Source organism: Streptomyces sp. Je 1-79 (assembly GCF_025195125.1).
Taxonomy (GTDB): domain Bacteria; phylum Actinomycetota; class Actinomycetes; order Streptomycetales; family Streptomycetaceae; genus Streptomyces.
The window spans coordinates 511,599-562,147 of the sequence record NZ_JAMGSL010000004.1 but is presented as its reverse complement, the minus strand read 5'-3'; the positions used below and the strand labels follow the sequence as shown (position 1 = coordinate 562,147).

At 71.4% G+C, this 50,549-nt stretch carries 59 protein-coding genes and 1 pseudogene (1 of these 60 only partly in view); 34 read left to right on the top strand and 26 right to left on the bottom strand.

Annotation, left to right across the window (positions count from 1 at the left end; genetic code table 11):
• Positions 1-306 (bottom strand): hypothetical protein (locus M5362_RS10555; RefSeq protein ID WP_260227135.1); only part of this gene is annotated, 306 nt, incomplete at its 3' end.
• A gap of 506 nt (positions 307-812) precedes the next feature.
• On the opposite strand from M5362_RS10555, the gene M5362_RS10550 reads away from it, so the two are divergent.
• On the top strand, positions 813-1,241 hold the full coding sequence (locus M5362_RS10550; protein ID WP_260227134.1) for an ATP-binding protein: 429 nt from the start codon (positions 813-815) through the stop codon (positions 1,239-1,241).
• A gap of 125 nt (positions 1,242-1,366) precedes the next feature.
• Here the strand turns inward: M5362_RS10550 and M5362_RS10545 are convergent, their stop codons facing one another.
• Positions 1,367-1,528 (bottom strand): DUF5670 family protein, encoded by a 162-nt coding sequence (locus tag M5362_RS10545; RefSeq protein ID WP_260227133.1) that lies wholly within the window; start codon positions 1,526-1,528, stop codon positions 1,367-1,369.
• A 232-nt stretch (positions 1,529-1,760) separates the two neighbouring features.
• Between M5362_RS10545 and M5362_RS10540 the strand changes: the two genes are divergently transcribed.
• The 3 genes from M5362_RS10540 (at position 1,761) to M5362_RS10530 (ending at position 3,675) form a co-directional block, all read left to right on the top strand.
• Positions 1,761-2,555: a hypothetical protein gene (locus M5362_RS10540; protein ID WP_260227132.1), complete on the top strand. Its 795-nt coding sequence runs from the start codon at positions 1,761-1,763 to the stop codon at positions 2,553-2,555.
• A 94-nt stretch (positions 2,556-2,649) separates the two neighbouring features.
• Entirely contained in the window at positions 2,650-3,210 is a 561-nt protein-coding gene (locus tag M5362_RS10535; protein WP_260227131.1) for an SRPBCC family protein, read from the top strand.
• A 258-nt stretch (positions 3,211-3,468) separates the two neighbouring features.
• Positions 3,469-3,675, top strand: a complete 207-nt coding sequence (locus M5362_RS10530) for a cold shock domain-containing protein (RefSeq protein WP_260227130.1) — start codon at positions 3,469-3,471, stop codon at positions 3,673-3,675.
• 57 nt (positions 3,676-3,732) lie between these two features.
• Here M5362_RS10530 and M5362_RS10525 read toward each other — a convergent pair whose 3' ends face one another.
• From M5362_RS10525 to M5362_RS10505, 5 genes are all read right to left on the bottom strand, one after another.
• Positions 3,733-4,440, bottom strand: a complete 708-nt coding sequence (locus M5362_RS10525) for a DUF2470 domain-containing protein (protein WP_260227129.1) — start codon at positions 4,438-4,440, stop codon at positions 3,733-3,735.
• Between the two features lie 257 nt (positions 4,441-4,697).
• Complete coding sequence (locus M5362_RS10520) at positions 4,698-5,972, bottom strand: type III PLP-dependent enzyme (RefSeq protein ID WP_260227128.1); 1,275 nt, start codon at positions 5,970-5,972, stop codon at positions 4,698-4,700.
• On the bottom strand, positions 5,969-7,840 hold the full coding sequence (locus tag M5362_RS10515; protein WP_260227127.1) for an IucA/IucC family siderophore biosynthesis protein: 1,872 nt from the start codon (positions 7,838-7,840) through the stop codon (positions 5,969-5,971). The genes M5362_RS10520 and M5362_RS10515 overlap by 4 nt, the downstream gene beginning before the upstream one ends.
• 68 nt (positions 7,841-7,908) lie before the next feature.
• Positions 7,909-9,642 (bottom strand): IucA/IucC family protein, encoded by a 1,734-nt coding sequence (locus M5362_RS10510; protein ID WP_260227172.1) that lies wholly within the window; start codon positions 9,640-9,642, stop codon positions 7,909-7,911.
• A 113-nt stretch (positions 9,643-9,755) separates the two neighbouring features.
• Positions 9,756-10,955 carry an ATP-grasp domain-containing protein gene (locus tag M5362_RS10505; RefSeq protein WP_260227126.1) on the bottom strand — a complete coding sequence of 400 codons (1,200 nt, stop codon included), beginning with the start codon at positions 10,953-10,955 and terminating at the stop codon, positions 9,756-9,758.
• 246 nt (positions 10,956-11,201) lie between these two features.
• On the opposite strand from M5362_RS10505, the gene M5362_RS10500 reads away from it, so the two are divergent.
• From M5362_RS10500 to M5362_RS10490, 3 genes are all read left to right on the top strand, one after another.
• A complete protein-coding gene (locus M5362_RS10500; RefSeq protein ID WP_374214437.1) occupies positions 11,202-12,164 on the top strand; it encodes a (2Fe-2S)-binding protein in 963 nt (320 codons plus the stop codon).
• Positions 12,165-12,333: 169 nt separating this feature from the next.
• Positions 12,334-12,525 (top strand): hypothetical protein, encoded by a 192-nt coding sequence (locus M5362_RS10495; RefSeq protein ID WP_260227124.1) that lies wholly within the window; start codon positions 12,334-12,336, stop codon positions 12,523-12,525.
• Positions 12,526-12,703: 178 nt separating this feature from the next.
• Positions 12,704-13,330: a maleylpyruvate isomerase family mycothiol-dependent enzyme gene (locus M5362_RS10490; protein ID WP_260227123.1), complete on the top strand. Its 627-nt coding sequence runs from the start codon at positions 12,704-12,706 to the stop codon at positions 13,328-13,330.
• A 43-nt stretch (positions 13,331-13,373) separates the two neighbouring features.
• Here the strand turns inward: M5362_RS10490 and M5362_RS10485 are convergent, their stop codons facing one another.
• Complete coding sequence (locus tag M5362_RS10485; RefSeq protein WP_260227122.1) at positions 13,374-14,009, bottom strand: rhodanese-like domain-containing protein; 636 nt, start codon at positions 14,007-14,009, stop codon at positions 13,374-13,376.
• A 333-nt stretch (positions 14,010-14,342) separates the two neighbouring features.
• Between M5362_RS10485 and M5362_RS10480 the strand changes: the two genes are divergently transcribed.
• The 4 genes from M5362_RS10480 (at position 14,343) to M5362_RS10465 (ending at position 18,507) form a co-directional block, all read left to right on the top strand.
• Entirely contained in the window at positions 14,343-14,618 is a 276-nt protein-coding gene (locus tag M5362_RS10480) for a hypothetical protein (RefSeq protein ID WP_260227121.1), read from the top strand.
• Between the two features lie 55 nt (positions 14,619-14,673).
• Positions 14,674-17,016: a phosphoketolase family protein gene (locus M5362_RS10475; protein ID WP_260227120.1), complete on the top strand. Its 2,343-nt coding sequence runs from the start codon at positions 14,674-14,676 to the stop codon at positions 17,014-17,016.
• A gap of 77 nt (positions 17,017-17,093) precedes the next feature.
• Complete coding sequence (locus tag M5362_RS10470) at positions 17,094-17,528, top strand: VOC family protein (protein WP_260227119.1); 435 nt, start codon at positions 17,094-17,096, stop codon at positions 17,526-17,528.
• A gap of 136 nt (positions 17,529-17,664) precedes the next feature.
• Entirely contained in the window at positions 17,665-18,507 is an 843-nt protein-coding gene (locus M5362_RS10465) for a class I SAM-dependent methyltransferase (RefSeq protein WP_260227118.1), read from the top strand.
• A gap of 69 nt (positions 18,508-18,576) precedes the next feature.
• Here M5362_RS10465 and M5362_RS10460 read toward each other — a convergent pair whose 3' ends face one another.
• Complete coding sequence (locus M5362_RS10460) at positions 18,577-18,828, bottom strand: DUF6479 family protein (protein WP_260227117.1); 252 nt, start codon at positions 18,826-18,828, stop codon at positions 18,577-18,579.
• Between the two features lie 221 nt (positions 18,829-19,049).
• Between M5362_RS10460 and M5362_RS10455 the strand changes: the two genes are divergently transcribed.
• Entirely contained in the window at positions 19,050-19,628 is a 579-nt protein-coding gene (locus tag M5362_RS10455) for a hypothetical protein (protein WP_260227116.1), read from the top strand.
• 62 nt (positions 19,629-19,690) lie between these two features.
• On the opposite strand, the gene M5362_RS10450 is transcribed toward M5362_RS10455, so the two are convergent.
• On the bottom strand, positions 19,691-20,911 hold the full coding sequence (locus M5362_RS10450; RefSeq protein WP_260227115.1) for a saccharopine dehydrogenase family protein: 1,221 nt from the start codon (positions 20,909-20,911) through the stop codon (positions 19,691-19,693).
• A gap of 127 nt (positions 20,912-21,038) precedes the next feature.
• Between M5362_RS10450 and M5362_RS10445 the strand changes: the two genes are divergently transcribed.
• Positions 21,039-21,755 carry a TetR/AcrR family transcriptional regulator gene (locus M5362_RS10445; protein WP_260227114.1) on the top strand — a complete coding sequence of 239 codons (717 nt, stop codon included), beginning with the start codon at positions 21,039-21,041 and terminating at the stop codon, positions 21,753-21,755.
• 2 nt (positions 21,756-21,757) lie between these two features.
• Here M5362_RS10445 and M5362_RS10440 read toward each other — a convergent pair whose 3' ends face one another.
• The 3 genes from M5362_RS10440 to M5362_RS10430 form a co-directional block, all read right to left on the bottom strand.
• Positions 21,758-22,489 carry a neutral zinc metallopeptidase gene (locus M5362_RS10440; RefSeq protein WP_260227113.1) on the bottom strand — a complete coding sequence of 244 codons (732 nt, stop codon included), beginning with the start codon at positions 22,487-22,489 and terminating at the stop codon, positions 21,758-21,760.
• Between the two features lie 293 nt (positions 22,490-22,782).
• Positions 22,783-22,986, bottom strand: coding sequence for a helix-turn-helix transcriptional regulator (locus tag M5362_RS10435; RefSeq protein WP_260227112.1), 204 nt, complete (start codon positions 22,984-22,986; stop codon positions 22,783-22,785).
• The gene (locus M5362_RS10430; RefSeq protein WP_260227111.1) at positions 22,983-23,402 is read right to left on the bottom strand and encodes a hypothetical protein; all 420 of its coding nucleotides are present in this window, start codon (positions 23,400-23,402) and stop codon (positions 22,983-22,985) included. The genes M5362_RS10435 and M5362_RS10430 overlap by 4 nt, the downstream gene beginning before the upstream one ends.
• A gap of 595 nt (positions 23,403-23,997) precedes the next feature.
• Here M5362_RS10430 and M5362_RS10425 point away from each other — a divergent pair.
• The 3 genes from M5362_RS10425 to M5362_RS10415 all read left to right on the top strand — a co-directional run bounded on the left by M5362_RS10425 (position 23,998) and on the right by M5362_RS10415 (position 26,976).
• Positions 23,998-24,456 carry a hypothetical protein gene (locus M5362_RS10425; protein ID WP_260227110.1) on the top strand — a complete coding sequence of 153 codons (459 nt, stop codon included), beginning with the start codon at positions 23,998-24,000 and terminating at the stop codon, positions 24,454-24,456.
• Positions 24,457-24,657: 201 nt separating this feature from the next.
• On the top strand, positions 24,658-25,647 hold the full coding sequence (locus M5362_RS10420; RefSeq protein WP_260227109.1) for a nitroreductase: 990 nt from the start codon (positions 24,658-24,660) through the stop codon (positions 25,645-25,647).
• A gap of 93 nt (positions 25,648-25,740) precedes the next feature.
• Positions 25,741-26,976: a PP2C family protein-serine/threonine phosphatase gene (locus M5362_RS10415; protein ID WP_260227108.1), complete on the top strand. Its 1,236-nt coding sequence runs from the start codon at positions 25,741-25,743 to the stop codon at positions 26,974-26,976.
• 21 nt (positions 26,977-26,997) lie between these two features.
• Here the strand turns inward: M5362_RS10415 and M5362_RS10410 are convergent, their stop codons facing one another.
• A complete protein-coding gene (locus M5362_RS10410; protein WP_260227107.1) occupies positions 26,998-27,426 on the bottom strand; it encodes a carbon-nitrogen hydrolase family protein in 429 nt (142 codons plus the stop codon).
• 423 nt (positions 27,427-27,849) lie between these two features.
• On the opposite strand from M5362_RS10410, the gene M5362_RS10405 reads away from it, so the two are divergent.
• The gene (locus M5362_RS10405) at positions 27,850-28,593 is read left to right on the top strand and encodes a VOC family protein (protein ID WP_260227106.1); all 744 of its coding nucleotides are present in this window, start codon (positions 27,850-27,852) and stop codon (positions 28,591-28,593) included.
• Between the two features lie 98 nt (positions 28,594-28,691).
• Here the strand turns inward: M5362_RS10405 and M5362_RS10400 are convergent, their stop codons facing one another.
• Both M5362_RS10400 and M5362_RS10395 read right to left on the bottom strand, forming a co-directional pair.
• Positions 28,692-29,249 (bottom strand): thioesterase domain-containing protein, encoded by a 558-nt coding sequence (locus M5362_RS10400; protein ID WP_260227105.1) that lies wholly within the window; start codon positions 29,247-29,249, stop codon positions 28,692-28,694.
• Positions 29,246-29,731: a phosphopantetheine-binding protein gene (locus tag M5362_RS10395; protein WP_260227104.1), complete on the bottom strand. Its 486-nt coding sequence runs from the start codon at positions 29,729-29,731 to the stop codon at positions 29,246-29,248. The genes M5362_RS10400 and M5362_RS10395 overlap by 4 nt, the downstream gene beginning before the upstream one ends.
• An 85-nt stretch (positions 29,732-29,816) precedes the next feature.
• Here M5362_RS10395 and M5362_RS10390 point away from each other — a divergent pair.
• From M5362_RS10390 to M5362_RS10370, 6 genes and pseudogenes are all read left to right on the top strand, one after another.
• Positions 29,817-30,032 (top strand): annotated as a pseudogene (locus tag M5362_RS10390) (hypothetical protein); the annotation flags it as partial.
• A gap of 44 nt (positions 30,033-30,076) precedes the next feature.
• Positions 30,077-30,244: an RNase A-like domain-containing protein gene (locus M5362_RS33285; RefSeq protein ID WP_374214436.1), complete on the top strand. Its 168-nt coding sequence runs from the start codon at positions 30,077-30,079 to the stop codon at positions 30,242-30,244.
• Complete coding sequence (locus M5362_RS10385; RefSeq protein WP_374214440.1) at positions 30,175-30,534, top strand: RNase A-like domain-containing protein; 360 nt, start codon at positions 30,175-30,177, stop codon at positions 30,532-30,534. The genes M5362_RS33285 and M5362_RS10385 overlap by 70 nt, the downstream gene beginning before the upstream one ends.
• Before the next feature lie 68 nt (positions 30,535-30,602).
• Entirely contained in the window at positions 30,603-31,121 is a 519-nt protein-coding gene (locus M5362_RS10380; RefSeq protein ID WP_260227103.1) for a hypothetical protein, read from the top strand.
• A 58-nt stretch (positions 31,122-31,179) separates the two neighbouring features.
• Positions 31,180-31,479, top strand: a complete 300-nt coding sequence (locus tag M5362_RS10375) for an RNase A-like domain-containing protein (RefSeq protein ID WP_260227102.1) — start codon at positions 31,180-31,182, stop codon at positions 31,477-31,479.
• 13 nt (positions 31,480-31,492) lie between these two features.
• Positions 31,493-31,651 carry a hypothetical protein gene (locus tag M5362_RS10370; RefSeq protein WP_260227173.1) on the top strand — a complete coding sequence of 53 codons (159 nt, stop codon included), beginning with the start codon at positions 31,493-31,495 and terminating at the stop codon, positions 31,649-31,651.
• Positions 31,652-32,094: 443 nt separating this feature from the next.
• Here M5362_RS10370 and M5362_RS10365 read toward each other — a convergent pair whose 3' ends face one another.
• Positions 32,095-33,060 (bottom strand): pirin family protein, encoded by a 966-nt coding sequence (locus M5362_RS10365; RefSeq protein WP_260227101.1) that lies wholly within the window; start codon positions 33,058-33,060, stop codon positions 32,095-32,097.
• A 143-nt stretch (positions 33,061-33,203) separates the two neighbouring features.
• Here M5362_RS10365 and M5362_RS10360 point away from each other — a divergent pair, with 143 nt between their 5' ends.
• The 3 genes from M5362_RS10360 (at position 33,204) to M5362_RS10350 (ending at position 34,794) form a co-directional block, all read left to right on the top strand.
• On the top strand, positions 33,204-33,548 hold the full coding sequence (locus M5362_RS10360) for a tetratricopeptide repeat protein (RefSeq protein ID WP_260227100.1): 345 nt from the start codon (positions 33,204-33,206) through the stop codon (positions 33,546-33,548).
• Positions 33,549-33,652: 104 nt separating this feature from the next.
• The gene (locus M5362_RS10355; RefSeq protein ID WP_260227099.1) at positions 33,653-34,054 is read left to right on the top strand and encodes a DUF6153 family protein; all 402 of its coding nucleotides are present in this window, start codon (positions 33,653-33,655) and stop codon (positions 34,052-34,054) included.
• A 92-nt stretch (positions 34,055-34,146) separates the two neighbouring features.
• A complete protein-coding gene (locus M5362_RS10350; RefSeq protein ID WP_260227098.1) occupies positions 34,147-34,794 on the top strand; it encodes a DUF305 domain-containing protein in 648 nt (215 codons plus the stop codon).
• An 82-nt stretch (positions 34,795-34,876) separates the two neighbouring features.
• Here the strand turns inward: M5362_RS10350 and M5362_RS10345 are convergent, their stop codons facing one another.
• Positions 34,877-36,538, bottom strand: coding sequence for an amidohydrolase (locus M5362_RS10345; RefSeq protein WP_260227097.1), 1,662 nt, complete (start codon positions 36,536-36,538; stop codon positions 34,877-34,879).
• A gap of 32 nt (positions 36,539-36,570) precedes the next feature.
• Positions 36,571-37,965 (bottom strand): cytosine permease, encoded by a 1,395-nt coding sequence (locus M5362_RS10340; protein WP_260227096.1) that lies wholly within the window; start codon positions 37,963-37,965, stop codon positions 36,571-36,573.
• Between the two features lie 140 nt (positions 37,966-38,105).
• Between M5362_RS10340 and M5362_RS10335 the strand changes: the two genes are divergently transcribed.
• Entirely contained in the window at positions 38,106-38,756 is a 651-nt protein-coding gene (locus M5362_RS10335) for a TetR/AcrR family transcriptional regulator (protein ID WP_260227095.1), read from the top strand.
• A gap of 85 nt (positions 38,757-38,841) precedes the next feature.
• Here the strand turns inward: M5362_RS10335 and M5362_RS10330 are convergent, their stop codons facing one another.
• Together M5362_RS10330 and M5362_RS10325 are read right to left on the bottom strand one after the other, a co-directional pair.
• Positions 38,842-39,729, bottom strand: coding sequence for a 3'-5' exonuclease (locus M5362_RS10330; RefSeq protein WP_260227094.1), 888 nt, complete (start codon positions 39,727-39,729; stop codon positions 38,842-38,844).
• Positions 39,726-41,177 carry an NAD(P)/FAD-dependent oxidoreductase gene (locus M5362_RS10325; protein WP_260227093.1) on the bottom strand — a complete coding sequence of 484 codons (1,452 nt, stop codon included), beginning with the start codon at positions 41,175-41,177 and terminating at the stop codon, positions 39,726-39,728. Before M5362_RS10325 ends, M5362_RS10330 begins: the two co-directional genes overlap by 4 nt.
• Positions 41,178-41,353: 176 nt before the next feature.
• Here M5362_RS10325 and trxA point away from each other — a divergent pair, with 176 nt between their 5' ends.
• On the top strand, positions 41,354-41,725 hold the full coding sequence (gene trxA, locus M5362_RS10320) for a thioredoxin (RefSeq protein ID WP_260227092.1): 372 nt from the start codon (positions 41,354-41,356) through the stop codon (positions 41,723-41,725).
• 109 nt (positions 41,726-41,834) lie between these two features.
• On the opposite strand, the gene M5362_RS10315 is transcribed toward trxA, so the two are convergent.
• The 3 genes from M5362_RS10315 to M5362_RS10305 all read right to left on the bottom strand — a co-directional run bounded on the left by M5362_RS10315 (position 41,835) and on the right by M5362_RS10305 (position 44,562).
• A complete protein-coding gene (locus tag M5362_RS10315) occupies positions 41,835-43,022 on the bottom strand; it encodes a thiolase family protein (protein ID WP_260227091.1) in 1,188 nt (395 codons plus the stop codon).
• A 192-nt stretch (positions 43,023-43,214) separates the two neighbouring features.
• Complete coding sequence (locus M5362_RS10310) at positions 43,215-43,484, bottom strand: hypothetical protein (protein ID WP_260227090.1); 270 nt, start codon at positions 43,482-43,484, stop codon at positions 43,215-43,217.
• 55 nt (positions 43,485-43,539) lie between these two features.
• Complete coding sequence (locus M5362_RS10305; RefSeq protein WP_260227089.1) at positions 43,540-44,562, bottom strand: LacI family DNA-binding transcriptional regulator; 1,023 nt, start codon at positions 44,560-44,562, stop codon at positions 43,540-43,542.
• A 106-nt stretch (positions 44,563-44,668) separates the two neighbouring features.
• Between M5362_RS10305 and M5362_RS10300 the strand changes: the two genes are divergently transcribed.
• The 4 genes from M5362_RS10300 (at position 44,669) to M5362_RS10285 (ending at position 47,346) form a co-directional block, all read left to right on the top strand.
• On the top strand, positions 44,669-44,890 hold the full coding sequence (locus M5362_RS10300; protein WP_260227088.1) for a hypothetical protein: 222 nt from the start codon (positions 44,669-44,671) through the stop codon (positions 44,888-44,890).
• A 15-nt stretch (positions 44,891-44,905) separates the two neighbouring features.
• Complete coding sequence (locus M5362_RS10295; RefSeq protein WP_260227087.1) at positions 44,906-45,613, top strand: alpha/beta fold hydrolase; 708 nt, start codon at positions 44,906-44,908, stop codon at positions 45,611-45,613.
• A gap of 14 nt (positions 45,614-45,627) precedes the next feature.
• On the top strand, positions 45,628-45,846 hold the full coding sequence (locus M5362_RS10290; protein ID WP_260227086.1) for a hypothetical protein: 219 nt from the start codon (positions 45,628-45,630) through the stop codon (positions 45,844-45,846).
• A gap of 81 nt (positions 45,847-45,927) precedes the next feature.
• Positions 45,928-47,346 carry a flotillin family protein gene (locus M5362_RS10285; protein ID WP_260227085.1) on the top strand — a complete coding sequence of 473 codons (1,419 nt, stop codon included), beginning with the start codon at positions 45,928-45,930 and terminating at the stop codon, positions 47,344-47,346.
• A gap of 109 nt (positions 47,347-47,455) precedes the next feature.
• Here M5362_RS10285 and M5362_RS10280 read toward each other — a convergent pair whose 3' ends face one another.
• Together M5362_RS10280 and M5362_RS10275 are read right to left on the bottom strand one after the other, a co-directional pair.
• The gene (locus M5362_RS10280) at positions 47,456-47,617 is read right to left on the bottom strand and encodes a hypothetical protein (RefSeq protein ID WP_260227083.1); all 162 of its coding nucleotides are present in this window, start codon (positions 47,615-47,617) and stop codon (positions 47,456-47,458) included.
• A gap of 135 nt (positions 47,618-47,752) precedes the next feature.
• The gene (locus tag M5362_RS10275) at positions 47,753-48,580 is read right to left on the bottom strand and encodes a TIGR02452 family protein (RefSeq protein ID WP_260227082.1); all 828 of its coding nucleotides are present in this window, start codon (positions 48,578-48,580) and stop codon (positions 47,753-47,755) included.
• Positions 48,581-48,713: 133 nt separating this feature from the next.
• Here M5362_RS10275 and egtA point away from each other — a divergent pair, with 133 nt between their 5' ends.
• Together egtA and egtB are read left to right on the top strand one after the other, a co-directional pair.
• The gene (gene egtA / locus M5362_RS10270) at positions 48,714-49,973 is read left to right on the top strand and encodes an ergothioneine biosynthesis glutamate--cysteine ligase EgtA (RefSeq protein WP_260227081.1); all 1,260 of its coding nucleotides are present in this window, start codon (positions 48,714-48,716) and stop codon (positions 49,971-49,973) included.
• Positions 49,970-50,549: the start of an ergothioneine biosynthesis protein EgtB gene (gene egtB, locus M5362_RS10265; RefSeq protein ID WP_260227080.1), read on the top strand. 737 nt of this gene lie beyond the right edge of the window; the window shows 580 of its 1,317 coding nt (coding positions 1-580); the start codon lies at positions 49,970-49,972; its stop codon lies beyond the right edge, outside the window. Before egtA ends, egtB begins: the two co-directional genes overlap by 4 nt.

The window sequence follows — 50,549 nt, the reverse complement described above, 5'->3', positions numbered from 1 at the left end:
GAGGTCCGCCCAGGTGCCGGAGACTCCGGGGACCTTCGCCTGCCCGCCCAGCGTGCCTTCCGTACCGACCTCGCGGGCGACGCGGGTCACCTCGGAGGTGAACAGCGAGAGCTGGTCGATCATGCCGTTGAACACACTGGAGATCTCGCCCATCAGCCCGCTCGCCTCGTCGGGCAGCCGGGTTCCGAAATCTCCGTCGCGTACGGCGGTGAGGCCGGCCAGGAGCTGCCGGAGTTCCGGCTCCCCCACCGCGGCCTGCCCCTGCCGCTGCATCACCGAGGAGCCCTCGATCGTCGTCTCAGACATGATCCATCCTCGTTAGCTAGCCAGTCCCCGCCGCGCCGGGCGCCGTCAGGGCCGCGGTCCGGGTCGCCGCCCCACCCGTACGCTTCCGGTCGTGACCGTTGTCGTACGGCAATCAACCCGAGACTACTCCCCCGTGATCGACGGGCGGGAGACGGAGCCGGATCCGGCGGCTGGAACCGATCCGGTCCGGGCACGTGACGCCCTCCCCGTCCCGGTGTGCCGGACGGCCCGGCGGGCCGTCCGGGACCGCGAGGACACGGCACCCGCTCCCCACTGGCGGCTCCCTCTCCATGGCCTGAATCCGCCGTCCCTCCAACGGGTCGCGAAACCGGCGTCAACCCGGTGCGATCCCTCGCCGGCGCCTGGTGGCCCCCCGTGCGCCGCCGTCGTAGCGACAATCCGAGGCGGCCGTACCGGAACTGATTGCTCATGAGGGTGTCACTGCGGGGACGACGGGAAGGCGAACCGGGTACGAAGAAGCGAATTCCGCGAGGAAGGGAACCAAGATGCAGCCCCAGGGCGAGACGCGGTCCCGTGCCTCGGCTCCTCGGCACCCGCTTGCGCGCTCTGTCGACGACGAGCGGGCGGTACGCACATCCACCCAGGCCCGAGAGCTCACCAGGCGAAGGCTGGCCGGCATACGGCCGTCGGACGAGTCACAGGTCGACGACCTGCTGCTCGTCGTCTCCGAGTTGGTGACCAATGCCGAACGTCATGGCGGTGGCCTCATCGATTTCCACCTGGACATGACGCGCGACGCCGCGACGGTGTCCGTCTCGGACGCCAGCGAGGACGCTCCGCTGTACCGGCGCCACGAACCACTGGTCCCCGGCGGGTTCGGGTGGCCGATCGTCCTGCACCTGTGCCGTGAGGTGTCCGTGGCGGTCCGACCCGGCGGCAAGACGATCCACGCGGTCGTGCCCCTGGAGCAGTGACGGCACGTGAGCCGAAGCACATGCGCGCGGCGGCGGCGCCTCGGGCACGGACATGTGGGTGCCACCCCCGGTGAAGGGGGTGGCACCCACACTCCGCGTGGCGCGCGGTGGCCACCGGGCACGGTCTACCAGCGGTACCACCGGCCCGTGCCGCCCTTCGGCCGGGCCACGAAGCCCAGTAGCCACAGGACGAGCACGACGACGGCGATCCACCAGAGCACCTTCACCGCGAAACCGGCGCCGAAGAGAACCAGCGCGAGCAGAAGAACCAACAGAAGGGGAACCATTGTCATCAACCTCCGGACCGCCGCGTACCCCCGGTTCGCAGGCCCATTCCCGCTGAATCGGAGGGTTTTCCGCACGCTTTCCGGGGAATCGGGGAGGGCTGCGCGGCCGGTTCGCCCGGCCGGCACCGGCACCGACGACCGGGCGCCACCGGCACGGGCACCGACGCCCGGGCACCGACGCCGACGCCCGGGCGCCACCGGCCTTGTCAGACCCGGGTCGTAGCCTGCGGTCATGGATCATGTCGCGCTCTTCCTCGTCGCGCTGAGCGTCACGGTGGTGTTGTACGGGACGCTGGTCGTCCGCCACCGGTGGCGGACGTGCGGGCTGCGCCGTATCGAGGCGCACATCGCCACGGTGGGTGTCGACCCGTACTACGCGGCCTCCGTCCGGGGTGAGGAGACGGCGGCAGCGGCGGCGGAGTTGCTGCTCGACGGGCTGATACGGATCGACCACCACGCCGTGATCCGACTGGCGCCCCGGGACGGTGACGACGAGCCCGGAACCCTCCCGGCCCACCCAGTACCCGCCGCCTTGCTGGAGGCCGTACGCAGAAGGCACCCCCGGCACGTCGTGCTCGGCGGCATCGCGCAGCGTGACCGCGCGTACCACGAGCAGGTCAGGGCGTTCCGTGTGGCGCAGGAGAAGCTGCTGCCGGGACGGGTCGGCGCAGCCGGGTCTCCCGGCGGCTGCGTGGCGTGCCTGGGGTGCCTGGGGATGTGCGCCGTGCTGGCCTTCTCGACCTTCGCCGCGATGGCGGTGCTGGACTCGCTCCCGCACGGGGCCACGCAGTGGGCCGGGGCGGGAGGCACCTGCCTCGCGCTCACCCTGATCTTCCTGAGTCCGGAATTCTGGAAACGGCTTCCCCACCCGGACCCCGACCCGCTGCGCGCCCATTGCCTGAGCCTGCGGCACCCGGCTCTCACCGGTCCCGACGCCCTCGACGAGCGGCGCCGCCGCAGGCTGGAACGGAGTCTCGCCCTGGGCCGCCGGACCAGGAGGCCGCGCCAGGGGCGAAGTGCACGGTGATTGAACTCCACTCCGCCGGGCACGCGCGACGTGGCCGCAATTGTCCGGCCATCGCACGCAGAGGAAACGGAACCAACGGACCAGGAGATTTCTCGTGAGCATGGTGACGGAATCCATCGACGTCGACGTCCCGGTGCGCAGCGCCTACAACCAGTGGACCCAGTTCGAGGACTTCCCGAGCTTCATGGAAGGAGTCGAGGACGTCCGGCAGGTCGACGACCAGCACTGTCACTGGAGGACCAAGGTCGCCGGGGTCCAGCGGGAGTTCGACACCGAGATCGTCGACCAGCTTCCCGACGAGCGCGTCTCGTGGCGCACGGTGGGCGGTGACGTCCACCAGAAGGGCGTCGTCACGTTCCAGCGCCTCGACGAAGCGCACACCCGCGTCAGCCTGGCCATGGACTTCCAGCCGGAAGGCATGGCGGAGAAGGCGGGAGACGCTCTCGGCGTCCTCGACCGGCGCGTCAAGGGCGACCTGAAGCGCTTCAAGGGCTTCATCGAGGAGCGCGGGCAGGAGACCGGAGGCTGGCGGGGCCGTATCACCCCGGGCGGGACCGACCGCGGCGCTCCGCAGCCGCAGGGCTCCTCCCCGGACCGTCCCGTCCCCGGCCCGGGCCTCTTCCCGACCGACCCGGACGGCAAGCGGTTCGGCTGACAGGCCGACGGAGCCGCCGACCAGGCGCTACGTGAGCGGCGCCCGGTGCCTGCCTTCTGCCTGCATCGCGGCAGGCGAGCATGCACCGGGCGCCGTCTCGGTCCCCGCGTCCCGCCACGTTCCGTATGCGCGAGGTCGCTCAGGGGACGCTTCCCAAAAAGCCCGTTCGGAGGTGAGATGGACCTGTAGGGCGCGCGAGCCCGTGGGCACCGCCCGGCGCACTCGGGACCGGGCTCGGGCATGGCCGAGGGAGTCCACGTGAACGGCCGACGCAAGGGGCTCGTGCAGTACTTCAACCAGGAGGGCGGATACGGGTTCATCACCCCCTACGGGGACCAGGACACCGTCTACGTCCGAGCCGAGGACATCGAGACGGAGGACAAGGTGCTCTCCGAGGGGCAACAGGTCACCTTCGCCCTGGAGCTGGGCGAGGGCAGGTTCGAGGCCCGGCACGTACGCCCGTAGCGCGGGCACCGGGGCAGTTCCCTTGCGTGGGACGTCAGCGGTCCAACACCCCCGCGTTCAGGCCGAGAGGCGGCTGAAGTGCGAGGAGCGGCGCGCCGCGACCATGAGCGCGTGGATCTGGGGGCCGGCCTGATCGACGTCGGTGACCGGGGTGGGGAACGGCAGCCGGACGTCGTGGTGGGTGTCGGGGTGCTCCAGGCGCAGCGTGAGGCCGTAGCGGTCCAGCGCCACGGGGAGCGCGCGCACCATGCCGCTCTTGAGCTCCTGCTGCCGGACGAGGCGGAGCAGGAGTGGCAGGAGTTCACGGTGGCCGTCGACGAGGTGAGTGAGCATGCTCGCCTCGCAGGAGGCCATCGGGTCGACGTCGGTCTCCTGCAGCCCCTCCAGGGTGACGGTCGCGCACCCTTCGGAGTCCTCGATCAGGGCCTGCGCGAACTCCACGCAGGTGCTCTCGGCGGACTCGGAGTCGTAGGGCTTGTCCAGCAGCCCGGTGATCGTCACGCGGGCGCGCAGCCGGTCACGCACGTAGGTCGGGGCGATGTCGGTGAGCTCCAGGGTGATGGGGATGCCCGCATCCTCGTGACCACGCCCGGCTTCCGAGGAGGAGTGCAGGTGGATATGGCCCAGCGGCCCGGACCCGTCACGGCTGTACACCTCCGTACGCCGGCCGCCGGTCACCACGGTCATGGAGTGGGCCGTGGCCAGGATCGACCGCAGACGCTCGGCGGGGGTCGGCGCTGAGGGGCGGGCTGTGTGCGGGCGCATGCGAGTCCTCCAGAGAAGCTGTCGAGCCATGAGATCCGACGACTTAGGTAAGCCTAAGCTAACTCATGCTCCTTTGGGCACGGAAGCCACCTCACGCCACGAACGAAGTCGGCGACGGCCAGGGCCGGCGGTCCGCCGGGCCCCAGAGGGGCTTGAGCACCCCCACCATGCCGCCGCCACCATCGCGAGCAGGGCCCCGTAGAAGATCAGCGCAAGGGCGTTGGCCGCGCCGCGTCGTTGATTCCTTGCCGGAGCTGTTACTCGGTCAGGGTGTCGCCGTACTTGTCGCGGAGGTCGATCCCGATCTGCATCGTGCTCCCCTCGATCGCCGGATCGAGGAAATGGAAGCCGGGGCGGGGGTGCATCAGGAAGTCGTGGTGCGAGATGTTCCATGCGTACGCCCCCGCCAGGCCGAAGGCCACCCTGTCGCCCGCTCTCAGGGACGGAGCGGGGACGTTCCTGGCGAGCAGGTCCTTGGGGGTGCAGAGCTGCCCTGTGAGCGTGACCTTGTCCTGTTCGGCGGCAGGTCGGGGCCAGGGGTGGGGCCAGGACGCCACCGGGAGAACGGTGCAGGGCTGGTCGTGGCCCTTCGTCGCCGGTGTGCGCAGGTGGTGGGTGCCGCCCCTGACCACGGCGAACTCCTGGCCGTGGCTGCGCTTCACGTCCAGCACCTCCGTCACGTACCAACCGCAGTACGCGGTGAGCGCACGGCCGGGTTCGATGCGCAGGGTGAGCCCCTGGTGCGCCGCCGCGAGGCGGGCGAGGCCCGTGCCGTACGCGACCCAGTCGAACCGGCGCTCGGGCAAGGCGTAGTCGACGTTCATGCCGCCTCCGACGTTCACCTCGGCAAGGGGGGTCCGGTGGCGGGATGCCAGAGCGGAGGCCCAGGTCACGACGGATTCGGCGACGGCCACCTGTTCCGTCGCCTCCAGCCCGCTCGCCAAGTGCGCGTGCACGCCCAGCAGTCGCAGGTGGGGGTACGTGCCGCCGCTGAGGAGACCGACGACCTCGTCGGCCTCGGACGGGTCGAGGCCGAAGGGGGTGGGACGTCCTCCCATCGCCAAGGAGCTGCCCGCGAGGGACTGGTCGGACAGAGGGAGGTTGAAGCGGAGCAGGACCCCGATCCTGGAGTTCGGCGCGTGTCCGGCGGCGAGACCGGCGAGCATCCGCAGCTCGTGGGCGCTCTCGACGTGGAACCGCGCCACGCCGTGCTCCAGCGCGGCCGCGATCTCCGCGGGCGTCTTGCCCGGCCCCCCGAAGGCGAGCGGCGAGCCCGGCACCGCCTTGGCGACATGTGCGAGCTCGCCGCCCGAGGAGACCTCGTACCCGTCGACGTACGGGGCGAGGGCGGCGAGGATCTCCGGTTCCGGGTTGGCCTTGGCGGCGTAGTACAGCTCGACGCTCTCGGGCAGGGCGAGGCGTACGAAGGCGGCGTGCTCGCGCAGCGCCGCGAGGTCGTAGACGTACGCCGGCAGTTCCGCGGAGGGCAGCTCCAGCGCGCGGGCGTGGACAGCGGCGGTGGGGGCGGTCATCTGATCCTCCTGTGGCTGCGGTCGCCGGCCCCGTCGGGCAGCAGGTCGTCGGCGAGTGGTGAGGGGAGGTGGACGTAGCCGGCCGCGCGATCGGCCTTCCGCTCCCATCGGGTGAGCAGGTTGGCCTTGGCGGGCAGCGGGACTCCGGCCAGGAGGGCCGTGAGCCGCGGCGGGCTGCCGTGCCGCTCGGCGCAGGCGCGGAGGGTCGTACGGACCCTTCTCCAGAGCTCGGCCTCGATCTGCGGATGCAGGTCGGCGATCGCCGCGAGGAGCTCGGCGACGTGGTTGACCAGCAGGCAGTACACGACGCGGTCCCAGCCGCGCCGGGCGTCGTACGTCATCGATCCGGCGACTTCGGAGGGCAGCGCGGCGAGGCGGTCGGCGTGGTGCTCGGCAAGCAGCTTGGTGCCCTCCAGGTCACGGAAGACGACCTGGGCGGGCATGCCGTCGTCGTCGACGCAGACGAGCACGTTCTGCAGGTGCGGTTCCATGACGACGCCGTGGTCGAAGTAGGCGGCGAGGACGGGCGGGACGAGGAGGTCCAGGTACGCCGCCCACCAGTCGAGGGCCGACCGAGGGCCTGCGCCGTCCAGGATTCGGGAGATGTGGCCGGGGCCGGTCGGGTACTCGTCGGCGACGGCGGCCGCGAGCAGCGGGGTGGTGCACGGCATGAGCCGCCTGGACAGCCCCTCGCGGACGATCACCCCGAACCCTTCGAGCAGTGCGTTGTCCGGGGAACCGTCCGGGCCGGGGAGGGCGAGACTGCGGTAGGCGGGCTCGCGGAGCATCGTGCCGCCGGGGAAGCGCGTGGCGAGGTCGGCCAGTACCGGCCCCAGCGCTCGTGTGAGGGCGACGGCCCCGATCAACTCGTAACGTGCGTTCTTGCGCAGGCAGTTGGTGATGCGGATGTTCAGGCTGAACTTCAGGAACGTCTCGCCGTCGTACAGGGTGCGGACGGAGGAGGTGGCGACGAAGGGCCTGCCGCCCGTTCCCAGGTCGACCACGTCACCACGGTCGAACGCGGCTCGCAGCGCCGGGAGTTCACGGAGCATCTCGTACTGCCACGGGTGTGCGGGGAGCAGCCGGTGGCCGTCCGGCACGTCGGGACCCATGCGGTCGAGCGCGTCGGTGGCGCCGTCCTCGGCGACGAGGTGTTCCCGCACGGCCAGGTACCGCAGTGGGAACGCCGCCCCGGCCTCGGGTGCGTACGCGGTCCATGAGGCGGCGTCGCCGCTGCGGGCCTTGGGGGTGGGGTGGAATCGGTGACCGAAGAGCAGGGACTGCTCGGAAGCGACGTACCTGGCGAGACCACCTTCCTCGACCGCCCGAGCGGACTCCGCCTCCGCGGCACCGGCACCGGCTCCGGCCCGCGGCCCTTCAGACCGCGCCGGTGGCAGCGCCGGTGGCCGCCCGACGTAGGGCGACGGGCTCGACCCTCCCGCGCGCCTCGCGAGCATGGCCGAGACCGTCCGGTGGCTGGAGGCGACCTGGTCCAGGAACTCCTCGTTGCACACGCCGGTACGGATCCGCAGCTCTTCCTGCATGTACGCGGCAAGGAGCCGCCAGTCGACCCGCGACCAGTCGTCCCCGGAACGCCACTCCCACACCGGGCCCGCGAAACGGTGCGCGCCCAGCATCGACGTACGCCGCAGAGCGACCTTAAGGAGCACCCCTGCTCGCGGGAGACGGATCAACAGGTGACCGTCGGCGACCGTGGTCTGTCGCTCGGGGCCGGACAGTTCACGGACCAGGCAGTTGAGGAGCGTATGGATCACGGCCGTGTCGGCGGTGGGCAGTTCCACCGGGGCGGGTTCGGGGGCCGCGGCACCGGGCGGCGGCGCGGTGTCGAGCGAATCGGCAAGCGACATCAGGGGCTCCAGCACGTACAGGGACGATCGAGGTCGAGAAGGGGTGGTGGAACTGTTGGCGCTCACCGTTAAGACACTTCCGTGAGGAGGTAGTTGGGGCCGGTGGTGTAGTGCTTGTTGATGTCGGCCGCACCCGAGCGTTCCTTGGTGAGCAGGGTGCCGGCGGAGACCATCGCCTTGACCGGCAGTTCAGGGGCGTCCAGGACGTTTGCTCGCAGGAGCGCGCCGGGCTGCCCGGGGTGAGTTCCGAGCCGGTCGACGGCCTCCGCCAGACGTTCGCGTACGAGCCTCAGCAGCACCTCCAGCGGGGCACGGCCCTGCCGCGCCAGCCCGAAGGCGAAGGCCCCCGCGCACAGGTGGACCGTGACGGTGGTGAACAGGTCGATGACGGGGCCGTCGCCGTCGCAGAGGATCCGGGCATCGTCGAAGGCGGAGGGGTCCGGCGCGTCGGCGCCCAGCATGTCCCGCATGCGGGCCGTGTTGATGCGGGGACCGTCGTTGTCCTTGAGCAGCAACCGCAGGCGGGTGCGCCCGTCCGGGCCCTGGTCCAGCACGAGCGAGACGTTCTGCTGGTGCGATTCGAGCGCGATGCCGTAGCCGAAGAGCGTGGTCTGCCAGTCGAGGAGCAGCGTCAGGACCGCGTCGAGCAGGGCGACCGGGTCGCCTCGGTAGTACCGGTCGGCAAGATGGTCGATCACCGGTCGCCCGCCGGGAGCCTCGCTCAGAAGGGCCGCCATCGGAACCACCGCGGAGCTCGCCAGGCCGGCCGGGTAGCGACGGAGGAGGACGGCGAGAAGTTCGTGTCCGGCATGGGCGTGGGTCGACTCGTCGGCCACGAGGACCGTGTCGCGGAAGCGTGGCTCGTGGGCGATGACCGTCTCCAGCAGACGCTGACCGGCGGCCCCGTCGACGAGCGTGCCGGGCTTGATGGTACGGCGGTTGCGCAGGCCCAAGGTGGCGGTGACCAGCGGTAGTTTGAGGTGAAGGGTGGGGTCGTCGACGAGGGCCACCGTACGCATCGACAGCGTCGGCACGACGTCGAGGTACCCCGGCTCGGCGAGAACGGCCGTGCGCCCCAGGCCTGCGGCTCGCAGTGCCTCACGCAGAGGAGAGCCGATCGTGAGCGGGTGGACGGGGAGCGCGACGTGCGTGAGGAGGAGGTCCGGCAGCCCGAGCATCGCGGGGGTCGGCCAGAAGTCGGGGAAACGCGAACCGCCCGCCGGCATGGTGAGCGCCTGCCGGGGCACGACGATCCAGCGCAGCGGGAAGCGAGCGTGGAACTCGGGTGCGTACGCAATAAGTTGGCTGTCACCGAGCCCGGACCGCCCCCGTGCGGTGGGATAGACGGGATGGTCGAAGCGGGCAGCGAGCGTGTCGTAGGCCAGCCCCTTGGCGAGGCCGATCCACTCCGCGGGATCTGCTCCATGGCGGGCCACGAGACGTGCGTCCACCTCGGCGCGCGTCCGTGCGTGCAACCGCATCGTCGCGAGCGTCTGACCGCACTCTTCGGCGAAGGCGTCGAAACCACCACGGTCGACGGGGTCGGCGAACGCGGCGAGGGCGCCGACGATCTCCTCGCACGTGGTGAGCTCCGCACCGTCCGACTCCCGTACGAGCAGAGGCAGTCGAGCGGTGTCCACACTCTGGAACCCGTCTGCGCCGATCGGTAGCAGCAGGGCCTCCTCGCCGTCGAAATCGGCGAGCCGCAGCCACGGGCCGTCCCGCCGCTCCACCCGCACGCCCCGACTGCGAAGACCGACGACGTCCTCCCGCAGGAGCGCGCCGAGTACGCGCAGAACCAGATCACCTTCGCATGCGTCGGGGCCGCCGGGCGGCCCCGAGGAGGCGACGGCGGTGACGCTCCGCGAGGCGGTGGACGTCGCGACGCCGGCGCCCTGTGCGGCGGTGGGGGCCGTCACGGGGTGATCTCCCAGCGCTGTGCGGCGAGGAAGGCCGCGATCACGCGATCGACCGCCTCCTGGCCGGGCCCCATGGCACGAACCACCCCCAGGTAGTCGCGATTGGTCCGGTGCAGGTCGTGGCGCTCGCCGACCTCCCGCAGCGGCCGGTACGTCAGCCGCACACCGTCCTGGAGCAGGTCGGCCGCCGCGGGGGCTGCCGTGAGCGTGCCGGCGCGTTCGGCACACGGGTAGGCGACCCGGGCGGCCTGATCGGTGCGGGCGCCGAGATCCCGTGGCAGCGGCTCCCCCAGATGCGTCCGCAGGATGTGCTCGAAGAGCGGGATTCCCAGGAGCTGCGCGAGCAGGAGGTCGCACTGGTCCCCGGCGGCACGGTAGTTGACCTCGATGATGCGGGCCCGGCCCTCGTACACCACGAACTCGGTGTGGCAGGCGCCGAATCCGACGCCCAGCGCGTCGAGCTGAGCGAGCACCTGCCGCGTGACGGCGTCGGGGTGTGCGGCCACGAAGGTCATGTCCTGCTCGACGAAGTACGGCGGCGGCGACACGCGTGTGTGAAACCCGCCCAGGACGTGGCGTGTACGGCCGTCCCCCAGGGTCTCGACGGTGTACAACTCACCGGTGAGGTACTCCTCGACGACCAAGGCCGCGCCGGGCCGCCGGGACTGGATCTCCTCGCAGCGCACCGCGAGCTCCTCGGGCCCGGTGACGAGCACGACGTCCTCGCTGGCCACACCCTCCCTTGGTTTCACCACGCAGGGGTACGGGATGTCGGCGCCCCTCTCCGCGGCGAGGGCGACGGGGTCGCACCCGGACCCGATCTCCAGGGACCACACCGTGTCGGCGCCCGTGGCGGTGAGGTGACGGCGCATCTGCGCCTTGTCCTTGGCGCGCAGCGAGGCCTGCCAGCTCTTGCCGGGCAGGCCGAAGTAGTCGGCGGCCAGAGCGGCCTGGGTCTGCAGATGGTCGCTGTTGGTGAAGATCCCGTCAGGCGCGTGGTGCGTCGAGATCCGGCTGATGACCGCACGGAAGTCACGCACATCGCACGCCAGGACCTCGACGTCCGGGCGGTGGCCGCGGTGCGCCTCCGGCTGGTCCGTGAGCACGGAGACGTCCAGGCCGAGCCGGGCCGCGGCCGGAAGGAAGCCCTCGGTGACCGAGTCGGTCGGATTGAGGGCGAGGAGATACAACCGCACGGGCGGCCCCTTCGGGTCGGGTGGTGAGAGATGTCGACGAACATCGCCGGTCGCCGCAGGTAGGTCCGGCGCGCTCGGCGTCGCCCATCCGCTACGCAGCCTAAGTTAGGCAAACCTAAGTTCTCAACTCCCCCGCCCCGCAGCGGTCCTGACCCTGGATCATGAGTGCGAAAGCTTCGGGTAAGGTGAGGCTTACCTCAGTGAATCTCGTCGGCGCAGCGCGTCGCCGGCACGCGAAGGAGTGCGATGGCCATGGCACCGGAAACCGCGGCGCCGCTTCACGCCGTGGGCGCGACCGCCGCCCTCACCGGCACCTACGGCCGCCTCATCGCGCTGTGCGACGCGCTCGACGTACGGGTCGTTCCCCCGGACCACCTGGCGTCGGCCGGCGACCCGGAACCGGCCCCCGGACGGGACCTGGCCCCGGATCGGGACCGGGACCTCGGCCGCGACCACACCGACGGCCACGCCCACGGTCACGGCCACGCGGAGAGGCTCGACGGTGCGGTCCTGGCCCAGGACGAACGCGCGCTGGACGCCTTCATCGAGGCGGAGGCGGTCCGCATCCGCGAGCGGCACGGGCACGTCCCGCGCAGAGATGTCGCCGCGTCCCGCGCGCTCCACGACTATCTGTGGTCCGTCAGTCTGCTGATGAGCGGCCCGTGGCACCTGGAGCGTCGTGTGCCACGCGTTCATCCGGCCGAGGTCCGGCTGAATCTCGCCGCCGCCGAATTCGAGGTCGTCACCGGCTCCGGCTTCGCCTGCCTGCCCGACGACCCGGCGGCAGGGCTGCCCGGGGCCCGGGTGGTGAGCGACCAGGAGGCACTACGGGCCGAGCTGCGAGCCGCCGTCGTCGATCACGTGAGCCCCCTGGTGGCCGCGTTCGGCCGCCAGGTGCGGCGCGGGCCACGGGCGCTGTGGGGAATGGTCGCCGACGACCTGGTCTCCGGCATCTGGTACCTCGGTCGCATCCTCGGCCGGGAGGACGAGGCCGTACGGGCCGCGACCGAACTGCTCCCCCACGGCATCCCTCCGTTCCCGGGGGGCGCCGACTTCAGACGACTGACGGGCCGCGGCGGAGCGGGCCACCACACGCGCACCCGGCTGGGCTGCTGCCTGTACTACAGGATCGACCCGTCCCAGGCGTGCCTGACCTGCCCCCGTACCTGCGACGCCGAACGCATCCGGAGGATCGAGGCCGGCAGCTGACCGTCACGGCGGCAGCCGGCAGACCCTGAAGAAGGGGTCGTCGACCGGGATTCCGCGGCTGCCACCAATCGGCTGAAGATCAGGAGCTCACGGCAGGTGCGGGCAACGACGGACACGCGCAGGCCTTAGCTTGGCGCGTGTTCTGCCCTTCTGCTGAGAGGTGTCCACCATGCGTTCCCTGCTGACCGCCCTCGCCGCCGGCGCCATCGTCCTCGGCACCGCCGGTGCCGCGAGCGCGGATGTGAACCCGGAGTTCGAGCCGCACACCTCGTACACCGTCGTCTTCGGTGACTGGCTCCAGTTCGCGGGCGACGACGTGTTCAACGCCGGGGGCGACAACACCGTCGGCTCCAACAACTGACGCCTCCCCTCCGGACGCCCGCTGTCTCGCCGCATCACTGCTCAGGTGCCGCGGCGGCAGCGGCGACCACCAGACCGCACGCCGACCGACAGCGTCTGACAGCCGCCTCACCGACCGATGAGTTCCAGCCGTACTCGCGGTCCTCCCTGGTGGATACCAGGTCGATGAAGGAGAAGCTGTGACACGGGATGTGTGGACGCTGGTACACGCCGAGCGCGCCGCGCTCGTCGGCGACCTTGCCGGGCTCGACGACGAGCAGTGGGAACGACCGTCGCTGTGCGACGGGTGGACCGTGCACGACGTGGTCGCCCACCTCGTCGACTCGGCCCGGAGCACACGCCTGAGCTTCGTCGTCGGTCTCGTACGGGCGCGGTTCGACTTCGACCGTCAGAACGCCCTGGGCGCGGCGCGGGCACGTGGCGCCACACCCCAGGAGACCCTGGACCGGTTCCGTGAGGCGTCTTCACGAAGGTCGACGCCTCCGGCCCCTCTCGAAAGCCGCCTCGTCGAGGAAGTGGTCCACGGTGAGGACATCCGTCGACCCCTGGGGATCACGCGCTCCTATCCGCCGGAAGCGGTCGTGAGGGCGCTCCGCCTGCAGACTCGGGTCCCGTCGTCGTTCGGCGGAGCCAAGGAGCTGCTGGACCACGTCCAGCTCAGGGCGACGGACTCCGACCTGACGGTCGGAACCGGACCGGAAGTGACCGGCCCCGCACTCGGCCTGTTGTTGGCGGTCTCCGGACGCCGGGTGGCGTGGGACGAACTCGACGGTGCCGGCGTCCCCGTTCTGACGACGCGCGCCTGAACAGGGCGCGGGCCGTGGTCCGCAGGGCGGGGCGATACGAGCCTCAGGCCTCTGCCCCGGCCCCGGTGCCTGCCCCGGTGCCGACCCCGGCCCCGGCCTCGTCGCGTAGACGGGTCAGCGTCGTCTCCAGGTCCGGCGCGCCCGCAGCACCGCGGTTGTACGGGAGTCGGCCCAGGACCACCGCCATGCCGCAGGTGTTCGTGAGCGCCGAGTAGACGAGGCCGCCCGCGACTGCCGCCGACAGAAGCTGCCAGGCCGGGTGCACGAGCAGCCCGAGCGCCAGGCCGATCAGCACCAGCGATCCGGCCGCGAGCCGGACCTGGCGCTCCATCGCCCACACGGCCTTCGCCGGGGCACCGGCGGGACGGGCGAGCGTGTGGCCACGGGCGGCCCAGTCGCCGGTTCCGCCGGTGAGGTTGAGCGCGCGCACGCCGTGCGCGGCAAGCTGCGTGCAGGCACTCTCGGAACGGCCGCCTCCCTGGCACACGACGAGGAGATCCCCCCGCCCCGCAGCCTCCTTGAGCGCGGGAACGGCGCGGCCGAGCTGGTCGAGCGGGATGTTCAGCGCTCCCGGCAGATGCCCGGAGGCGTACTCGGCGGGGGTACGGACGTCGACGACGGTCAGCTCGTGCAGGCGGGTACGGGCCTGGTCGGCGTCGAGGGCTGGGGCAGTGTTCATCGCGGTTGCCATCCTTGTTGATCCACGGTGCCTCGTGGTGGCTCTTGGTCGTCGGCAGGACCCCGTGGCGCCCAAGTTACCCGTCACGCGGCGCTCCGACCGCGCCCGGGGCCGAGCGCACACATGACTGCAACAAGGGCACACATGACCGCAGCAATCGCGTCCCGGCCGCCCGCCGCGCCCTTGACCCGCACGAGGCGACTACGCACAGAATCCGATACGCCCCGCCGGAACGGGGTAGCCGAGGACCATGGAAACCAACGAGACCGCGCCGCCGCCCGCCGGAGCGCCCCTGTGGACGACTCGACGCCATGGTTCTCAGGGAGGGCCGCGATGAACGATCCCCAGGTCCCCGGCTTCTCCGGCATCGCGAGCGGCGCGGAGAAGGCCGCCGAGGATGCCGTACAGAAAGTGGTCGACTGGTACGACGTCGAGCTCCGCGCGGAGCGCGGCGCGCCGACGCCGGACCCGGCGCGGGTCGCGGCGCTGAAGGACGGCCGCCGCGCCGCGCTCGCGGACCGGGCGCAGCTGCTGACCGCCGATCCCAGGGAGGCGGCCGAGCTGACGGTCGCGTACGCGGATCGCCTGAGGAGCCTCGCCGGGTCCTAGGGCGTGTTTCGACTCCCCCTGGCCCGACAACCGCCGCACGAGGGAAGACACGGTGATGGCAGAGCGACACAGCACGGAGCCCTACCGCCGGGCGGCCGACTACGTGGCCGCCGCGCTGATCTACCTGCGCGACAACGTACTGCTGCGACAACCGCTGACGCGCGAGCACCTCAAACCCCGGCTGCTCGGCCACTGGGGTTCCTGCCCGGGCATCAATGTCGTGCACGCCGCGCTCAACACCCTGGTGAGGGAACGGAACGCGGACGTGCTGCTGGTGACCGGTCCCGGTCACGGCGCGCCCGCCTCCCACGCGAACCTCTGGCTCGACGGCACGCACCAGGACCACGACTCGGCGCTGTCACGGACCGAGGGCGGCCTGACCGAGCTGGCCAGGCGCTACTGCGCCCCGGACGGGTTCCCCAGTCACCTGTCCCCCGCCGTTCCGGGCGTGATCCACGAGGGCGGCGAACTCGGCTACGCCCTGTCGACCGCCTTCGGGGCCGCCTTCGACGCCCCGGACCGGCTGGTGGCGTGCATCGTGGGCGACGGAGAGGCCGAGACGGGGCCGACGGCCGCGGCGTGGCACTCCTCCAAGTTCCTCGACCCGGTCACCGGAGGCGCGGTCCTGCCCGTCCTGCACCTCAACGGCTACAAGATCTCGTCCCCGAGCGTCTTCGCGACCATGTCCGACGACGAACTGACGTCGTTGTTCGCGGGGTACGGATGGTCGCCCCGCCTGGTCGACATGACCGCGGACCCGCGCGGCGAGCGCATGACCGAGGCCGTTCTCCAGGCCCACGCCGACATCGTCACGATCCAGCGTGGCGCCCGTGCCGGCGACGTCCCCGAGCGACCGCCCTGGCCCATGATCGTGCTGCGCACCCTGAAGGGCCAGGGCGCGCCCGCCGAGGTAGGAGGCGTCCGGATCGAAGGCACCTTCCACGCGCACCAGGTCCCCCTCGCCGACGTCCACGAGGACGACGAACAGTTCAAGGCCCTGGAAGCCTGGCTGCGCTCGTACCGTCCCGACGAGCTGTTCGACGACGGTGGACGGCCGCGCCCGCACGTACTGGCCACGTGCCCGACCGGGGCCGGCCGCATCGGGATGAACCGGGCGGGCGACGGCGGGCGCCTCCGCCGGTCGCTGGACCTCCCCCCTCTGGAACCGTACGCGGTCGGACTCGACGACGGCCCCGGCAGCGCGTCCGCCAGCCCGAACCGGGTGCTCGCCGCCTGGCTGACGGAAGCCATGCACAGGACACGGAGCAGCCGTGACCTGCGGATCATGTCCCCCGACGAGCTCGCCTCCAACAAGCTGGACAGCGTCCTGGGCGCGACAGGCCGTGCGTACACCTGGCCGGTCCACGAGTACGCGGAGGACCTCTCCCCCGACGGCCGGGTGATGGAGGTGCTGTCCGAGCACAACTGCCAGGGCTGGATCCAGGGCTACCTGCTGACCGGCCGTCACGGCCTCTTCCCGACGTACGAGGCGTTCGCCTCCGTCACCGACAGCATGCTCAACCAGTACGCGAAGTGGCTGAAGATGTCCCGCGAGGTGCCGTGGCGGACCCCGGTGAGCAGCCTGAACTACCTGCTGACCAGCGAGGGCTGGCGGCAGGAGCACAACGGGTACAGCCATCAGGGTCCCGGGTTCATCAACAACCTCCTCACCAAGAAGGACACGGTGACCGGTGTGTACCTCCCGCCGGACGCCAACAGCCTTCTGGTCACGATGGAACGTCTGATGGACGACACGGGGCGGATCAACCTGGTGGTGGCGGGCAAGCACCCGGCCGCCCAGTGGCTGGGCCTCGAGGAGGCGCGCCGGCACTGCGCGGCCGGCGCGTCCGTGTGGCGCTGGGCCTCCACGTACGAGGGCGAGGAGCCCGAGGTCGTGCTGGCCTGCGCGGGTGGCATCCCGACGGTGGAGACCCTCGCGGCGGCCGACATGCTGCGACAGGACCTGCCGGAGGCGCGGGTCCGTCTGGTCAACGTCGTCGACCTGTGCTCGCTCGCACCGCCGGGCCTCCATCCGCACGGGATGTCGGATGCCGAGTTCACCGCCCTCTTCGGCCGGAGCACGCCCGTCGTCTTCGACTTCCACGGCTACCCCTCGGCCGTCCACCAGCTGCTCCACGGACGGCCGGGGCCGGACCGGTTCCATGTCCGCGGGTACGTCGAGGAGGGCACCACGACCACGCCGTACGACCTGCTGGCGAGCAACGGGGTCTCCCGCCACGACCTGGCCGCGGCCGCCCTGCGCCACCTCCGCGGCCGCGCCGCGACCGCCGGCGACCTGGCCGCCTCCTACGAGCTCCGCCGCGACCGCCTGCGCCGCGAGCTGCGGCGGACGGGCGTCGACCCGCGGGAGATCACCGACTGGCGCTGGGCGTCCTGACTCACCCACGGCCCGGACGGCCACGTCCTCCGTGGGACGCACACTCTCCTGCCGGAAGCGCGTGTTAGCTTCCGGCCATGGAACAACGCGTCAGTCTGATCACCCTGGCTGTTGCCGATCTCGGACGTTCCCGGGCGTTCTACGAGAGCTTGGGCTGGCGGGGACAGGAAGTCGAGGAGACCGTCTTCTTCCAGGCAGGTGGCCTCGGAATCGTGCTGTGGGGCCGCGAGAAGCTCGCACACGACTGCGGCCTCGACGACGCTCGCGGGACGGGCTTCGGCGGCATGGTTCTGGCGCACAACATGCGCTCCCCCGAGGACGTCGATGAACTCCTCACGTCGGCCCAGCAGGCCGGAGGCACCGTCACCAAGCCTGCTGAGGCGACGTCGTACGGCGGTTACGCGGGCTGCTTCGCCGACCCTGACGGCCATCTGTGGGAGATCGCCCACAACCCTGGCTTCCCCCTGGCCGACGACGGGTCGCTGACCATCCCGGACTTCGGTTCCCTGTAACGGCTGCCCGCGGCGACGGCCGCGCGACGCGGGCTTCGAAGACTCGGGGGCGCCCCGCTCGTCGCACCGGGTCCGAAGCGTCACCTCTGCTACAAAGATCGAGGTGACGCAGCATCAGAAAATGGAGGGCGGATCCATGTCCGACAGGGCGGACGCGGTCGAGGCCGACCGCGCACTCAAGGCGAAGCACCGGACGATGTGGGCGCTCGGCGACTACCCGGCCGTCGCCACCCGGGTCATCGCCGGTCTCGGGCCGGTACTGGTCGAGGCCTGTGGGGTGAAGGACGGGGACAAGGTGCTCGACGTCGCCGCCGGTTCGGGGAACGCCTCCATCCCCGCCGCGATGGCCGGCGGCGATGTGGTGGCCTCCGACCTCACCCCAGAGCTGCTGGACGAAGGGCGGCGGGAGGCCGCGGCGCGCGGCGTCGAGCTGCGCTGGCAGGAGGCCGACGCGGAGGCGCTGCCCTTCGCCGACGGCTCGTTCGACACGGTGATGTCCTGCGTGGGCGTCATGTTCGCCCCGCACCACCAGGCCACTGCCGACGAGCTGGTCCGGGTCTGCCGGCCGGGCGGCACGATCGGACTGGTCAGCTGGACCCCGGAAGGGTTCATCGGCGAGATGTTCGCCACCATGAAGCCGTACGCTCCGCCTCCGCCGCCGGGGGCGCAGCCGCCGCCGCTGTGGGGGCGGGAGGAGCACGTCCGCACGCTCCTGGGCGACCGCGTCACGGAGGTCGAGGCACGCCGGCAGCCCCTCGCTGTCGACCTCTTCGACCGTCCTGAGGCCTTCCGCGAGTTCTTCAAGGCCACCTACGGGCCGACCATCGCCGTCTACCGGAACATCGCCGACGACGCCGAGAAGACCGCCGCCCTGGACGAGGCCCTCGACGGCCTGGCGGCCCGCGCGCTCCGGAACGGCGCCATGGAGTGGGAGTACCTCCTGCTCACAGCCCGTCGAAGCGGCACCGCACCGGCCTGAGGCGCCGGGTCCGGGACGTCTTCCCGCCGCAGGGCGGTGGGCGGCGCCGGGAGTGCACCCCAGTCGGTGTCAGCGGCGCGAATCGCCGAGGTCCGGGTCGGCGTCGGGTGTGGTCCAGGAGTCGTCGCGGGCGCCTTGGGCGGTCGTACGCGTGGGATCGGCGTCCGCGTGACGCCGGCGCGCGGCGCGGCGGCTGCCCCACCAGAACGCGGCGATGAGGAGCGCGACGACCACCACGCCGATGACGATGGCGAAGATCACGGCGTTGGATCCCGCCGATGCCAGAGCGGGTGACGCTGTCAGGGTGGTGGCTACGGTCATGATCGCCTCTCAATCCGGTCGGAACGCGCACGACGGCTGAGCCGCCGGGCGCCGCGCCCCGCGTCTGTCCCGTCCCGGCGTCCACAAACGCCTCCGTGTGGGTGACGACCATGTCCGTCGTGCTTGTTTGGTCGTCCCGTAAGAGGAGAGTCGCTGGGGCACGAGCAGATCGGTCGCCGCGCGGGGTTCGGCGCGGGAAGGCCCGGAACGGAGGCATCGCCATGCACGACGACAAGCCCCAGACCTTGTCGGGACCTCTCCTCACCCTGTACTTGAACGACCACCTCACCGGCTCGGCCGCCGGTGTACGCCTGATCCACCGCATCGCCGACCGGCAGTCCCGTACGGGGTCGGGCCCGGCCCTCGCGGCCCTGGCGCGCCAGATCGAGGAGGACCAGCGGAGCCTGCGCAGGATCATGCGCGACCTCGACGTTCCCGCGAAACCGCTCCGCGAGATCATGGGCAGGGTCGGCGAGAAGGTGGGACGGCTCAAGCTGAACGGCCGGCTCTTCTCCCGCTCCCCGCTCAGCGACGTGCTGGAGCTCGAAGCGATGCTGCTCGGCGTCGAGGGCAAGGCCGCGTGCTGGCGGGCTCTGCGCGAACTGGCCGAGACCGGTTCCGGTGTCGACACCGCGGAGCTCGACCGGCTCCTCACCCGGGCGGGAGAACAGTCCCGCACCCTGGACGACCTCCGGCGGCGTCGCTCCGCGGAGGTCTTCGAAGCCGATGCGACGGAGCCCGCCGCGGAGCGGCCTCGCCGGGTCTCCGGCTCTCGGCCGGGAACGGCTGGCGCGTCCTGACGTGGAGCCGTCGGCGACACCGCTGTCGCCCCTGACGTGGCGCGGCGTCGCCGACCGTGGTGTCACTGCTCGCGCATGCCCCAGGGGGATCCGTAGGCGGTGAGGAGATCCAGGAAGGGTCGGGGGGCGAACGCCTCGGGGCCGAGTACCCCTGACTGCGCCCATGTGCCGCCGGCCATCAGCTCCAGGGCGACGACGGGGTTGATCGCGGTCTGCCACACGACGGCCTGGCAGCCGTATTCACGCATCGACCACTCGTTGTCGACCACGTGGTAGAGGTACACCTCGCGCGCCTTGCCGTCCTTGACGCCCTTGACCCAGGTGCCGGCGCACGTCTTGCCGGTCATCCTCTCGCCGAGGGTCGCCGGGTCCGGGAGGACGGCCGCCACGATGTCGCGCGGCGAGACCTCCGCCGCGCCGAGGCTGGTGGCCACCGTGACGGGGGCGGTGCTGTCGAGGCCCAGTGCGCGGAGGGTCTTGAGCTTGCCGATGAAGTCCTCACCGAGTCCGTACTTGAACGTCACCCGCGCCGCGTCGATCCAGCGGGGCACCAACAGGACCTCCTCGTGCTCGACGTTCACGCACTCGACGGGGCCGATGCCCTCGGGGAAGTCGAAGACCTCGGGTTCGCTGAACGGCTCGGTGGTGTACCAGCCGCGGTCGGCCTCGTAGACGACCGGCGGGTTGAGGCACTCCTCGATGGTCGTCCAGATGTTGAACGACGGTGCGAAGTCGTAGCCCGAGACGGTGAGGTCGGCGCCGTCGCGGATGCCGATCTCCTCGATCTCGTCGAAGAGTTCGTCCGCGGCGTAGCGGGCGAAGACGTCGGACAGGCCGGGTTCGACGCCCATGCCGACCAGGGCGAGCCGACCGGCCTTCTGCCACAGTTCGGCCTGCTCGAACTGGGCGTCACCGAGCTTGACACCGCACAGCTCGTACGGGCGGTCGGGGTGCGGGCTCGACAGCGACATGGCCATGTCCACGTAGTGCGCGCCGGCCGCGGCGGCGGCCTCGAACAGCGGCAGGACGAAGCGCGGGTCGGTGGCGTTGAGCAGGACGTCGCACCGCTGCTCCCTGAGGAGCCGGGCCACGGCCACCTCGTCGGAGGCGTCCGTACGGCAGGCGCTGAACCTGGTTCCGCTCTCCCCCAGGGCGGCGACGGCCGCCTCCGCGCGGGCGAGGTCGTAGTCGGCGACGACCATGTGGTCGAAGAACGATCGGCGGGCCGCGATCCGCGTGATCGCGGTTCCCACGCCACCGGCTCCGACAAGCAGTACACGCATGGCAGAAATCTCCCTCTCCGAGGCTGTCACCTCTGGTGCAGGCGAAGTAACCCCTGATCCCTCGCTAACGTCCATGGCGTTGGCATAAGGTGCGCACGAGGGGAAGGCGGCGGGAAGGAGCCCGGACATGGCCAAGCAGGTGGTGCCCGAGTCGGCTCGCAGGCGGCGGCGCCCGACCAAACAGGGAGCGGTGCTCTCGGAACAGCTGATCGTGGAGACAGCGCTGCGCATGCTGGCCGAACACGGCAGTACGGGACTCACCGCCCGGCGGCTCGGGCTCGCGCTGGGGGCCGATCCCAGCACCCTGTACCGCTACTTCGCCGGGATGGACGATCTGACCCTGGCCGTGGGCGCGGAACTGATCGGGCGGGCCCTGAACGGCTGGACGGCCACCGGCGACTGGCGCCACGACCTGCGCCGGCTCGGTCTGCGCATCCACCGTGCCTACCTCGCCCACCCGCAGGCCGCCATGCTCACGGCCAGCCGCGTCACCGGACGAGAACAGGAGATCGCCGCGGACGAGACCATCCTGGCCGTGCTGCGTACCGCCGGTTTTCCCGACCAGGACGCGGTACGCATCTACCACGCGTTCATCGACCAGACGCTCGCCTTCGCGGCCCTGGACGCGGCCTCGCTCGCACTGCCCTCCACGGCCCGCGAGGCCGACGAGCACATGTGGGAGTCCACCTACGCCCGGCTGCCGGCCACCTCGCACCCGCACATCGCCGCCACCGCCGGCTTGCTGGCCGCGCGCATGAACCACAGCGCCTATCCGACCGCCCTCGACATGCTCCTGGACAGCGCGGCCGCCCACCTCAGGGGGTCGTCCGGCTCCACCGGGTGACGTTACGAAGGCTTCCAGTACCTGCTGACACAGGCGCCCAAGGCCCCGCTCTGCCGATATCCGGTGACGATCGCTTCCCTGCGCTCCTCCGGCGTGCCGTGATGATCGGGCGCGTGCAGCTCGTAGTCGCCGATCGCCTCGAGCGCGGTCGTCGCTTCCTCGAAGTCCCCGGGCTCCAGGTAGCCGCTGTAGTACGCGTGCGCCGCCCACACGCCGGCCAGGCAGTCGGCGATGAGTTCCTTCCATTTTCCGCCTGGCGGGACGTACTCGACGTGGTCGCGCTCGCTGTACTTGGCGCGCAGCTCGTCCACGACATGGTGCCCGAACTCGTGCGCCGTGATGATCGCTGCCGCGAAGTCCCCCTGGCGTTGCGACTGCTCACCCAGGACGTTGCCCGTCCACATCTTCTGCATCGTGGTGACGGGCAGATAGATCGTTCCCCGGTACCCGGCCGTGAGCTCGTCGCCAGAACAGTAGAACGCGTTCGGTGTGTCATGCGTGACGACCAGCTGGGAGCCGTCGGCGAACCGGCAGTTGCTCGACAGTTGCTCGCCGGGTTGCACGACCCGGTAGCTCACGAAGGGTTCGGAGAAGCCGAGTTCGTCGGTGAAGAGGTTGGTCCACATACGGTCGTTGTCCTGAACGACACCTTCGAGGTACGAGGTGACCGTCTGCCGGCTGCCGTCGTCGGACGAGGACCTCGGGATCGTCGCGCCCTCCGGGGCGGTGGGCACTCTGTGCTCCTCGAGCTTCTCGGCCAGGTCGTCTGGAGGGACCACGCTGGGCGTCTGGCGAGCGGGGGCATCCGCCGAGACGCTCGGCCCGCACCCGGAAGCGAGGGTTCCCACCAGGAGCACCATCGCGGCCAGGGGTATGCGGGATCTTGGTTGCATGTCATCAGGTCTACCGGAGCGGGCGAGGTGACCACGCGCCCGACGTGGCAAACGGGTTACCCCTCTCGCCGGCTGCCGCTGCCCGACTCCCGGCGCCCACGGGCGGCGGCCGGCCGCGGAGAGGGTCACGGTTGTCAGGCCGTGTCGTCGTCGGGGGAGAACAGGCTCTCGATCGGTTCGCCGAACACAGCGGCGATCTTGAAGGCGAGCGGCAGGCTCGGGTCGTAGCGGCCCGTTTCGATGGCGTAGACCGTCTGCCGGGATACGTCGAGGCGGTCGGCGAGGTCGGTCTGGCTCCAGCGGCGCACCGCTCGCAGCTCCCTGAGCCGGTTCTTCACCGGGTTCGCGGGGTCTTGAACAGCAGGGCCGCGATCCAGACCAGGATGCTTCCGATGAAGCTGATCTGGACCAGCTGGCGCAGGTCCCCCACCCCGGCGGCCTGGAGGAGTCCGACGGTGTAGATCGCGATGATCAGCACACCGAATCCGATGGCCAGGGCTTCGAGCTGGCAGCGCCGCTGGTACTCGTCGGCGCGGCGCAGGCTCCTGATCACGGCCCGCACGATCCACAGCCCCGGGGCGAGGTTCAGCAGCGACCAGACCAGCTTTCCCGAGTCCGCCGAGCCGAAGAGGCCGAACTCCGAGATCAGGCTGAGCGCCCCGAGGGCGATGACGGCCGGCAGCCAGTCGACGAACCACGCGCGGGTGCGGATCGTGTCGCTCAGGCTCTGGCGGTTCTCTGATGGGTTCTCCATACGGCCAATGTAAAGGGAGCTTGTCTCAATGTAAACGTTCCTTGTCATCGAGCCCCGGGGTCCCAGGCAGGAATGACCGGGCGATGGGGTTCTGTCGTCCGATCCCATGCCGGTACGCGACGCGGACAACCGGCTCCAGGTGTTCGCCCGCGGCGCGAACGGCACCGTGTGGTCCCGGGCGCAGAACCGTTCGTACGCCTGGGGGGGACTGGGCCGAACACAGCGGTGCGGCCGCGGCAGGCAATCAGGCTCCCGTCCTGGGCGAGGACGGCAAGGTGCGGGTGTTCTACCGCACCACGGACGACCGGCTGGAAGTCATCGTCCAGAACGACCCCAACGGCACCTTCGGCGCCCCGACCGAGCTGGCCCGCAACGTCGACGGCGACCCCGTCGCCACGCTCGGGGCCGACGGGCGTATCTACGTCTTCTACCGGGGCAGCGACAGCGCCCTGTGGTACTCGCGCAACCAGGGCCTGCTGTACGAGGCCTACACCAAGGCGTCCTCCATCGGCGGCGTGATGAAGGAACAGCCCGCTGCGGCGCTCGACGGCTCGGGCCGCATCGTGGTCGGCGTCCGCGGCAGCGACAACGGACTGTGGACCAGCCAGCAGAAGTCGGAGAACTCACCCGACTTCGGGTCCTTCTCCAAGCAGAGCTCCGGCATGACCGACTCACCCACCGCGGCCGCCGATGCCGCGGGCCGGGTGCAGTTCTTCACCGCGGTACGGACCAGGCGGCCTGGCGCGTCGGCCAGACCGACGACTATCAGAGCTACACCACGGCCGCCTCCCTCGGCGGGCAGATCCAGCAGCGGCCCACCGCCGTCCTCGGCTGGGACGGCCGGCTCAACGTGTTCGTCATCGGTACCGACAAGGCGCTGTGGGTCGCGGCCGAGACCAGCGAGAACGACGACGACTACACGACCTTCCAGTCCCTTGCCGGCACCGTCGGCCTCTCCACCGCCATCCCCGACCACCGCAACCTGCTGCACGTGTTCTACCGCAGCGCGGCGGCCGGCCAGAACCTCGGCAGCGTGGCCCAGGACTGGGCGTAACGACACCGAGCCCCTACCCGCTTCAGGGCGGCTCCCCACCGTGTGGGGAGCCCCCCTGATCCCCACCGGTCCCCTCGTTCGCCTCGCAAGGTGCGCCTCGGTCCGTGCTGGGACAATACGAAGAGGGTGCTGCGTCCCCCACCGGCACGATCGCCGCAGTTCCTTCGCGCACCGGGCGATCCCTCACAGACAGGACGAGCCGTGTCCACTCCAGAACTCGACGCGGTGGTCGTGACGTCGTTGGTCGAGGACGCCGTGACCGCGCCCTCCATGCACAACGCCCAGCCCTGGAGGTTCGTCCACCGCGCCGGCAGCGGTTCCCTGGCCCTGTACGGCGATCCCGACCGCACGCTGCCGATCGCCGACCCGGACCACCGCGCTCTGCACCTGGGCTGCGGTGCCGCCCTGTTCAACCTGCGCGTGTCGGCCGCCCACCACGGCTGGACCGCCGAGGTCCGGCTGCTTCCCGACCCCGATCATCCCTGGCACCTGGCCGACGTCCGTCTCCGGCGGACCGGGAGCGTGGACCACGGGCTCGCGGACCTTCATCCCGCCGTGCGGCGGCGGCACACCAGCCGCTTCCCCTTCACCGACGAGCCGATTCCCGAGCCCGTCCTCGGCGGGCTTCACGGCGCCGCTCTCCTGGAAGGCTGTCGGCTGATCACACCGGGCGCCTGGCACGCCGACGCGGTCATGGAACTCGTACGCGACGCCGAGTTCCTCGAAGCCGCGAACGAGGCCGTGCGCGCGGAGATCGCCACCTGGACCCGCACGGGCAGGACCGGTGAAGGGCCCACCACCGAGGGCGTCCCCGCGGAGGCGATCGGCCCACGGCAGTACGGCGTGAGCGCCCCTGTACGGGACTTCGACTCCCCCCGCCGGGTGGCGGACCGTGGTGTCGCCGACTTCGAGAAGCACCCCCGGCTCGCGCTGCTCGGCACGGTGGAGGACACTCCGGCGGACTGGCTGCGAGCAGGTCAGGCGATGCAGCGGGTGCTTCTGCAGGCCACCCTCGACGGCCTCGCGACCTCGCTGATGTCGCAGCCCCTCGAATGGCCCGAGCTCCGCTCGTCCGTCCGCGATCCGAGTTCCGCGATCGGCTTCGTCCACATGGTCTTCCGGCTCGGCTACGGCCCCTCGGGTGGGGCGACACCCCGTCGGCCTGTGGGCGAAGTCCTCAGCTTCCGGTGACGGAGCTCGTGTCGCGCCGCGCTGTCGCACGGGTGAGGCTGGAGGCAGGTGCACCATGACTGTCGGACAGCTGAGGGAATTGGCGCGAGGCCCGTGAAACCGGAGATCGACTACACAGCGTTGTTCGCGGCCACGCCGAGTCCGTATCTGGTGCTGGGCCCAGACCTGGTGATCGTCGGAGTCAACGAGGCGTACCTGCGCGCGACCGGGCGGAGTCGGCAGGATCTGGTCGGCCAGCACCTGTTCGATGCCTTCCCGGACAACCCGGCGGACGCGAGTGCGGACGGGGTGCGGAACCTGAACGCCTCGCTGCAGCGCGTCCTGCGGTCGAGAGAGCCGGACACGATGGCGGTGCAGAAGTACGACATCCCGGTGGCGTCCCGGCCCGGGGCGTTCGAGGAGCGGTGGTGGTCGCCGATCAACACCCCCGTGGTCGGGCCGGACGGGCGGGTGGCGTGGATCATCCACCGGGTGGAGGACGTGACCGACTTCGTCCGCTCCCGCCCGCCCGGCCCGCGACAGGCACCGCTGGGCAAGCGGGAGGCCATGGAGGCCGAGCTGTACGCGCGGGCGCGGGAGCTGCAACGGCTGAACGAGGAGCTGCGCCAGGCGCACGCCCGGGAGCGCCAGGTGGCCGTCGCGCTCCAGGAGGCGATGCTGCACTCGCCCGACCTGGAGGGGCACCGGAACGTCGCGGTGCGCTACCTGCCCGCGGTCGGGTCGCTGAACGTGTGCGGCGACTGGTTCGACGTCGTCGATCTTCCCGGTGACTCCTTCGGGGTCGCGGTCGGCGATGTCGTCGGCCACGGCCTGGAGGCCGCCGCCGTCATGGGCATGCTCCGCAGCGCACTGAGCGCCGCGGTCCGGGCCCTGCCCGAGCCGGCGAAGTCGTTGGAGGTTCTCGGCCTGTACGCCCGGTCGGTCGAAGGCGCACTCGCCACCACCGCCGTCCAGGTCGTGATCGACGCCCAAGCCCAGCAGATCGCCTACAGCAGCGCCGGCCACCCCCCGCCCGTTCTGCTGCACGCCGACGGCACGTGCGACCTGCTGGAGCAAGCCACCGATCCGCCGCTCGGTGCACGGCCCGAACACGTTCCCCGCCCCCAAGCCACCCTGGCCTACGCCTTGGGCGACACCCTCGTGCTGTACACCGACGGGCTCATCGAACGGCGCGACGAGGACATCGATGCCGGCCTGCACAGGCTCACCGACGCCCTCACCCGCCACGCCGACATGGGCCCCGACCGCCTCGCCGACACCCTGCTGGCCCGTCTCGGCGTCGTCGGCGGGGCCCGGGACGACATCGCTCTGGTCATCGTGCGCCTCTGACAGCGCGCCGAGGCCTCCAGGTCACTCCATCCAGTCCAGGCTGCGGAGTGTCCGGCCGCCGTACACGGGGAGGCCGATCGATTCTCCGTACCGGGCGAGCTGGCTCCAGGGGCGGTTGATCCCTGCGGAGCCGTAGCGGCGCACCCTGGTGACGGTGTCCAGGTCGAGGACGTCGACGAGGATCTCCTCTCCGGGGCCGGCCTGTTGGCGGACGAGGCCTTCCGGGTCGACGACGGCGCTGGTTCCGACGCCGGCGGGGTCGCCGGCGTTGACGTTGACGACGTAGACCTGGTTGGTCCATGCGTTGGCGCGGGCGCGGGCGCAGACGCGCTCCATCTCCCGGTCGCGGGTGGGCGTCAGGGTGGGCTGGATGACGATCTCGGCGCCCAGCCAGGCGAGCTGGCGGACCGTTTCCGGGAAGGCGCCGTCGTAGCAGACGGCCAGTCCCACGCGACCGGCGCCGGGAATGTCGAAGACGGTGAACTCGGTTCCGGGCGTGGTCTTTCGTACGGCTGCCAGGGGAAGGCCTTGCGGTAGCGGGCGACGATCTCGCCCTCCGGCGAGACGGCGAGGGCGGTGTTGTGGATACGGCCGTCCTCGACGCGCTCGTAGACGCTCCCCGGGACCAGCCACCACAGGCCGGTCTCCACGGCGAGCCGAAGGCGGGGGTGCGGTGGCGGAGGTGGACGCGGGCGAAGGCCCGGGGCAGGGCGCCGTGGGCGGCCATGGACAGGGTGCTGCGGGACCTCCGCCCCTCCTCGTCTTCCCAGGTGGGGCCGCGCAGTCCGGTCGGCGAACCCACTCGGCGAGCTGTGCACGGCGACCGGTGAGCACGTGCGTGCCCTCGGTGAGCGGGCGCATAGGATCGCCAGCATGGCACTGCGACCTGCTCATGTGAACATCAAGGCTCTCGATCCCTCGGCGGTCGGACGGTTCTGGGCGGAGGCGCTCGGCTGGACCGCCTACAGCCCCGGCGTGACCACCTACGTCGGACCCAGCGGCGGACTCGTCTGGCCGGACCCGGTCGTTCTCGGCATCGACGTCGTTCCCGTCCCGGCGCTCAAGTCGGCCGCGAAGAACCGTGTGCACCTCGACCTCGCCACCACCTCCGCGGACCATCAGGCGGAACTGGTCGCGCGCCTCCAGGCCCTCGGTGCGACGCCCGCCGACGTGAGCCAGGGCGCCGTACCGTGGACGGTCCTCGCCGACCCCGAGGGCAACGAGTTCTGCGTGCTGGAGCCGCGGGAGGTCTACCGGGACACCGGCCCGATCGCCGCGGTGGTGGTCGACTGCGCCGATCCGCGGGCCATGGCCCGGTTCTGGGGCGAGGCGATGGACTGGACCCTGCACGAGGTGACCGACGAACACGCGGTGCTGCGCAACGCCAAGGGTGTCGGCCCGTATCTCGAGTTCCTCCGCACACCCGGCGCGAAGACCGCGCCGGACCGCGTCCATCTCGACCTGCTGCCGTACCCCGGTGACGACAAAGCGTCGGAGGTGGACCGGCTGCGGGCCCTCGGCGCCACCGACCTCGACCTCGGCCAGGGCGACGTTCCCTGGACGTGCCTGACCGACCCCGAGGACCACGAGCTCTGTGTCCTGGCCGTGTCCTCCTGACGCGGCGACGGGGTTCGGGGGGCGTACGTACCCCACGTGCGTTCTCGCGGGGTGCCGCTCCGGCACCGGCACCGGCACCGGCACCGGCACCGGCACATCTACCGGTCCCCGCCGGCGAGCGCGGCCGCCAGGACAGGTCCGATCTGGGTCAACGCCGCGGGGCGCATCATCCGGAGATGTGTGGTGGCGATCTCGTGGGTCGTGATGCGGCCGCCGATGTGCGGGCGCCAGTCGTCGGTCAGTCCATTCGGTCCAGCCGTGCACAGCAGCAGATCGCCGCCGAACCGGCTGGGGGTGAAGCGGTCACGCAGCCGGCCGCTGTGCCCGACGGTGGCGGTGATCCGGGCGATCGTCTCCTCCGGCAGGCTGGCATCGCCGATCTCCTCTGCGAGTGCCGCGTCGAGCGTGTCGTCGGCGAGGCCCTCCGCCTGCGTGCCCTCGGTCTCCGCGGCCACCGGCGACACGTCCAGAACGGCCGGCAACTCCACCTGCTGCCCTTCCCGCTCGAGTTGGACCGCGATCGCGTGGGCGACCAGACCACCCAACGACCAGCCGAGCAAACGGTACGGTCCACTCGGTTGCACCGTCCGGATGCGGCACAGATACTCCGCCGCCAACTGGTCGATGGTCTGCGGCAGGACGGAGTCGCCGCTCAAGCTCGTGCCTGCAGTCCGTACAGCGGCGTCTCCGGATCGAGGTGGTGCAGCAGACCGGCGTAGGACCAGCTCATCCCGCTGGACGGGTGAATGCAGAACAACGGTGGCTGACTGCCGTGCCCGCGCAGTTCGAGCAGTACGTCATGGGCCCCGCCGTCCGTGGTGTGACCCGCGACCAGCCGCGCGAGCGCGGCCGGTGTCGGTGCCTCGAACACGGCGCTGACTCCCAGCTCCACCCCCAGCGCGGCCCGCACCCGGCTCACCAGACTCGTCGCCACCAGCGAGTGCCCACCAAGGTCGAAGAACCCGTCGTCCGGGCCGACTTCGTCGATGTGACTGGCCGACACGTCGAACGTCGGTGCGGGAAGCGCCCGCCGGTCGACCTTGCCGGTGGGCGACAACGGGAACTCCGCGGAGACCATCACCACCGCCGGCACCATGTGGGAGGGGAGGTGCCGGGAGACGGACTCCCGTGCGGCCACGCCCAACTGTGACGGGTTCACCGAACCGGCCGACCTGTCCGGCGTGACATGCCCGACCAGGCATCGCTCGCCCCGACCGTTCGTGCCGGGCACCACCGGAACCCAGCTGGACGTGTCGGTCGCCGACGCTTCCGGCCGCCGGGTCACCCTCGGCGGGGTCTCTGTCGACGGGTTGCCGGGGAGTGACCGTACCGCCTCGTACTGGGGACAGGAGATCCGCAAGCCGCTGACCACAGCGACCCGGGCCGGACTGGATCTGACGAGGGTCGAAAACCTGGAACTGAGGCCGCGCAGCAGCTCGATTCGAACGGCAAATACGACCTGAACCTCGCCGCCAACGAATACATGGCCAACGGCCATACTTTGGACAAGCACGTCGGCAAGACGGACGAGCAGTTGGCGCAGCGCCTGCGTGACCAGCAGTCGGGCGGCCCGACAGCGGCCTGGCCACACGGCAAGCCGAGCCCAGCGGCTCCTCCGCCTTCCCGACCTACCAGCGCGCCGAGGAATTGACCGAGCGCAACCTCAACACGAACAAGGCCGCCATCGAGGCATGGATCAAGGGGCCTCCGCCGGCCTCCGACGGCGACGTCAAGTCGTTCTACGACACGGTGCCGAGCGGCGAGACCAGTGGCCGCAGCGTGAGCAAGCAGCCGGTGGACCCCAACGACCCACTGTCCGGGTACAAGCAGGGCGGGAATGCCCAGGCGTACGACGTGAGCGGCGTCGACACGCGTATCCGCTACGACAGCAGCCGCAACCCTCCGTTCACTGTCATGACGTCGATGCCCTCCAAGTCCTAGCGAAAGCCGAGAAAGGCCAGCACCACATATCCGTCGACCAGACGTCCTGGGAAGCCGCGGTACGCCACTTGTACGAGGACGCGTACCCGTACGACGCCACGGGCCCGCGTCGCCACGAGAACTGGGTCCTCGACGTCCTTGCTCTGATGGCACGAGAGCCGGACCCCCGCGGCTGGACCGGTCTCGATGACGCGGCTCAGAACCCGGAGCGCGAGGCGTCCCTCACGTATCCCTTCGTCGCCCACCCGCCGGAGTACATCGCGAGGCGTCTCCAGGAGATCGATCGGGACAGTGCCGAGAACCTTCTCCTCGCCCTTACGGACGACGGCTGCACCCTGGCCAACCTGAGTCGCTTCGTCGAAAGCGAGGAGGAGCTCCGGGCGATGGCGCGCACGATTCTCGCGCGCTACGGGGACTCCGCCAGTTTCCACACCAATGTCAACAAGCCGGGTCACGTGAGCGGCACGCTCGACTTCACATCGTCGGGCTGGGCGTACAGCCCGCTGAGCGTGTACTCGGAGGACTACGGCCTGATCGTCGTCTCGGACACCGAGGTGGGCATGTTCTGGAACTTCGCCGACTACTGAACCGCCTGCCACCCGTAGGAGTTCGGCTCCTGACGAGGCAATTTGAGAGGATGCCCCCGTGCTGACCCGTTCCGCCTCCTATTCCGACCGGGAGACCGCCCAGTGGGCCACCCAGCAGGTGGTGACCGCCAACGAACAGGCCGTCCACCGCTGGCTCGCCCAGAACACCCGGGTCCGCCTCACCCTCGAGGCGGCCTGGCCGTCCCGTGAGGAGCCCGTGGGCCGGGTCCAGCTGGGGGGCGACCTGCTGGCCGGGCGCGGCCCCGTCGACGTGCGCGCGGCGCGCGTGGTCCTGCGCTGCGAGGCGACGAGTCCGCTCGGCTTCGTCGTCCACACGCCCGTCCCGTTCTACCTGTAGGGGTCACACGCACATGTCCATGAAGCCCCTCGAACACGACCGGCGGTATGGCGAGCTGGACCAGGTGATGCGCGCGTATCTGGGCCAGCCGGCCGACGACACCCCGGAGCGGCGCAGCCGCGCCCTGGACGCGTATCTCCGTCACACCTGGCACACCCGCCCCTCGGCCTAGTGGGGACGTCGCCGCAGCGGCGTGGCATGGCCTGAGCCCCGCCGCACAGCAGCTCTCTCCGGCGCGTAGCAGGGCTCTCGTCAGGAGTAACCGCTCAGACCCACCGCCTCGACCAGTTGGCTTGCGTTCTGTCGGAACTCCACAACGGGCATCGACAGACATCCCCCTCCCACTTGCGCGCCGGCCCCGACCTGCTCCCAGCGTCGGCCACGAACGCGGGAGCCATTCAGGCCAGCAAGGCCCCAGACCGCCCCACTGAGACCAGCGCCCCCGCGGCGAAGCACGCAGATCAACCTGACGGGACGTCATGAAAGTCAGCATTGAGTCAGCATCCGTCCTGCCACACCTGCCCACACAAGGTCACACACGGGAACTCAGCCACAGCCCCCGGGTCCGCCTCGCAACTCAGCGCGCGCATCCCGAGGATGAGGTGATACCGCTGGTCAGCGCACACGACCCCGCGCTTTCAGTGGCGTCGCGGGGAGTTCCGGGGCCGGAAGCGGAGCGCCGTCGTAGCCCTTCACCTCACCGAACCTGGTGCCGTTCATCCATGCCTCGCGCGCTTCTTCGATGTCCTGCTGCGAGCGGCCGATCCAGTTCCAGAACATGACGATCTCCTCCTCGAACGGCTCGCCGCCCAGGAGCATCAGCCCCGCGTCCGAGGTTGCGCGCAGGGGGAGTTCCGTGCGGCCGCAGCCGAGGTAGAGCATCGAGCCCGGCAGGACCGGGACGCCGTCGACGTGAGCCTCGCCCGACATCGCCAGGACCGCGTACTCGAAGTCCGGTTCCAGGGGGATGCTCGTCTCGGTGCCCGCCGCCAGTGCGAGGTCCGCGCCGATCAGGGGGCTGTACGTGGTGCCGGGCGAGGCCGCGCCGTCGAGTTCGCCGAGGATCACGGTGGCCGTCAGGCCGGGGGCCGTGACCTGCGGGAGGTCGGCGTGGTGCTGGAAGTGGGGTTCGACGTGGCGGTGGGCCTCCGGGAGCGCCACCCAGAGCTGGGCGCCGTGGAGGAAGCGCGCGTGGGGCCGGGGACTCTCCTCGGAGTGGGAGATCGCCCGGCCCGAGGTCATCAGGCCCAGCTCGCGGGGGCGGATCGTCTCCAGGCTTCCCGTGCTGTCGCGGTGCAGGACCTCGCCCTCGTGGAGCCAGCTCACGGTCTGGAGCCCCATGTGCGGGTGAGGCGGGACCTGCATCCCGGGCTCTTCCGCGATGTCGTCCGGGCCGTAGTGGTCGACGAAGGCCCAGGCGCCGACCATGCGGCGGCCGAGGTTGGGGAGCAGACGGCGGACCTCGGTCGACTCGCCGAGCTGGACGTGACGGGGGCTGAGGAGCTCCCGGACCGGTTCGGCGACGACGAAGCCGCGGCCGCCACAGACGGTGAGGGCGGCCTGACGATCAAGATTGCTCATGACACTCAACCTATTCCTGTCCGAGGACGGGGTGGGCGTGTCTCCACGCGGAAATAGTAGTGGAATGTTCAATCATCTTGGGGTGTTGACAAAACTGCCACCCCACCCGGTTGGCAGGGTAGGGACGCCCCGAGGGAGAGCCTGTGAACGACACGTACTACGAGTTCGGCACCGCCGGCGAGCGTTGGGACCGCGCCCAGTTCTTCTTCGAGGCCAAGGAGTACCTGACGGCGGCTCGGATCCTGCGGGGTCTGGTCGCCGAGCACCCGGAGCAGACCGCGCAGCGGCTGCTGCTGGCCCGCGCCTACTACCACTCCGCCCAGCTCTCCCGCGCCGAGACCGAGCTCCGCGCCCTCCTCGACCTGGACCCGGTGGAGCACTACGCGCGTCTCATGCTCGGCCGCACCCTGGAGCGGCAGGGCCGGCACGCCGAGGCCGCCCCGCACCTCCGGCTCGCCGCCGCGATGACCGGCGACCTCCCTCAGTGAGTGATCGAGGACGCGTGGGCGGCTGCCCGGGGATCCGTACCCCGTTCGGTAGGGTCGTCGCGGGAGGTTGAGCGTTGCGTACGGGACGAGTGGGGCAGCGCCGCATGAGAGCGGCGGGTGCACTCGCGCACCTGATGCTCGTCGTGGTGCTCGCTCTCGGCGTCTTCGTGATGCACGCGGTCGGCCACCCGGAGGGCGCCTCGGAGACCGGGGTGGACGGCATGACGCATGTCTCCGCCTCCGTGCACTCCGCCCCCGCGCCCTCCCCCGGCGTGACCGGGGCCCACGACCCGGCGTCCCACGACACCGGCATGAGTATGGACATGACCACGCTCTGCGTGGCCGTCCTCGGCGTCTGGGCCCTCGCCCGGCTCGTCCTCGCCGCCTTCGGGAGCCGCCCCGATTGGATGGTCCGGCTGCTCGGCCGGCTCACGCGACTGCTCGCCCCGAACGCCCCGCCGCCGATATCTCCCGACCTCGCCCAGCTGTCGGTCCTGCGGATATAGGCCGAATCGCCGCCGCGGGCGCCTCGCGCTGCCCGCGGAAACGCCCATTCGACCTTTCCGGCAGTACACAGCACACACGAGGTGTGACACACATGCGTGCCTTCAGCAACCCCACCGCCCAAAAGCTCGCGCTGACCGGCGCCGTAGCCGTCGCGGGCCTGTTGCTCTCCGCCTGCGGCTCGGCGAACGACTCCGCGGGTGACTCCGTGAGCCGTACGAAGCAGGGCTCCGAGGCCTCCGTCTCGGGCTCCCCCGCGGCGGACACCTTCAACGACGCGGACGTCGCCTTCGCGCAGGCGATGATCCCGCACCACCAGCAGGCCCTGGAGATGGCGCGGCTCGCCGACGGCCGGGCCGAGGACACAGGCGTCAAGAAAATCGTCGCCGATGTCGAGAAGGCCCAGGACCCGGAGATCCGGAAGATGAGGGCCTGGCTCAAGGGCTGGGGCAGGCCCGAGTCGACGGATCAGGGCGGCCACGGGGCAGGCCACGGCGGCGGCCACTCGATGGCCGGGATGATGTCCGAGCAGGACATGAAGGAGTTGGCGAACCTCCGGGGCACGGCCTTCGACCGGAAGTTCGCCGAGCTGATGATCGCCCATCACGAGGGGGCGGTCGAGATGGCCGAGACCGAGCAGAAGGACGGTCGCGACGCCACGGCGAAGAAGCTCGCCGCCGATGTCGTACGGACCCAGACCGCCGAGATCGCCGAGCTGAGGAAGATTCTCGACCGGCTCTGACCGACCCTGACTGGCCCTGACCGGCCCTGACCGGCCCTGGTGCCGACGGCCCTCGCTTCCCGAGGGCCGCCGGCGCGCGGCCTCAGCCGTCCGTCCGCGTGTGGACGACTTCTCCGCCCACCACGACCGTCTCGGCCACCGTGCCCGGGATGTCCTCCGGGTCGATCCGGAGGATGTCGCGGGAGAGTACGACGAAGTCGGCGAGCTTGCCGACGGTCAGCGAACCCCGCTCCTCCTCGAGGAAGTTGGCGTACGCGGAACCCATGGTGTAGCCCTCGACCGCGGTCACCACGTCGATCGTCTCCTCCGGCGTCCACGGCTCTCCCCCGCCGCGCAGCGGCCGCCGGGTGACGGCGGTGTAGATGCCGACCATGGGGTCCATCTCGGCGACGTTCCAGTCGCTGGAGAGGGCGAGGACAGCTCCGGCGGCGTGCAGGCTGCGCAGCGGCCAGGCCTTGTGCCAGCGGTCGGGGCCGATGTTCTCGGCCCAGTCCTGGCCCGGGCCCGCGATGTCGGGCGCGGCGTGGCGGGGCTGCATGCAGGCGACGACTCCGAGTTCGGCGAAGCGCGGGGTGTCGGCCGGGTCGAGGCACTCGACGTGGACGACCTGGTGGCGCGCGTCACGCGGCCCGTTGACGCCGCGGGCACGGGCGACGGCGTCGAGGACCGTACGGATGCCACGGTCGCCGGTGGCGTGCACGAAGCACTGGAAGCCGCGCGCGTCGAGGCCGGTGAGCAGTTCCGCGAACTCCTCCGGCGGGTAGAAGGTGTCGCCGCGATGGTGTCCGCACCCGGCGTACGGCTCCAGGAGCGCGGCCGTGCGGGGCTCGACCACGTCGTCGATGTAGAGCTTGAGCGGTCCGACACGCAGCCGGTCGTCGGCGAACTTCCGGGCGACGTCGGCGAATTCGTCGAGCTCGGCCTCGGTGGTGCCGCGCGGGTGGAAGAGTGCGGCGACGATCCGCGAGCGGAGCCGGCCCTCGGCGCGTGCGCGCTCGAAGAGGGAGAGGTCGTCCAGGGAGTTCTGCGGCTCGACGACGGTGGTGATGCCGTACGCGACGGCGTCGTCGAGGCTCTTGGCGAGCCTGCCGTACTGGCGGTCCGGCGAGGCCCACGGGACGCCGAGCTCGCGCAGGGCGCGGTGGCCCGCGCGGGAGAGGCCCTTGATCGCGAAGTCCTTGACGAATCCGGCGGGTTCGCCGGTCTCGGGGTCGGTGACGGCGGTGCCGAACGGCAGGTCGGTGCGGTCGCGGGTGACGTCGAGCGCGCGCAGGGCGGCGGTGTTGAGCCAGGCGGTGTGCACGTCGTAACTGAGCACGACGGCGGGGGTGTCGCCGGTCACGGGGTCGAGGTCGGCGGCGGTGGGCATGCGCCCGCCGGGTATCGCCGAGTAGTCGAAGGCCTCGGCCTCGATCCAGGCGGCCTCGGGGTGGGCAGCGCGCCAGGTGGTGATCCGCTCGTGGATCGCGTCGAGGGTACGGGCTCCGGCGAGTTGGACGCAGGCGTCGTCGGAGCCGAGGCGTACGTGGTTGTGGGCGTCGATGAAGCCGGGCAGGACCAGACGGCCGCCCGCGTCGAGGACCGTGGTGTCGGGCCCGGTCCAGCGCGCGGCGTCGGCGTCCGCGCCGAGCCAGACGATGCGTCCGTCGCGCACGGCGAGCGCCTCGGCCTCGGGCAGGGCGGGGTCGACGGTGTGGATGCGGGCCCCGACGAGGACGAGGTCTGCGGGGGTGGCGCTGTTCATGAGGGATCGAACTCCAGTTTCTGGCAGGGGTGTTACGGCTGCGCGGGGGTGGCGGTGCGGCGCGCGAGGAGGACGTACACGAGCGCGGAGACGAGGGCGCCGAGGAGGGTGAGATCGGCGCCGCCGAGCGGGGCGACGAGGGGGCCGGTCCAGAGTTCGGAGTCGCAGGTGAGGGCGGCGAAGGCCATGCCGGCGAGCAGGGCGGTGATTCCGGCGGGGTGCCAGCCGGAGCGGTACCAGTAGGTCCCGCCCTCTCCGGCGTGCAGGGCGTCGGAGTCGTAGGAGCAGCGGCGCAGGACCATGTCGGCGAGGAAGACGCCGCCCCAGGGGGCGAAGACGATGATCAGGAGGGAGAGGAAGGCGAGCAGGGAGGTGGTGAAGTCGGCGAGGAAGAGGGCGCCGAGGGAGCCGAGGGCGGTGACGGCGGCGCTGATCACGATGGCGCGGGCGCGGCTCCAGGGGATGCCGAGGACCTGGAGGTTCAGGCTGGAGGAGTAGAGCGTGATGATCGAGTTGGTGACCGAGCCGCCGAGGATCAGGGCGAGGAAGAGCGGCTGGAACCAGCCGGGGAGCAGCCCTTCGGCGCCCGCGACCGCGTCGGTCATGTCGGCCTGCGTCGCGGCGGCGACTCCGGCGACGCCGAGGGCCACGGAGGAGAGGAAGCCGCCGAGCGCGCCGCTCCAGGTGAGGGCCTTGAGCGAGGTGGTGCGCGGCAGGTAGCGGGTGTAGTCGGCGGGCATCGGGAGGTACGAGAAGGGGCCCGCGAGCATGACGACGAAGGCGAGGCTCCAGCCGACGGCACCGGGGCCTTGGGCCGGGGCGGTGGTGTCGGCGCCGGGCAGGACGAAGGCGAGCAGGGCGGCGAACCCGAGGGCGAGGGCGTAGGCCATCCAGCGTTCGGCGAACTGGACGGTGGCGTGGCCCCACAGGGCGACGGCGAAGGTCATCGTGAGGGTGACGAGCAGGGCGAGGGCGCGGGCGGCTTGGCCACCGGCCCAGCCGAGGTCGGCGAAGAGGGCTTCGAGGGCGAGGGTGCCGACCGCCGTGTTGACGATGGTGTAGCCGATGCTGACGACCCAGTTGAGGAGTCCGGCGGGCCAGTTGCCGCGCACACCGAAGGCGGCGCGGGAGATGACGAGGGTGGCGGTGCCGGTGCGGACACCGCTGAGTCCGGCGGCGCTGATGGCGAAGAAGGAGAGTCCGCCGATGACGACGACGGCGGTGGCCTGCCAGAAGGAGAGGCCGAAGGCGACGGCGAGGGCGCCGTTGATCACGTAGGTGAAGGTGAGGTTGGAGCCGAACCAGAGCCAGAAGAGGTCCTTGGCGCCGCCGTGGCGCTCGGCGTCGGGGATGGGGTCGATGCCGTGGCCCTCGACCTGGAAGACCTCGTCGCGGCCCGTGTCCGCCGCTGTGTCCTGGTGCAGCATGCCCACTCCCAGACTTTGAATGGTGTTCTAGAATTTAGAACAGCATTCAAGATGTGGGAGAGGTGGCGACCGCGTCAAGACCTCACAGAGCTGCGGTTAAAGTCGTGACCTGGCGGGTCACGGGGATGGAGGCGGAACGGGTGGCAGGGGCAGCACGACGGCGCGACGGGCACATCGCCCAGGAGCGGATGCTCGAAGAGGCCATGGCGGCCATCGCCGAGAACGGCCTCGCGGCGCTCACCATGTCGGCGCTGGCCGAACGCCTGGGCACCAGCGGCGGCCACATCCTGTACTACTTCGGCAGCAAGGACCTGCTGCTGCTCGCCGCGCTGCGCTGGAGCGAGGCCGCCCTCACCGAGGAGCGCCGGGCGCTGCTGGCCCGCCGGCTGACGGCGGAGCGCAAGCTGGACCTCTTCCTGCGGCTCTACCTGCCGCACGGTCCGCGCGATCCGCGGTGGATGCTCTGGATCGAGCTCTGGGCGCGCACCCCCTCCAACGACACGCTGCGCGAGGCACAGCGGGAGCTCGACCGGGGCTGGCAGGAGGATCTGGAGGCCCTGCTCGCCAAGGGCGTGGCCCGGTCCCGTTTCGCGCCGATGGACGCGGCCGAGGTGACGGCGCGCGCCTCCGAACTCCTCGCGCTCCTCGACGGGCTCAGCACGCGCATGGTGCTCGGCCAGGAGTCCGGGCCGTCCGCGCCCGACCCGCGCCCCGCGATCGACGCGGCACGGGCGGCGGCCGAGCGACTCGTCCCCCGGAGCCGACCGGCTGCGGGGCGGGCCCCGCGCTGACCCCGCTCCGGGGCTGAGCCGCTTCGGGGCGCGCCCTGCTCCTGGGCGGGCGCTACTGCGTGGCGCGGGTTACTGCGGTGCGGCGCTACTGCGGTGCGGCGCTACCTGGGGCGGGCGGGGGGTCCTCCCAGGGCAGGGGTTCGGCGGCGGTGAACGGCCATTCCAGGGCATCGGGATGGCGCCGCATCTGCTCGGCGTACCAGAGGATCTGCTCCGTGTGGAGTGCGGGTCGGGAGAGCTTGGCGAGGGCGGGATACGAGTCCGCGATCACCTGGGCGAGGGCGAGCGACGCCTCGGCGTCGGACGCGGCGTCTCCGGGGCGGTCGTGCGGGACTCCGTACCAGGCGGTGACCGCCCGCAGGGAGCGACTGCCGGGACGGTACCGGTCGGCGTGGCGGTCCAGGACCAGGGGGTCGCAGACGGGGGCCACGCCGTGCGGGAGCCGCTCGGCCAGCGTGGGCAGTCCGTGACGCAGGAGCTCGGCGTGGAGAGTGGTCAGGACGTGAGGAGCGAACCAGACGACCAGGACCTCGTTCGACGCCAGGTGATCGGCGAGGACGGTCGCGAGGTCGTCGAGGGCGCGTGGGGCGGGGGCGCCCTCGGCGCGGGCCCGTTCGACGGCGCCGAGCCGGGTTCCGTGCGTCGGATATCGGAGATTGGATCCAGGATCCATGATCCAGTCTCCGGACGTGCCGTCGCCGACCCGCACCGACGCGGCAAGGATCCGATCCACCGCCGCCCGGTAGCCGGTGGTCACGATGTCCACCGCCATCAGGCGGCGGCGGTGCCAGCCCGGCAGCTCCTGCCGGGCCGGCGGAGCGGGTTCCGGCACGTGTTCCGGGTGGAAGACCTCCCAGCCGTCCTTCGGACCGTGGCCGTGCCGGAGCACCCCCGCCCCCGCCGGCACGACGGCCCCGCAGACCGCGCAGGGCCCGTCGTAGTCGTTGGTGAGGTCGGGGGCGCCGGGGTTCATTCCGTCCCCGCACCGTCCCGGTACGCCTCGAGCAGCCGCAGCCAGGCCTCGCTCAGCGTCGGGTACGAGGGAACGGCGTGCCAGAGGCGCTGGATCGGCACCTCGCCGACCACGGCGACGGTCGCCGAGTGGACCAGCTCCCCGATGCCCGGCCCGACGAAGGTGACACCGAGGACGATCTCGCGCTCCAGGTCGACCACCATGCGGGCGTGGCCGCGGTAGCCGTCGGCGTAGAGACCGGCGCCCGCCACCGAGCCGAGGTCGAGGTCGACGGCGCGGACCCGGTGCCCGGCCTCCTCGGCCTCGGCGAGGGAGAGCCCGACCGCCGCGGCCTCGGGGTCGGTGAAGACGACCTGGGGTACGGCGGCGTTGTCGGCGGTGGCCACGTGCGCGCCCCAGCGGTCGGTGTCCACGGTGATGTCGCCGGCGGCGCGGGCGACGATGGCGGCGCCGGCGATCCGGGCCTGGTACTTGCCCTGATGGGTCATCAGGGCTCGGTGGTTGACGTCTCCGACGGCGTAGAGCCAGTCGCTGCCCGTGACCCGGAGGGTGTCGTCCACCGGCAGCCAGGAGCCGGGCTCCAGGCCGACGGTCTCCAGGCCGATGTCGTCGGTGCGCGGGCTCCGGCCGGTCGCGAACAGGACCTCGTCGCCCTCGACCTGGTCGCCGCCCTCCAGGACCACGGTGACCGGGCCGGTACCCCCGTCGCGTACCACCGCGGCGACGGAGACGCCCGTACGGACGTCGGCACCGGCCTCGGTGAGCGCGTCGGCGACGTGTTCACCGACGAAGGGCTCCATGCGGGGCAGCAGCCCCTTGCCCCGCACCAGGACCGTCACGCGCGAGCCGAGCGCCTGCCAGGCCGTCGCCATCTCCGCGGCGACCACTCCCCCGCCGACCACGACCAGGCGGTCCGGGACGTGGTGCGAGCTGGTGGCCTCCCGGCTGGTCCAGGGCCTGGCCCCGGTCAGGCCGGGCAGGTGGGGCAGCGCCGCCCTGCTGCCGGTGCAGACGGCGACGGCGTGGCGCGCCGAGAGGAGATGGCGGTCGCCCTCGGGCCCCTCCACGACGACCTTCCGTGCGCCGTTCAGACGGCCGTGGCCCCGGTAGAGGCGGGCACCGGTGGAATCGAGCCAGCCGACGGCGCCGTCGTCCTTCCAGTCGGAGACGTAGTAGTCGCGATGGGCGAGCACGGCCGGCGCGTCGAGCGGCCCCTGGACCAGCTGCCGCAGACCGGGGACCTTGCGGGCGTCCGAGCGGGCGATGGCCGGGCGCAGCAGCGCCTTGCTCGGCATGCAGGCCCAGTACGAGCACTCGCCGCCGACCAGCTCGCTCTCCACCACGGCCACGCTCAGGCCCGCGGCCCGCGCGCGGTCCACCACGTTCTCGCCCACCGGTCCCGCGCCCAGGACCACCACGTCGTACTCGTGCTCCACCTCATGTGTCATGGGCCCCAGTCTGCTGGCAGGTGTGCGCCGTGGCCACAGGGGAAGGCGCGGCCGTGCGCGCCCGGAACGGGCGCGTGCACGCGTGGAATAGCGCGGCTCGATACGCCGTTGTGCGGGGCGAGTCCCCAGGGGACCGTGAGGGACACCCGCCAGGAGACCCGGAGAGGTAAGAAAACATGAGCACTGTTGAGCTCACCAAGGACAACTTCGACCAGATCGTGAGCGACAACGGGTTCGTTCTGATCGACTTCTGGGCTTCCTGGTGCGGTCCGTGCCGACAGTTCGCGCCGGTCTTCGAGGCGGCTTCCCAGCGGCACGAGGACCTGGTCTTCGCCAAGGTGGACACCGAGGCGCAGCAGGAGCTGGCGGCCGCGTTCGAGATCCGCTCCATTCCGACGCTGATGATCGTCCGCGACAACGTGGCCGTGTTCGCGCAGCCCGGCGCGCTCCCCGAGGCGGCTCTCGAAGACGTGATCGGCCAGGCGCGCAATCTGGACATGGACGAGGTACGCAAGTCGATCGAGGACGCCAAGCAACAGCAGCAGTGACCGCGCGCCGAGGGGCGGTACGGGATGTCCCGTACCGCCCCTCGCGCGTTCGCGGGCGTCGTGCGACCCCAGGCCCCAGGCCCTAACCGGGGTCCGGGGGCGCAGGCGGTCAGCGTTCCAGTACGAGCGCCAGGCCCTGGCCGACGCCGATGCACAGGGCCGCGAGTCCGGTGCCCGAGCCGGCCGCCGCCAGCTGATGGGCCACCGCGCCGGCGAGCCGCGCACCGGAGGCGCCCAGAGGGTGCCCGATGGCGATGGCCCCGCCGCGCGGGTTGACGATCTCGGGATCGAGTTCCGGCCACTCGGCGAGGCAGCCCAGGGACTGGGCGGCGAAGGCCTCGTTGAGCTCGAAGGTCGTCAGGTCGGAGAACGACCGGCCCGCCTTCCCGAGCGCGCGCCGGACCGCCTCGACGGGGCCGAGCCCGAAGAGCTGCGGTTCGATACCGGTGACGGCGGAGGCGCGGATCCGGGCGAGCGGCTCGCGGCCGGTCTCGCGCAGGCCCTCCTCGTCGACGAGGAGCAGCGCCGCGGCGCCGTCGTTGAGCGGCGATGCGTTGCCCGCGGTGACGGTTCCGCCCTCACGGCGGAAGGAGGGCTTCAGGCGGGCGAGCGCCTCCAGGGAGGTGTTGTCGCGGATGCACTCGTCACGGACGAGGTCCACACCCTCGTACGGCACGACCTCCCCGTCGTACAGGCCCTTGTCCCAGGCCTCGGCCGCCTTCTGGTGGCTGGCCAGGGCGAACGCGTCCTGCTGCTCGCGGGTGAGGCCGTGCTTGTCGGCGACGAGCTCCGCGCCCTCGCCGAGCGAGACGGTCCACTCGGCGGGCATCCTCGGGTTGGTCATGCGCCAGCCGAGCGTCGTGGAGTGCAGCTGCTGGTGGCCGGCCGGGAAGGCGCGTTCGGGCTTCTGCAGGACCCAGGGGGCGCGGGACATCGACTCGACGCCGCCCGCGACGGCCACGGAGGCGTCGCCGACCGCGATGGCGCGCGCGGCCTGGATCACCGCCTCAAGGCCCGAGCCGCAGAGGCGGTTGACGGTGACACCGGGCACGGAGGTGGGGAGCCCGGCGAGCAGGACGGCCATGCGGGCCACGTCGCGGTTGTCCTCGCCCGCCCCGTTGGCGTCGCCGAAGTACACGTCGTCGATCCGGGCCGGGTCCAGGTCGGGCGCGCGCTTCACCAGCGACGCGACGACATGGGCGGCGAGGTCGTCGGGGCGTACGGAGGAGAGCGCGCCTCCGAACTTGCCGATCGGGGTGCGGACGGCGTCGACGATGTAGACGTCGCGGATGCTCATCGGTTCTCTCCCACGTGACCTTCGGGCGGTCAGCTGCGTTGAGGCGTTCGTCTGGTGAAATTTCCTTCATTGACGTGCGCGCCGAGTCTCCGCCCGCCGGGGGCTCCTGTCAACGGTGCCCGGACAGCGATAGGTGGTGAATGAACCGATGCGGCCGAAGAGGGCGGGCTCGCAGTCTCGCGCCGGGGCCGATCAGCGCCCCGTCGGGTTCCGGACCAGCGCCGTCAGGCCGTAGTCGAGCTCACGGCCGTCGACGAGGAGCGCCTCGACCGTACGGGTCTCGGGGTCGATCTCGGCGGTGATGCCGTGCCCCTCGTAGCGCGGGTACCCCGACGAGCCCGTCCGGCCCGTCGCCTCCACCACCGCGGAGCGGACCGCGCTGTCCTCCACGGACCGCCCGCCCCGGTCCTCCACGTGCTCGGCAACGAGCAGGATCTCGAAACGCCGCGGAACTGTGCTCATGCTTCGACGCTAAGCCGCAACGCCCCCCGGCGCCCGGCCGGACCGGAACCCCCGGTCAGCTGGACTCCCTGGGGATCACCCGCGAGGCCAGCAGGTCCTGCGCCACGGGAGCGCTCTCCGGGTCGCGGACGGCGCTGTCGACGAGTTCGGCCAGGTGCCGGCCGATCACCATGTCGATCTGCACCGTCGTCAGCCGCGGCCGCAACAGCCGCCCGAGCAGCAGGTCGTCCGAGCCCACGACCGCCGTCTCCGCCGGGACGGAGACCCCCGCGTCCTGGAGCGCCCGCAGCAGCAGCATCGCGTACTCGTCGTTGTACGCGAACACCGCGTCGAGGCCCAGCTCGCGCCAGCGCCCGGCGAGCTCGTTCGCCGCCTCCTCCTCGTAACGAAGGGGCAGCGGTACGACGGTGGCGCCGGTCCCCGCGACCGCCTGCCGGACGCCTTCGAGCCGCGGCCCGGAGAACATCTCCAGACCCGGCTCCTCGGGGACCACGACGCCGATCCGGCGCCGGCCCCGCTCCAGCAGGTGCTCGGCGGCGACACGGCCCACCCGCCCCTGGTCCATGACCAGGGCGTGCGCGCCCTCGACCCGGTGCGGGCCGACGGTGATGACGGCCTTCGCCCCGGACCGCTTCAGGATCTCCACGCCGTGCGGGGAGAGCTGGACCTCACCGAGCGAGACCACCGCGACCGGACGGAGCTCCGCCCACGCGCGCGCGGCCTCGTCCCCCTCCAGACCGAGGCTCCCGTACTGCACGACGGTGTAGTCGAGGCGCCGCAGGGCCCACTGGAGCTCGTTGAAGAACCGGCTGTACAGCGGGCCGACGGGCACGTGCGCGGTGGGCAGCAGGACCATCCGGCTGTGACCCGCGCGGAGGCTGCGGGCCGCGGCGTGCGGGACGTACCCCAGCTCCTCGGCCGCCTCCCGCACCCGCTGCCGGGTCGGCTCGCTGATCCGTACGGCGGCCGTGTTGTTCAGGACATACGAGACGGTGGCTCTGGAGACTCCCGCGAGTCGCGCCACATCGGCGCTCGTCGGGGCGGGACGTTCGGCGGACTGTCTGGGTGACTGGCTCATCGCTCCGGCATCTTTCCAGACCCATCCGGACCAGGGTCTGGCGGATGGCCGGATTCCAGTGCTACACACTGCTGACGCGTGTCACTGGCACGTGCCACCAGACGCGGTGGACACGGCCCGAGTCACCATGGTGCTGCCGGAGGCGGAGGACGCGGCCCGCGACATGGGCGTGCTCGACGTGGCGAACGCCGGACCGCAGATCGGCGCCCCCTTCGTCGCCTCGCTGGTCGTCTCGGCCGGCGGCGGGTACACGGCCCTCTTCCCGGTCGCCGCCGTACTGTCGGTCCTCGGGGCACTCGCCGTGCGCCCGATCCGTACCGTGCGCTGACCGAGAGGCATCGACGTGCATCTGCACACCACCACCTGGGGATCCGGCGAGCGGGTCGCCCTGCTGGTCCACGGCATCATGGCCGACCACCGCACCTGGCGGCGGGTCGGCCCCGCCCTCGCCGAGCGGGGCTACCGGGTGATCGCCGTGGACCTGCGCGGCCACGGCGCCAGCGGGCGGGCCGCCGGACCCGAGGGGTACACGCCGGAGGAGTACGCCGACGACCTCGTCGAAACGCTGCCCGGCGGCGCCGAGTTGGCGATCGGCCACTCGCTCGGCGCGCTGGCCCTGGCCACCGCGGTGGAGCGGCTCGCCCCGCGCCGGGCCGTCTACTCCGACCCGGCCTGGCACCTGCCGGCCGAGGAGGCGAGCCTCCGCGCGGAGCTGTTCGTCCAGGCCAAGCGCCTCACCCGCGAGCACATCCGGGTCTTCAACCCCCGCTGGGCGGAGGAGGATCTCGACATCGAGATCGACACGGTCGGGCTCTGGGACGAGCGCTCGGCCCACGCGCTCACCGCCTTCGCGGACCGCGACCTGTGGCCGGCGAAACCGGTCGTCCCCTCGCTGGTCACCCTCGCCGACCCGAGCATGCTGGTGACCGCCGACCACGCCCGGATGCTCGCGGAACGGGGCTTCGAACTCCGTACGGTCGCCGGCGCGGGACACACGATCCACCGCGACGACTTCGACGGGTTCATCACCGCCCTGGAGGGGTGGATCTGACGTACCGTGTGGTCATGGACGACGTCTCGATGGTGGGATTGCTCGGCCGGGTGACCGGCACCGTCGGGCCGGGCCTCGTCGGCGAGGTGATCGTCCGGATCCGGGGCGGAGCGGAGCACTTCCTCGCCTACGCGGCGGACGCCAAGGAGCGGATCGGTCTCGGAACGGTCGTGATGGTCGTGGAACATCTCCCTCCACGCACCGTCTATGTCACAGCCGCGTACGACGGTTGACCGATCCATTGAGCGCCCGTCCCGCGAGGCGCACACTTCCTTCACCGGGCCCGCACGGTTCCGGTGAAGGGGGAGCTGCCCATGGGCATCGGCATCCTGGCGGGCGGCGCGATCGTCGCCGTCCTCGTCCTCATCGCACTGTTCAAACTCATGTGGCGCGTCGCGGAACCCAACGAGGCGCTCATCATCTCCGGCTCCAACCACAAGATGGAGGGGCTCGGCGAGGGCATGGGCTTCCGGATCGTCACGGGGCGCGGCACGCTCGTGCTTCCGGGCGTCCAGGCCGTACGGAAGCTGTCACTGGATCTCAACGAGACGCAGTTGCAGGTGGAGTGCGTCACCCACCAGGGCATTCCGCTCAAGGTCCGTGGTGTGGTGATCTTCAAGGTGGGCGACGACTTCGTGTCGATCGCCAACGCCGCCCGCCGATTCCTCGACCAGCAGAAGCTGATGTCGGAGCGGGTGCACATCGTCTTCGCCGGTCATCTCCGCGCCATCGTCGGCGGGTTGACGGTGGAGGACATGATCCGAGACCGGGAGAAGCTGACCGGGCAGGCGCGTTCGGCCTGTGGCACGGAGATGGAGAAGCTCGGTCTGATCGTCGACTCGCTGCAGATCCACGAGATCGAGGACCCGACCGGGTACATCAAGAACCTGGCCGCGCCGCATGCCGCGGCGGTCCAGCGCGACGCCCGGATCGCGCAGGCGGAGGCCAACCGGCGGGCGACCGAGGCCGAACAGCAGGCCGCGGCCCGGATGTCGGAGGCCACCCGGGACAGCGAGATCCTCCAGGCCGGCTACCAGGCCGAGCGGGACCAGGCGTCCGCGAAGGCCCGGCAGGCCGGTCCGCTGGCCGAGGCGGCGTCGCGCCAGGAGGTGGTCGTCCAGGAGACCCGGGTCGCCGAGCTGGAGGGACACCGCAAGGAACAGCAGCTCCAGGCGGAGGTCCGCAAGCCCGCCGACGCCATGGCCTACGAGACGAGGACGCTGGCGGAGGCGGAGCGCGACGCCCGTATCTCGGCGGCGCAGGCGGAGGCCAAGGAGACCGAACTGGCGAGCGCGGCCAAGGCGACCGCGACCCGGCTCACGGGTGAGGCGGAGGCGGCGGCCCAGCACGCGAAGGGTCTCGCGATCGCCGAGGCCACGCGAGCCAAGGGTCTGGCGGAGGCCGAGTCGATCAAGGCGAGGGCGGCGGCGCTGGCCGAGAACCAGGAGGCCGTGGTCGCCCAGCAGCTGGCCGAGAAGTGGCCGGAGATCGTGGAGGCCGGGGCGTCGGCCTTCGGCAATGTGGACCAGATGGTCCTGCTGAACGGCGCCGACGGTATGGCGGAGGTGTTCGCCAAGGCGCTGACCATGGGCGGGACGGGTCTGGGGCTCGCCCGTCAGCTGCTCTCGACGATGAATCCGGGCGCCCAGGCGGCGCTCGGGACGTCGGTGAACGGCGCGGCTCCGCCCGCTCCCCGGACGGAGGCGATCCCGGTCGGCGACGACCAGGAGTAGCCGCCGGAGGACACGCCGGGCCCGGCGCCGTACCGGCGTCGGGCTCCGGTCGTTTCGTCCACGGCGGACTCGCCCGCGGGACGCGGGTCTTCAGCGAAGGTCCGGAAGATCAGTTGTGACCGAACTTCCGCTCCTTCTTGTGGGAGACCTGCTCGATGATCGGCCGCGGGGTCTCCCGTACGACCGGTGTCTGTTCCTTCGTCGCCTCGGTCCTGTGCTCGTGGCCGCCCGTACGGGCACCGCGGTTCACCCGGGTCTGTTTCTTGCCCACGATCGTGCCTCCTGTCACCGGAACTCTGACGCTGGGGCCTTTTCAGCCTTGCACGTGGGTACGAGCACCGCATGTCAGGGGCCTCGGGCCCGACCGTCACCCGATCGGCCGCGAGCACCGCGAGGTCGTGGCAGGTCAGGTGCCCGCGAAGACCCTCTGGAAGGCGCCGAGCGTCGTCCGGCCCGCCGTACGGTCGAGGATCGCGAAGACGATCTCGTCGAAGTGGCCGGCGAACCGGCCGCCGTCCATGAGGAGCGCCCGGAAGGCGCCCGCGACCTCGGCAGGGTCGTTCTGGAAGACGCCGCAGCCCCAGGCACCGAGGACGAGCCGCCGGTAGCCGCCCGCCACGGCGGTCTCCAGGACCCGCTCGGCGCGGACGGCGAGGGCGGCCGGGACGCGGTCGGCGAGCTCGGGGGTCTGCCGCCGGATCACGCCCGCGTTGGGCGCGGGCGAGGTGAGGAAGCCGACGGTGAACGGCTCGGCCAGGAGCCCGCCGCGATCGTCGCGGAAGACCGGCACGCCGGGTGAGTGGATCACCCGGTCCGTGTAGAAGGCGTCCCGCTCGGCCCGGTGGTGCGCGTAGTACTCGGGGGCGCGCAGGAGCGTGGTGTAGAGGGCGGAGGCCCGGCAGACGGCCTCTTCCTGGGCCTGGGCGCCGTTCAGATATCCCCCGCCGGGGTTACGGGCGGAGGCGAAGTTCAGCACGGCCACCGGGGCGTCCGGATCCGCCCTGGTCAGGCGGTGGGCGGCGACGATGCTGCTCTCGTCGGTGACCTCGACGGCGGTGGTGCGGTCGGTGTCCGGGGTGACGGCGACGGGCTCGGGGCCGTACAGCCTGGTGCCCGCCAGCGCGGCGCGCACCTCCGACTCGATCGACACCGCCCGGCCGTCGGGGGCCCGGTACCGGCCCGCCTCGACGATCTCCTCGGTCTGTCTCGCGATCCCCCGCAGCCGTGCGCTCATGGCCGCAAGCTTGATCGATTCGGTGGCCCGTCGGCAACGGGATATTCACCGTGAGGCCGATGAGGCGCTCTTGCACGCCTGTCGGAGGTGGCTTTAGGTGGAAGCAGCGTCTCTCGGAACAGGAGGAAACGACATGTCGTCGAGCGGCATACCACGGAGCGGTCAGGCCCTCAGCGTGGACGAGGCCGAAGACCTGCTGCGATGTATCTGCTTCAAGACGGGCCCACCCCGCACGGTCGGGGTGGAGGTGGAATGGCTCGTCCACGAGCTGCGTGACCCGCGGCTTCCCGTCCCGCCCGAGCGACTGGCCCTGGCCGTCGACACCGTACGGTCGCTGCCGCTGGCATCGGCACTCACCCTCGAACCCGGTGGACAGCTGGAGCTCAGCTCGCCGCCCGCCGCCTCCCTCATGAGCTGTGTCGACACCGTCTCGGCCGATCTGCGCGCGGTGCGCGAGGCTCTCTCCTCCCACGGACTGCGCCTCAGCGGGTACGGGGTCGATCCCTGGAACGCGCCGCGCGAGCGGATCCTGCGGGAGCCCCGCTACGACGCGATGGAGACCGCTCTCGACCGTACGGGCCCCGCCGGCCGGGGCATGATGCGCGATTCGGCGTCGGTCCAGGTATGTCTGGACGCCGGGCACGAGGAGCCGGGGCCGCTCGGTCACCACCGCCGCTGGCAGCTGGCGCATCTGCTGGGAGCCGTGCTGGTGGCCGCCTTCGCCAACTCCCCCGTCCACGGCGGGCGGTGGACCGGCTGGCGCTCGACCCGGCAGGCGCTCTGGACGGACATCGACCCGGCGCGGGCGCTCGCCCCTCCTCAGGACGGCGAGCCGCGTACCGCCTGGGCGGCGCATGTGCTCGACACGCCGGTGATGTGCGTACGCGGCACGGAGACGCCGTGGGCCGTTCCGGAGGGGCTGACCTTCCGGGAGTGGCTGCGCACGGGGAGTCCCCGGCCGGCCGACGAGGACGATCTGCGCTATCACCTGACCACACTCTTCCCGCCGGTGCGGCCGCGCGGGCATCTGGAGCTGCGGATGATCGACGCTCAGCCCGGCCCGGACGGCTGGATCGTGCCGGTGGCGGTGACGACGGCGCTCTTCGACGACCCGGAGGCGGCCGAGACGGTCTACCGGGCGGTGAAACCCCTCGCGGAACGGGCGGGTTCGCGGGCGGCTCCGCGCAATCCGCTCTGGCTGGCGGCGGCCCGGGACGGGCTCGGCGACCCCGAACTGCACGCCGCCGCCCTGGTCGCGTTCGAGGCCGCGCGGGAGGCGCTGCCCCGGATCGGGGCGAGCCCGGCCGTCCAGCAGGCGGTGAACGCCTTCCACGAGCGATACGTACTGCCCGGCAGCTGTCCCGCCGACGAACTCCAGGAGGTGGCGTCATGACCGTGACCGACGACCCCACGGCTCTGCGGCGGCGGGCGCTGGAGGCGCTCACCACCGCCCGGGCCCGTACGGCACTTCTCACCTCGTGCGTCGAGGACGACGAACTCACCGCGCAGCACTCCCCGTTGATGTCGCCGCTGGTGTGGGACCTGGCCCACATCGGCAACCAGGAGGAGCAGTGGCTGTGGCGTGCGGTCGCCGGGCGTGACGCGCTGCGCCCGGAGATCGACTCGATCTACGACGCCTTCGAGCACCCCCGCTCCGCACGCCCCACCCTGCCGCTGCTGCCGCCCGCCGAGGCGCGCGCCTATGCCTCGGACGTACGGGGCCGGGTCCTGGACGTTCTCGAGCGGACCCCGCTGGAGGGCCGGCCGCTGCTGGAGGCCGCGTTCGCCTTCGGGATGATCGCCCAGCACGAACAGCAGCACGACGAGACCATGCTGATCACCCATCAGCTCCGCCGAGGCCCGCAGGCGCTGTCCGCTCCTCCGCCGCCCGCCGCCGGCGTCGGCCCGCTCCCGGCCGAAGTCCTCGTTCCCGGCGGCGCGTTCACGATGGGCACCTCGGACGAACCCT

Excerpts from the sequence above, each read along its gene's own strand:
- M5362_RS10550 (WP_260227134.1), top strand. The coding sequence starts at position 813 with ATGCAGCCCCAGGGCGAGACGCGGTCCCGTGCCTCGGCTCCTCGGCAC.
- M5362_RS10545 (WP_260227133.1), bottom strand. The coding sequence starts at position 1,528 with ATGGTTCCCCTTCTGTTGGTTCTTCTGCTCGCGCTGGTTCTCTTCGGC.
- M5362_RS10540 (WP_260227132.1), top strand. The coding sequence starts at position 1,761 with ATGGATCATGTCGCGCTCTTCCTCGTCGCGCTGAGCGTCACGGTGGTG.
- M5362_RS10525 (WP_260227129.1), bottom strand. The coding sequence starts at position 4,440 with ATGCGCCCGCACACAGCCCGCCCCTCAGCGCCGACCCCCGCCGAGCGT.
- M5362_RS10520 (WP_260227128.1), bottom strand. The coding sequence starts at position 5,972 with ATGACCGCCCCCACCGCCGCTGTCCACGCCCGCGCGCTGGAGCTGCCC.
- M5362_RS10515 (WP_260227127.1), bottom strand. The coding sequence starts at position 7,840 with ATGTCGCTTGCCGATTCGCTCGACACCGCGCCGCCGCCCGGTGCCGCG.
- M5362_RS10500 (WP_374214437.1), top strand. The coding sequence starts at position 11,202 with ATGGCCATGGCACCGGAAACCGCGGCGCCGCTTCACGCCGTGGGCGCG.
- M5362_RS10495 (WP_260227124.1), top strand. The coding sequence starts at position 12,334 with ATGCGTTCCCTGCTGACCGCCCTCGCCGCCGGCGCCATCGTCCTCGGC.
- M5362_RS10485 (WP_260227122.1), bottom strand. The coding sequence starts at position 14,009 with ATGAACACTGCCCCAGCCCTCGACGCCGACCAGGCCCGTACCCGCCTG.
- M5362_RS10480 (WP_260227121.1), top strand. The coding sequence starts at position 14,343 with ATGAACGATCCCCAGGTCCCCGGCTTCTCCGGCATCGCGAGCGGCGCG.
- M5362_RS10475 (WP_260227120.1), top strand. The coding sequence starts at position 14,674 with ATGGCAGAGCGACACAGCACGGAGCCCTACCGCCGGGCGGCCGACTAC.
- M5362_RS10470 (WP_260227119.1), top strand. The coding sequence starts at position 17,094 with ATGGAACAACGCGTCAGTCTGATCACCCTGGCTGTTGCCGATCTCGGA.
- M5362_RS10465 (WP_260227118.1), top strand. The coding sequence starts at position 17,665 with ATGTCCGACAGGGCGGACGCGGTCGAGGCCGACCGCGCACTCAAGGCG.
- M5362_RS10460 (WP_260227117.1), bottom strand. The coding sequence starts at position 18,828 with ATGACCGTAGCCACCACCCTGACAGCGTCACCCGCTCTGGCATCGGCG.
- M5362_RS10455 (WP_260227116.1), top strand. The coding sequence starts at position 19,050 with ATGCACGACGACAAGCCCCAGACCTTGTCGGGACCTCTCCTCACCCTG.
- M5362_RS10450 (WP_260227115.1), bottom strand. The coding sequence starts at position 20,911 with ATGCGTGTACTGCTTGTCGGAGCCGGTGGCGTGGGAACCGCGATCACG.
- M5362_RS10445 (WP_260227114.1), top strand. The coding sequence starts at position 21,039 with ATGGCCAAGCAGGTGGTGCCCGAGTCGGCTCGCAGGCGGCGGCGCCCG.
- M5362_RS10430 (WP_260227111.1), bottom strand. The coding sequence starts at position 23,402 with ATGGAGAACCCATCAGAGAACCGCCAGAGCCTGAGCGACACGATCCGC.
- M5362_RS10405 (WP_260227106.1), top strand. The coding sequence starts at position 27,850 with ATGGCACTGCGACCTGCTCATGTGAACATCAAGGCTCTCGATCCCTCG.
- M5362_RS33285 (WP_374214436.1), top strand. The coding sequence starts at position 30,077 with ATGGCCAACGGCCATACTTTGGACAAGCACGTCGGCAAGACGGACGAG.
- M5362_RS10370 (WP_260227173.1), top strand. The coding sequence starts at position 31,493 with ATGTCCATGAAGCCCCTCGAACACGACCGGCGGTATGGCGAGCTGGAC.
- M5362_RS10365 (WP_260227101.1), bottom strand. The coding sequence starts at position 33,060 with ATGAGCAATCTTGATCGTCAGGCCGCCCTCACCGTCTGTGGCGGCCGC.
- M5362_RS10355 (WP_260227099.1), top strand. The coding sequence starts at position 33,653 with ATGAGAGCGGCGGGTGCACTCGCGCACCTGATGCTCGTCGTGGTGCTC.
- M5362_RS10350 (WP_260227098.1), top strand. The coding sequence starts at position 34,147 with ATGCGTGCCTTCAGCAACCCCACCGCCCAAAAGCTCGCGCTGACCGGC.
- M5362_RS10345 (WP_260227097.1), bottom strand. The coding sequence starts at position 36,538 with ATGAACAGCGCCACCCCCGCAGACCTCGTCCTCGTCGGGGCCCGCATC.
- M5362_RS10340 (WP_260227096.1), bottom strand. The coding sequence starts at position 37,965 with ATGCTGCACCAGGACACAGCGGCGGACACGGGCCGCGACGAGGTCTTC.
- M5362_RS10330 (WP_260227094.1), bottom strand. The coding sequence starts at position 39,729 with ATGAACCCCGGCGCCCCCGACCTCACCAACGACTACGACGGGCCCTGC.
- M5362_RS10325 (WP_260227093.1), bottom strand. The coding sequence starts at position 41,177 with ATGACACATGAGGTGGAGCACGAGTACGACGTGGTGGTCCTGGGCGCG.
- trxA (WP_260227092.1), top strand. The coding sequence starts at position 41,354 with ATGAGCACTGTTGAGCTCACCAAGGACAACTTCGACCAGATCGTGAGC.
- M5362_RS10315 (WP_260227091.1), bottom strand. The coding sequence starts at position 43,022 with ATGAGCATCCGCGACGTCTACATCGTCGACGCCGTCCGCACCCCGATC.
- M5362_RS10310 (WP_260227090.1), bottom strand. The coding sequence starts at position 43,484 with ATGAGCACAGTTCCGCGGCGTTTCGAGATCCTGCTCGTTGCCGAGCAC.
- M5362_RS10305 (WP_260227089.1), bottom strand. The coding sequence starts at position 44,562 with ATGAGCCAGTCACCCAGACAGTCCGCCGAACGTCCCGCCCCGACGAGC.
- M5362_RS10290 (WP_260227086.1), top strand. The coding sequence starts at position 45,628 with ATGGACGACGTCTCGATGGTGGGATTGCTCGGCCGGGTGACCGGCACC.
- M5362_RS10285 (WP_260227085.1), top strand. The coding sequence starts at position 45,928 with ATGGGCATCGGCATCCTGGCGGGCGGCGCGATCGTCGCCGTCCTCGTC.
- M5362_RS10275 (WP_260227082.1), bottom strand. The coding sequence starts at position 48,580 with ATGAGCGCACGGCTGCGGGGGATCGCGAGACAGACCGAGGAGATCGTC.
- egtA (WP_260227081.1), top strand. The coding sequence starts at position 48,714 with ATGTCGTCGAGCGGCATACCACGGAGCGGTCAGGCCCTCAGCGTGGAC.